Below are 53,766 nucleotides of genomic sequence, written 5' to 3'. Positions count from 1 at the left end.
AAAGATATGCTCCCCACGAAATTAAATCGCGTTGATGATATTAGGTAGGTACCTGTATTATTATGAACCAATCAAAGGGTAACTTCAAGGAACAGAATTGTTTATCTTCTAAGAACTTTCCTATTCGATGAGGATTTTCAGATAAGATGGGAAAAAGAGGCGGTCATCCGCCTCTTTTTTCACTCTTCAACACTGATTGCACCTGTTGGACAACTGTCAGCTGCATCTTTAGCGCAATCTAATTCAGTCTCGGGTTGGAGAACCTTTGCTTTACCATCATCAGCAAGCTTGAAAACCTCAGGGCAGAGACTCTCACAAACTCCACAGCCAATGCATGTTGCTTCATCAACTCTGACTTTCATCTGTACACCTCCTCTGAATGTTGGGACACAACCCAAAAGTATTATACACTGACAAATAAACCGAATACTTCGGGTTAGTATATTTATATGTGAAATTTTTTCATTCAATCCATGAAATTGTAAGGACGTGATAAAATAAAAACACGGGAGGTGCAAAAATGAAAAAAATCATCTTAGTTCTACTCTTAGTTCCACCATTTGTCTTTGCTGCAACGCCAACGGAAAGATTAACAGATGCCTTGTCAATTGTCAAAGAACTTTCTAATATACCAGATGCAGGTGCTTTCGTTGAACTCCTTCGCCAATCTGAAGGTATTGCCATTTATCCTTCTCTGATCAAAGTTGGTCTTGTGATTGGTGGCCAATACGGAGAAGGTGTAGTCTTCAAGAGGGATGTGACATCTGGGAAATGGTTAGGACCATTATTTGTAAAATTGAGCGGTCTTAGCCTTGGGGCTCAGATCGGTGTGCAGAATGTTGGACTGGTACTTGTGTTGATGAACGAAGACGCTGTAAAAAGTTTTACGTCAAGCAATGTAACACTTGGAGGTAATGTCAGCGTTGCGGCAGGCCCATTAGGTAGATCCCTATCGGCTGACACAGACTACAAGCTCCAGGCATCTATTTATTCATATTCGGTCAGCAAGGGTTTCTTTGCCGGACTCTCATTACAAGGCTCTATTGTTCAAGTGGATGACGAAGCAAACAAGCAATTCTATGGTTCATCAGTTGTGGCATCTGATCTTCTAAAAACTGAACCAAAGACGAAAGAGGCCATCGATTTGGTTAATTATCTGAATAGTCTGATATACTTACAGCCAAGTATCTAAATCTTTTGTCTTCGAGCATCTTTTTTTGAAATCCATATTAATCTTGTTGGGGGCACTGGTGTGTTCAAGCTCGTTAGTGAGTATCAACCAACTGGAGACCAACCGCAGGCTATAGAAAGACTTGTCAATGGCACTAAAAAAGGATACAGATTTCAGACACTGGTTGGTGTAACTGGTAGTGGTAAAACTTTCACGATGGCGAATGTTATATCATCCTTGAACAAACCAGCCCTTGTTATTTCCCCCAATAAGACTCTTGCTGCGCAACTCTATGGTGAGTTCAAAGGATTTTTCCCAGAAAACAAAGTCGAGTATTTCATCAGTTACTACGATTATTACCAACCAGAAGCCTATATACCTACCAGAGATCTTTATATAGAAAAGAACGCAGACATAAACGACGTCCTTGTGCGAATGAGAATGTCGACATTAAAATCTGTTCGAACCAGACGTGATGTAGTAGTGGTTGCAAGTGTTTCAAGTATATATGCCTCCGGTGATCCAGTTGATTTCGATAAGATGAACATCCAACTTCATGTCGGTCAGAAAATATCACCACATTTAATTGCTCAACAACTCGCGAGAATAGGATACACGCGCAGTAGCGAGATAACCGTTAAAGGCTGTTTCAGACTCAGTGGAGATGTAATGGAGATCTATCCAACATATCAGGATGAAGGTGTAAGAGTTGAATTTTTTGGCTCAACGATAGAGAAAATAGAATCTTTTGACAAATTAAATAGATCTTGTATAGAGAATTTTTCAAAATCGACTATCTATCCTGCTATAGAATTTATAACAACGGAGGAAAAACTTCAAAGGGCTATTCAGTCAATAAAAATCGAGCTTGAACAGAGGTTGAATGAATTGAAAAATCAAGGAAAGCTTTTAGAAGCCCAAAGACTTGAACAAAGAACGATGCACGATATAGAATTACTGTCAGCTCTTGGTTTTTGCCCGGGTATCGAAAATTATTCGAGACACTTCGATGGAAGAGCACCAGGAGAGCCTCCTTATACGTTGTTGGATTATTTTGATAAAGATCTGATCGTTTTCATTGATGAATCTCATATCGCTGTACCACAATTGAGGGCAATGTGGAGAGGTGATTATTCAAGAAAAAAGAATCTTGTAGATTACGGCTTTAGATTGCCATCTGCCTTTGACAACAGACCTTTAACCTTTGAGGAATTTTTGAAAAAAGTTCCACAGGTGATATTTGTTTCGGCAACACCAGGTCCTTTTGAATACCAAGTGAGTGAACAAATCGTTGAACAAATAATTCGACCTACAGGACTTGTTGACCCCGAAGTGGAAGTAAGGCCAACCAAATACCAGGTCGATGATCTTGTGAACGAAATACGCAGGATCGTTGAACGCAAGGAAAGAGCGCTCGTGACTGTTCTCACCAAGAAAACTGCCGAAAGACTGAGTGAATATCTCACTGAACTTGGCATAAGATCACTTTACATTCATTCGGAGCTCGATGCAATTCAAAGAATCGAGGTGCTCAAGAAACTCCGACGTGGTGATGTGGATGTAGTTGTTGGTATAAATTTGCTCAGAGAAGGTCTTGATCTTCCTGAGGTGTCCATGGTTGCCATACTCGATTCTGATAAAGAAGGATTTCTAAGATCTGAAACCACATTGATTCAAATTATAGGAAGAGTTGCCAGAAATTTGAATGGTAAAGTACTCATGTATGCAGACAGAGTGACCCCGGCAATGCAGAGAGCTATTGAAGAGACAAATCGAAGAAGGAGGATACAGATCGAGTACAATGAAAAACACGGTATAATACCAAGAACAATAGTCAAACCACTTCAAATAGAGATATTCGAAAAATACATGGAGCAACCTCAACAGATTGATTATACTGAGTTTGCCAAAAATCTCACAAAAGAGGAGTATGTGGCTCTTCTTGAGGAAGAGATGTACAGAGCAGCGAGTGAACTTCGATATGAAGATGCGGCAAAGTTGAGGGACGAGATTTTTAAGTTGAGAGAGGAGTTGAAAAAATGAAATTGATCTGTGAAGCAGCAAAAAAGGCAGGTATTTTTGCAAAAGAAAAGTTTGAGAAAGAACATGTCATCAACGTAAAGACCAGGGTGTCGGATGTAGTTACCGAGGTCGATGTAACGTGTCAAAAGATCATCGTTGATACCATTTTGGAACATCTTCCCGAAGCAAGGTTTGTTCTTGAAGAGGGCGATGGTGGTACGAAAATACCAAACGCCGAATGTATTTTTGTGGTTGATCCGATCGATGGTACATTGAATTATGTTCACTCACTTCCGTATTTTGCAGTCAGTATTGCAAGAATAGATTATGGTGAGATAACGGAAGCGGCTGTATATCTACCAATGACAGATGAAATGTTCTATGCCAAGAAGGGTTCTGGTGCCTTTTTGAATGGCACTCAAATCGTTAACAAGAACAGATCATCGTTGGAGAAATCATTTCTTGTAACAGGTTGGCCATACGATGAGTCATTGTTTGATTGGACACTCAAGAGTATCGAAAGGCTTACCAAAATTACTCAGGAAATCAGGATACTTGGTTCATCTGCGGCTGAATTGTGCTATCTTGCTTGTGGTAAACTCGACGGCTACTGGGAAGTTGGTCTCAAACCGTGGGATACAGCGGGGGGTGTTTTGATCGCAAGAGAAGCCGGTGTTATCGTCACAGGCTTAGAAAAAGATTATGATCTCGAATCAGGAGAAATTGTGGCAGCCATTCCTTCGATCCATGAAAAACTGAGAAAGATATTGAGAGAGATCAAGTGATGAGACCAAAGATTATCGTTGAAGGGACGGTTGGTGCAGGTAAAACAACGTTCATAAATTGTTTGACAAAAAGATTGATGTTAGAACCTCTTTATGAGTTGACAGATCAAAAATTGGTACAGATACTGGAAAGATTCTATGCTGACCCAATAAAATGGGGATTTCAATTGCAAATTTATTTCTTGACCAAAAGATTTCAACAAATGAAGCTTGGATGTGAAAAGATAGATGTAATAATGGATCGCTCAATCTTCTGCGATCACATCTTTCCAAGAGTGTTACTCAAAAGAGGTGAAATGACAGAAATAGAATATTTAATATATGAAGAGTTGCACGATCAGTTGGTTAGTTTATCTTCACCACCAGAGTTGATGATCTATCTCAAATGTTCAACAAAAACAGCTATTGACAGGATTAAGAAAAGAGGCAGACTCTGGGAACTTCAAATCGATGAAGGATATTGGGAGACTCTAAATCAAGAATACGAAGATTTTTTCTCGCATTATAATCTTTCAACTTTGTTGATAGTAGACACAGATCTGTTAGATGAAAATTTTGGGCAAATTGATTTGGTGATTCAACAAATTCTAAAAGATCCCAAAAAATATGTCTATCGATACGATGGTAAATCCTTAAAAAGGAGTGTAGCAAGTGCTTGAAATCGTTGTGGAAGGGACTGTTGGCGCAGGTAAAACAACTTTGGTGGAAATCTTGGAAAGAGAGAGAGCAATGAATGGATTTTATGAAATGAGTGATGAGTTAGCAGATAGAATTCTTGAGAGATATTACCAAGATAAGTACAGATGGTGCTTAACTATGGAACTCTATTTCCTGCACAAGCGCTTTTTACAAATCAAGCAAGCAAATCAAACTGAAAATGCCGTGATGGACCGTTCGATGGCAGGAGATTTTGTTTTTGTGAAAATGCAGAAAAAACTTGGTTTCTTACAATCTATCGAGTATTCTGTTTATGAAAACTTTTACAAAACAATGTCTGAAATATCACCTTCCCCAAGATTGCTTGTTTACATAAAATGTTCCGTTCAAACGGCTCTTCGACGAATTGAAAAAAGAGGGAGAAATTACGAGATCGGTGTGGAAAGATCTTATTGGGAACAACTATGTTATTTCTATGATAGAACCTTCTTAGATGGATCAAACGGCAACGTATTGGTTATCGATGGAGATCAAATAGATTTTGTAGAGAAGCAATCACACAAATCTCTCGTACTCGATGCTATTGATAGATGTCTTAATTCCCGTGGTGTACATTTCCTTGATGAAAGCGGTCTGAAGTATGAGGTAAACTGGTATAATAATGTGTAGATTCTTTAACAAGGTGTGATCTTTATGGAAAAATGGGTGAAAATAGGAGAAGCTCTGAGACAAGCAAGAGAGTCCAAACAAATGAGTATAGATGAGCTTGCTCAAAAAATAGGAATTCCCGAGTGGAAGATCAGATTAATCGAAGAGGGACAGTTTGACAGGGTAGATGCACCATTCTATGTGAAGTATTATATAAAAAGCTGTGCAGAATTCTTGGGTTTGGATCCAGTGGAGTTGCTGGGTCAGTTTGAACCTAAACCGATTGAAACTCGAGAAAAAAACAAAAAGATCGTTACAAATGGCAATTTGATATCTCTTCTACTTTTGGTCATCTTTGCTGCATCTGTGATCTTTTTTACATATTCGGCATGGAAGTTTTTTACAGTACTTAGATCTCCAAAGGTTCAACTTGTGAACCAGTCCAATCGTCCGATCTATTTCAACGAGATGCCACTTGCACCAGGAGAAAGGGTTGATCTACAAGTCGGTCAGCGTTACAGAATCAGTGGGAATGTCGGTGTCTGTTCAGTTTTATCGACCGGAAAGGAATGGAAGATTCGTGTTGAGAATTTCGAGGTGGTTGTGTGGGAGAAATAAAAAGAGTGGAACCAGTGAATCTGGTGATCTTTATCTTTTCACAACACCTCGAATACTGGGTATCCGAACTTTTTCCTGAGTTAGAAGCTTCCTTTGGAAAAATAGATTATGTATCAAAAGAACTGCCGTTCAGTTTGTACACGGCTTATTATGATCGTGAGATGGGATCTGACTTGAAGGGTAAACTTGTGAGTTTTGAGAGGTTGATACATCCTTCACTATTGGCTGATGTAAAGATATTTACAAATCGGTTGGAAGAAAAGTATGCAGTGGAAGGAAAAAGAAAATTCAATATGGACCCGGGTTATGTTCATCATTCGAATTTTGTTCTGGCTTCGACCAAATCATGGGGGAATCGTGTTTATTTAAAAAATGGTATCTACGCAGAAGTGACATTGCTCTATCTGTCGGGAGAATTCAGGCATTGGGAATTTACATACCCAAATTACAGAAGCGAGGATTATAAGAAAGAACTTGAGCATGTTCGTGAATTGTATCTGAGCAAAAGGAGAAAATTTTTGAAAGGTGAGAGAATCGATGAAAATAGGATTGAAGATATTGGGTTGTCCGAAGAACGAAGCCGACTGCGACGTACTGGAGGGGATTTTAAAGAGTAGAGGACATCAGATTGTAAAAAACGTTGATGAAGCGCAGGTAATTATCATAGATACATGTGGGTTCATAGAGTCGGCAAAGAGAGAATCTATAGAAGAGATCTTGGATTTTGTCAACTACAAGAAAAAACATAATTTCTTCTTGTGTGTAAAGGGATGTCTTGTCCAAAGATATCCCGATCAGTTGCGTTCAGAAATACCAGAAGTTGATGCCTGGTATGGAGTACTTTCTCCTTCTCAAATTGCCGATGCTATTGAGAAAAAGGTGCCGTTTCTTGTAACTCAACCCCAGACAATTTACGATGACACCACTCGAACGTGTAAGGGTTCATTTGCCTATGTCAAAATCGCCGACGGGTGTAATAGAAGTTGTACCTTCTGTGCCATACCTTCTTTTAAGGGAGATTTCAAAAGTAGAAGTATTGAGATCATCGAAGCTGAAGTGAATAATCTGGTTAAAAACGGTGTGAAGGAAGTGATTTTGGTTGCACAAGATACAACTGCATATGGGATAGATTTGTATGGAAAGCCTTCGCTTGATGTACTTTTGAAAAAATTGAATTCCCTGGATGGCGAGTTTAGAATCAGAGTTTTGTATTTGCATCCAGACCATATTGATGAGAAAGTCATTGAAGCAATTTTATCATATGAAAAGGTATTACCTTATTTTGACATGCCTGTTCAGCATGGTAGCGATAGGATCCTGAAAAAAATGGGAAGATCAAGGACCAGCTCTGAGCTGCTTGAATTGATAGAACAGATAAGGAATATGAACCAAGATGCGGCAATAAGGACAAGTATTATTGTGGGTTTCCCGGGTGAAACGGATGAAGATTTTGAAAAACTCATGAATTTTCTAAAAAAGGCACGTTTTGATAGACTTGGTTCTTTTATTTATTCGGACGAGGAAGGTACAGTGGCAAGTTCTCTCAAAGAGAAAGTACCAGCTCATATTTCGCAAGAAAGGTATGAGGAGCTCTTAGTCTTTCAAAGCCAGATTTCGTATGAAAGACTCGAAAGATTTGTTGGTCGTACTTTGTCGATTCTCATAGAGGAGTGTCAGAAAAATAAATATGTAGGAAGAAGTCACCTTGACACCCCCGAGATCGATGGAAATGTGTTCATCAATAGTACGAGAAAGATTAGAATTCCAGATTATTACATGGTTCAAATAACCAGCGTAACTGAATATGACATGGAGGGAGTATTGGTATGAATCTGCCAAATACTTTGACGTTGATACGACTTGTTTTGACAATTCCAATATTCGTCCTGGTAATTTTGGAAAAATGGCAATGGTCTTTCCTGATATTTTTGATAGGGGCTTTGACAGATTATCTGGATGGTTTTTTTGCCAGAAGATTGAATCAGATTACCAAAAGTGGAAAGGTACTTGATCAGATCGCAGACAAAGTCTTTGTGAGTTCAGTCATGATCGCATTGATACCCCAAATACCTGCGTGGTTAGTAGCGCTCATCGTTTCAAGGGATACTGTAGTAAGTGCTGTGAGAATCTTGGCAGCCAGCAGCGGTACTGTGATTCAGGCAAATGTGTGGGGAAAGGTCAAGACGGTGTTGCAGATGGGTTTGATCATTTTCATCTTCTTTGAAAATGCTCTTGGCAGTAAAATTCAGTTCATGGAGGCACTCTTTATTTATTCTTGTGCTTTCTTCACCTTTATCTCTGCTTTGATCTATGTTTTGCAGAATAAAAAAGTACTGGGGGGATGAAAGTTGAGAACATTCATTGCAATTGATGTGAACGATGCCGTTCGGAGTGTAGCACAACAATCTATTGAGAAATTGATGAAAAGAGGTTTTAAAGCAAATTGGGTGAGTAAGGAGAATGTCCATCTCACTTTGTTCTTTCTTGGTGAGGTTTCTCGACATCAAATCGACGAGGTAGCGGAGCATTTGTGCCACAGAGTTATAGGTTTTCCGTCTTTTTCTTACATAGTTGATAAACTTGGCTATTTCTCCAAAGGGAATCAACCGAGGGTAATATGGCTTGGTGTGAAATCAAATCAAAGTTTGCAGAAGCTTTATGAAGAGATGAAAGCAGAGCTTGTGAAACACAATTTTTCTTTTGAGGAGAGATTCTCGCCTCATATTACAATAGGTAGGGTTAAGGATTTTCCAAATGCATGGCAAGCTTTGATAGAAGATATCACCTTTGAACCAATAGTTGTTGCAGTTGATCGTTTCAGCATCTATTCATCTCAATTGACACCAACCGGACCGATTTATAAACAGATCTATGAATGTAGTTTTGAAGGAGGATTGATCAAGCATGAGTGAAAAAGAGCAAAAAGCAAAAGCTGAGGTACTTGAGAAAGCGATTAAGAAGATTGAAAACAGTTTTGGAAAAGGTTCAATAATGATTCTCGGTGAAGAGGGTCAGGTTACTCCCGTTGAAGTTGTGCCAACAGGTTCATTGTCTTTGGATATAGCAACAGGTGTTGGTGGATATCCCAGGGGTAGAATCGTAGAGATTTATGGACCAGAGGCAAGTGGTAAGACAACCATAGCACTTCATGCAATTGCCGAAGTACAAAGAAGAGGAGGTATAGCTGCTATAGTTGATGCAGAGCATTCACTTGATCCTGTCTATGCAAAGGCGTTGGGTGTTGATCTGAAAACACTCTTGATATCTCAACCTGACTATGGCGAACAGGCTTTGGAGATAGTCGATGAATTAGTTAGGAGTAATGCAGTTGATCTTGTGGTTGTTGATTCTGTCGCTGCATTGGTCCCAAGAGTTGAGATTGAAGGAAGTATGGGAGATATGCAAGTAGGTCTTCAAGCAAGGCTCATGTCGCAGGCATTGAGAAAGATCGCAGGTAACGTCAATAGATCAAAGGCGATTGTGATATTCACAAATCAAATAAGAATGAAGATAGGTGTTATGTTCGGTAACCCTGAGACCACAACCGGTGGGCTCGCGCTCAAATTTTACGCAACGATGAGAATAGAAGTTAGAAGAGGTGAGGTGATCAAAGAAGGGAACGATATCGTTGGGAATACCGTTACTGCAAAAGTTGTCAAAAATAAAGTCGCGCCACCTTTTAAAAAGGCCGATTTTGACATCATCTATGGTAAAGGTGTTGTAAGAGAAAATGAACTCTTTAACATAGGCCTTGCCGAGGGACTCATACAAAGAAAAGGCAGTTGGTTTTTCTATGTGGCAGATGATGGAAAAGAGTATTCACTCGGACAAGGGAAAGGAAATGTTGTGAACTATTTTGTCGAGAATCCTTCAATAGCGAGAGAAATTGAGATGAAGATAAGACAAAAATACAATTTACCGACGGAGGTACCTAATGAAGGAAACAAAGAATGATTTGCAAGATGCTTTGGGTTACGCGAAAAAATTGCTCAGATTTAGGGCAAGATCAAAAAATGAGTTGAAGGAAAGATTATTTCAGCGAGGTTTCTCAGACCAAATAATACAAAGTACTATAGAGAGTCTCGAGAGGGCTGGTTTGATCGATGACGGGAAATTCGCATATCTTTTTGCCTACGACATGTTGACAGTACATGGGTTTGGACCATACAAAATAAAAGCGAAATTGAAGCAACTCGGAGTTTCACAAGAGGTGATAGATAACGCTGTCAATAAAGTTATGAAAGAAGTTGATCTTTTCAATTTGTTAAAAAGGATTGTCCAGTTACACAAAGTTGAAGATGGGAAGATACGAGAATTCCTTTACAGAAGGGGATTCTCAAGTGAGTATCTACAAGTACTTGACATAGAAGGAGGTGCTAATGAATGATAGCTACCATAATCTCTGTTGCTACAGCTCTGATTGGCTTGGGTTTGGGATACTTTTTGAGTAAATCACGAATAGAAAGACAAAATAGAAAGGCTCAGCAGGATGCGGAATCGATTTTAAAGAAAGCCGAACAAGAAGCTCAAGAGATAAAGAGAAAAGCGATAATCGAGGCAAGGGAAGAAGCTCATAGAATTAAAGAGGAAATCGAGAACGAGAGAAAGAGACGAGAATCAGAACTGAGGTCGCTTGAGGAAAGACTTTTGAAACGTGAGGAAATGATTTCAAAACGTGAAGAAATAGTTGACAAAAAAGAAGTGGCGATTGAACAACTCAGAGTACAACTCGAAGCATCGAAGAAAAAGATTGAACAACGTGAGAAAGAGCTTGATGAGAGATTCAACAAATTAGCTGGTATGACCGTTGAAGAAGCAAGAGCGATAGTTTTAGATGAAGCAAGACAAAAATATGAGCACGATTTGGCGGTCCTTTACAAACAAATCAAGGACACATATGAAGAAGAAGCTGAAAAAGAAGCAAAGAGAATCATTGCAATAGCCGTTCAAAGATATGCGCCTGAGTATGTGGGTGAGATCACCGTGTCGACGGTGAGTCTGCCATCCGATGATATGAAAGGCAGAATTATCGGAAGAGAAGGTAGAAACATAAGAACATTCGAGAAGATAACAGGAGTAGACCTGATCATCGATGACACACCTGAAGTTGTTGTATTATCGAGCTTCAATCCCATAAGGCGCGAAATAGCAAGACTCACTCTTGAAAAACTCGTAGTTGATGGGAGAATTCATCCGGCAAGAATTGAAGAGATGTATGAAAAATCAAAACAAGAAATCGAGAAATTAATCAAAGAAATGGGACAAGAGGCAACCTTTGCCACGGGTGTAACGGGACTTCATCCTGAGCTTGTAAAGTTGTTAGGAAAACTGAAATTCAGGACGAGCTATGGTCAAAATGTACTCGATCATTCAATTGAAGTCGCTCAACTTGCTGGATTAATGGCTGAAGAACTTGGGCTCGATGTTGACAGGACAAGACGTGGTGGTTTACTACACGACATAGGTAAAGCACTTGATCATGAAGTAGAGGGATCTCATACCGAGATAGGTGCGGAAATTGCAAAACGCTATGGTGAATCTGACTACATCATAAACATGATAATGAGCCATCATGGTGAACAAGAACCGATTTGTCCAGAATCTGTTTTGGTTGCAGCAGCCGATGCACTTTCCGCAGCAAGACCTGGAGCAAGAAGAGAGAGTTTAGAGACATATATAAGAAGACTCGTTAAAATGGAAAAGATCGCAATGAGCTTCAAAAATGTTGAGAAGGCTTATGCGATACAGGCTGGAAGAGAAGTGAGAGTAATAGTTGAACCGGAAAAAATAGATGATGCAGAGGCAGATAAGATAGCCTACGAAATTGCAAAAAAGATTGAAGAAGAAGTTGAATACCCTGGCGTTCTGAAAGTTGTCGTAATAAGAGAAAAACGCTCAGTTGCGTATGCAAAATGAACGGGGACTCCTGTCCCCGTTTTTTTACTTCAGGTATATGATTTTATTATTTCATCAAAAACGTCAGCAACTCTATACACGTCCTGCCTTGAGATATCTTTGTGAGTTACAAAACGATATACACCATCAAATGGTGGATTTATCTTTATACCTCTTTTGAGCATTTCTTTTACGAAAAATTCAGCAGGGATAAGATCAAACTTGAAAAAAACCATATTTATATCGAGTTGGTCTTCAAAAACTTTAACATGTGGCAGCTCACTCAAAAGATGGGCAAGCATCTTTGCATTTTCATGATCTTCTACAAGTCTATCAATCATCTCCGTGAGTGCCACAATGCCAGCGGCAGCCAATATACCTACCTGCCTCATTCCTCCTCCCATCAATTTTCTTCCCTTCCTGGCTTTTTCAACGAATTCTTTTGACCCTGCCAAGATCGAGCCAACAGGTGCCGCCAAACCTTTTGAAAGACAAAACATAACAGAATCTGCCGTGGACGAGATTTGTTTTACATCGATATTCAAAGCTATCGCTGCATTGAATATCCTTGCACCATCTAAATGAACTGGTATATGATGTTTGATCCCTAATTCATAAGCCTTTTTGAGATAATCAACGGGTATAACCTTCCCGCTTGAATGAGCGTTTTCCATACAAATCAAGCCCGTCCTTGGATAATGAATATCTTCATCTCTTATAGCCTTCTCTATCCTTTCTATCGAAGGCATTCCATATGGGTCATCTAAAATATGTAATTGGACATTTGATATAACTGCAGGCGCACCAACTTCATGAACAAAGATGTGATTTGAGGAAGGAACTATTACCTCGTCGCCCCTGAGGGTATGAGTTAGTATAGCTAGTTGATTTCCAAAGGTTCCCGAAGGTACAAATAGGGCCGCTTGTTTACCAATTATTTCCGCTGCCAATTCCTCAAGTTTATTCACAGTTGGATCATCTTGATAAACATCATCGCCAACTTCAGCTTCATACATGGCCTTTCTCATCTTCTCTGTTGGAGTCGTGACAGTATCGCTTCGAATATCTATGATTTTCATCACAATTGAGCACAAAACTCTACCCAAAGAGAAATGTGCTCTTCCCTCCTTTCGAAGATTAAAGCTTTTTGTTTATAAAAATCTCAATTCGTTATATTTTTTATTATTTATCTCTATCTATATCTATATTGTCTTTTACCACATTCTATAGTTTCCTTATTTTATTAAATTTCTTTCAATCGGAGCAATCATTTCTTCATACTGTTTTATTTTAAGGTTCAACTTATCAAGAGCCTTTTGCATTTCTTCAACTCGCATAAGCAGCTTGTCCCTTTGTAATATAAGAAGCTGCCTCCTTCTTTCTAAGGTTTCATCACCCTTCTGCAAAAGCCTCGTGTATTCAACCAAAGTTTCAATTTCCACTCCTGCCTTTCTCATGCATAATATAAATTCTATCCATCTACAATCGTCTTCTGTGTAATTTCTAATTCCATTTTCATATCTTCGTGTTTTTGGTATCAAACCAATTTTTTTCGTAATATCTAAGCGTATGCGGCGAAATCCCATATTTTTTACTAACCTCAGCTATTTTCATTAATATACCCCTTTTTAAAGATTTTAGATCACATTAGATTTCAGCTATTCTTACCCATTTTAATTTTTCCTCATTTTTTAAGTTGATAAACCAAGTTTTGATAACCAGTTTTGAATGTCTTTGTCAGCTTGGTTAACATTACTCCCTCTAATAGCTAGTCCTGGTAATACATTTGCATTTGGGCACAATTTCTTTATATCGTGTTCACTACTTCCAAGTCCACTCCCTTCGTGTGTGCAAAATGGAGCAATGGTCTTTCCTGTAAAATCGTAAGACTCTAAAAAAGTAAATACTGCCATTGGCATTGTTCCCCACCAATTGGGATATCTAAGGAAAATCATTTCATATGAACTTATATTTTCGAGTTTATTTGCAAGTTCTGGTCTAGCATTTTTCCTTTTTTCTTCTTTTGCCATTTCCGTTGTTTTATAATAATCTTCTGGATATTGCTTTACTGTTTTGATTTCGAATAGATCACTACCTGTTAGTTTTTGTATTTTTTGAGCAACTATTTCTGTATTTCCAATTGACAAATTAGTAATTCTGCCATTGAAATAATTGTTTCCCCTGCGAGAAAAATAAGCGATGAGAATTTTAGAATTAGCCATTTTCTATTCCTCCCAAATATTATTTTTTCATGTGTTTTTCCCAGAATTTAATAGCATCATTGATCCATCCTTCCGCGATAGTTCCTTCACCAAGTCCAAATCCGTGTGAAAGTCCGGGAAAGATTTTTATTTCTGCATCAATTCCATTTTTTCTTATCTTATTGATCCTATCTTCCATTACTTTATAAGGTACAATCCAATCATTTGTTCCAACACATGCAAATGTTGGAGGTTCTTTCCCTGTTACTTCAGACAAACCAGTATATTGCATGATCACGACTGCAGGACGCGGATATTGTTTCTCACCAAAGTTTTCTGTACCATAACTTCCAAGCCATGTTACCAGCCGTGCCCCGGCTGAACCTCCCCATAGAGAATAGTCTTTCATATCTATTCCAAGCTCGTCAGCATTCTCATACAAAAAAGCAATTGCCCTTGCAAGATCTTCACAACCAGTTTGTGCACCAGGACGATAAATTAAAGCAAACGCATTATACCCTTTTTTACTCAGTTCAAGAGCGTGTGGAAAACTATCCTGCATTGCGCCAACATATACAAACCCTCCGCCTGCACAAATAATTGCTGTTTTTGATCCTGTTTTGCCACGAAAGAAAAATAACCCTGTGTCTTTTTTGCTTGGATCTTGTAATTTTTCTTCATTGGAATAGATATCATAGAAAATGGTTTCGCCTGAATCAGCCTTTTCTTTCAAGTAATTTACAATTTCCACTGTTTTATTTGGATTAATGTTGTTATACCACATAAGTGAAAGTTCCCCAAGAGTATTTCCACTATAGTAATTTTTGTTAGTTGGAAAAAGAAATCTACCAAAATCCTTAAAAGCTGGATCTTTTATTACATCTTCGATTTTTGTATTTGCAGTAAAAATTTTTCGAGATTGGTTTTTTCTCAAGTTCAAATTATTCTCCGATTGTCCTTTAATCTCATCTTGAACACCCCAAAATGCTTTCAACCCGTTATAGATATATTCCATCGCGGCTCTCATATCATGGGAATAGCCTTGTTTAATGCGAAATGCAAAATTACCATCTACACTGTCATCAATGTCGATAAAATAAGGAGAAGATCTCATGAGTTCCATTCTTGCTTTATCATAACTGTATGCAAAATCATTGGTCCCTGTCATTATAAAAACAAAATAATCATAAGGGTTATGCCATTTAGCTGCAGAAAAGATATTTTCGTCATCAAGGGTTGTTCCACAACTCATTGGCAAGAAATAACGAAAGTAATCAAGTCCATATTGAAATATTCGCCAAGTTGCGACTGCACCCATTGAAAATCCACCGAATCCCCGGTGATCACGGGAAGCGATAAGATCTTCTTTAGATGTACCTGCAGCATAGGTGCTATACGTTCCTTCCACCGCAGGGATAAGATCATTTAATAATTCTTTATGGTAATTTCTCGTCAGTTGCATCGCCAGAGAAAAGTTGGCAGAATCCAATCCATTTTCATTTGTATTATTATAAGTCGGACATACTATGATCAGTGGGTTGATCTCGCCTGCAGCGATTGCATTGTCAATGACATTTTTAAAGGAGGATGGTTTAGCCGGAGTTCCGAGCATTGTTGTTTCATCTCCCCAACCACCGTGCATCAAATAAAATACGTCATATTTCTGATTTTCGTTATAACCATACGGAAGATATACAATCGCATGTTTTTTAAGTGGTCTTGATTTTTTCTCATAAGAAAAGGATTCATATGTATCGTAGTATAGATCTATCAATGTTCCTGGCTGCTCCGATGCTTTAAAATAATCGTTAGGAATTTCTTCAATCATCTTTGGAATCACGACATTCTGAATTGTTTTCTTATTTTCTCTTATTGTCACATTCTTTTCTGTCACCTCAGTCAAAAATCCCTCCGCATTGCCACTGATAACAAATAGTATTATGATCAATACCAATTCGATAATAATCACTATTCTTCTCATCTACTCACCTTCCTTTGGGATATGCTAATAAATTATCTTCTGAGTGAGCAAATCCATTTGACGATTTCTGGATCTGTATGTGAAAAGAATGCACTTTCATTTTTATCCAGCATTGCAATTTTCTCCATATCCTCTTGACTCAACTCAAAATCGAAAATGTTAATGTTCTCAATCATCCTTTCTCTGTGCACAGTTTTCGGGATTGCAACAATATCTCTTTGAATTAACCAACGCAAGATGACTTGAGCAACTGTTTTATTATACTTTTTGGCCATTGATGTCAAAATCTCATTTTGAAAGATGTTGTTCCTACCTTCTGCAAACGGAGCCCAAGCTTCTGGTTGGATATTGTATTTCTTCATGAATTCGACACTTTTTGTTTGGTGGTAAAATGGATGTATCTCAACCTGGTTCACCGCAGGAACTATATCATGGTGAACTATTAGATCCATCAAACGATCTGGATGAAAATTACTAACACCTATTGCTCTAATCAATCCTTCACGATAGAGCTCCTCCATAGCTTTCCAGGTGCAATGAACATCACCAAATGGTTGATGAATCAAGTAAAGATCGATATAGTCAAGCCGAAGCCTTTTAAGTGATTTTTCAAATGCTTTCTTTGTCGACTCATAACCTGCGTCTTTTATCCATAGCTTTGTAGTAATGAATAGATCTTCTCTCTTTACAATTCCTTCCTGGATTGCCCTCTTAATAGCCTTACCAACCGCTTCTTCGTTCATGTAGGATGCTGCCGTATCGATCAGTCGATAGCCTACCTCGATGGCTTCATAAACACACTGTTCGCATTGTGTTGGGTCGGTAATCTGAAAAACACCATAGCCCAGTATTGGCATTTCAACGCCGTTGTTCAAAACTACTTTTTGCATGCTGATCCCTCCTATATACACAAATGTATTTGGTAATGCCATAATAAACCTGAGAGTAAGCTCTAAGTCAAGAAGTAATTTCTGTAAAAATATGTTATAATGTTTCTCGGCTGAGTAAATTTATTAACAATTATGAGATTTTTTTCACACGTAAAGGGGGTGTTTTTCATGAGATGGGTTATTCCTTTGCTTTTAGTTGCATCAGTGGTTTTTGCTGCTGAACCCATTGTTATAGGTGTATATGAACCCATGACGGGTCCTTACGCTGCGGGTGGTCAGATGACCATGGAAGGCGTCTATCTTGCACATGAACAAGTGAAGGAAGTTTTGGGAAGACCTATTGAACTCGTACTTGTTGATAACAAAAGTGACAAAGTAGAGGCTTCTAATGCAGTTGCCAGGTTGATCGAATATCACAAAGCTGTTGCAATAATAGGTAGTTATGGAAGTGCTGTTGCAATACCTGGAAGTGAAGTTGCGAACAAGCTCGGGGTGCCTATGGTTGGATGCTCTCCAACAAATCCACTGGTGACTCTTGGAAAACCATTTGCTTTCAGAGTATGTTTCATCGATCCATTCCAGGGTACAGTTATGGCACAATTTGCTGTCGAAAAACTTGGCGCTAAAACTGCTGTTGTCATTCAAGATATTGCTTCAGATTATTCTGTGGGTTTGTCACATTATTTCCAAGAAGCTTTCAAAAAGTTGACTAAAAACAACAAATCAGTTTTGGGAGTGATTTCCTATCAAACTGGAGACCAAGATTTCACTGCACAGTTAACCTTCGCAAACAGTAAGAATCCAGATGTTATCTTTATTCCTGCTGCAGCATACGGTGAAGCTGCTCTCATTATAAAACAGGCACGTGAGCTTGGAATGAAACAGATTTTCTTGGGTGGTGATACCTGGGAAGCACCGGAATTTCTCGAAGTTGGAGGCAAAGCCGTGGAAGGAAGTTATTTCAGTACACACTTTGATACAGAAGCCACGACTACACCTAAGGCAGCAGAGTTCATTAAATCGTTCAGAGAAAAGTATGGCAAAGATCCGAGTGCTTTTGCAGCTCTCGGTTATGACGCTTATATGTTGGTTGTAGACGCAATTAAAAGAGCAGGAAAACCCGATCCAAAAGCAATAAGAGATGCGCTTGCGGCTACCAAAAACTTTGAAGGTGCAACTGGTTATATCACATTAGATCAAAATGGAGATGCCATAAAAGATGCAGTTATAAGAGTTGTGAAAGATGGAAAATTTGTCTATGTGACAACAGTAAGACCAACGGAATAGAGAATGTGCAGGCTTTAAGCCTGCACATTTCTTGGGGGTGCCTTGATGAGTTGGACGTTGTTTCTACAACACTTGGCAAATGGAGTTGCACTTGGTTTTGTTTTTGGTCTTGTTGCAATTGGATATACCTTAGTCTATGGTGTTGTGAAACTTGTGAATTTTGCCCATGGAGATATATTTATGATGGCTTGTTTTTTTGTCTATTATGGAATAGCACTCTTTTCATTTCCATGGTGGTTATCTTTTTTATGTGCGATATTTCTCACAGCATTACTTGGAATATCAATCGAAAAGGTTGCTTATAAACCTTTGAGAGATGCCCCGAGAATTTCTTCATTGTGCTCTGCTATAGGTATGTCTTTTCTACTTGAAAACTTCGCCACAGTTGTTTTCGGTGGTAGGCAAAAACCGTTTTATCAGCCGCAGATTTTGAATAAAACCTTGAATATCGGAGGAGTTAGGATACAACTTGTAACTATCGTGACAATCGTTGTTTCAATAGCTGTACTCTTGTTTCTGAATTATCTTGTGTATAAAACTAAAATGGGACTTGCAATGAGGGCACTTTCACATGATTTTGATACAGCAAGACTAATGGGAATAAACGTAGACAAAACCATTACTTTCACATTTGCAATTGGCTCGAGCCTGGCAGCGATAAGTGCTATATTCTGGGCTTTACGTTATCCGCAAATATGGCCGTTCATGGGTGTTTTCCCTGGATGGCGTGCCTTCACAGCGGCGATAATAGGAGGAGTTGGTAGTATCAAAGGAGCTATGACAGGAGGCTTTCTAATTGGGATGATTTCTATAATGCTTGTTGCATTCCTTCCAGATCTGGCAGGGTATCGTGATGCATTTATTTTCATCGTGTTGGTTTTTGTACTTCTATTTAAACCAACTGGTTTATTTGGTGAGGCATAGGAGGTATATGTGTGTACAAGAAACGATCATTTTGGTTCACGATATCTTTGCTTGTTCTGTTTTTCTTGTTTATTCACTATGCACAAACAAATTTTGATGCATACATTGTAAGAATTATGAACGTAGCCGCGATATATGTCATTCTTGGAGTAAGTCTTAACCTCATAAATGGATTCACTGGACAATTTTCTTTGGGTCACGCTGGATTTATGGCCATAGGTGCTTACACATCTGCTTTACTTTATATGACACCAGAATTGAAGGCGATGAATTTTTTCATAAAACCATTGATATGGCCATTGAATCAAATTCAAATACCATTTTTCCCAGCATTACTCATAGGAGGATTACTCGCTGCATGTGCTGGTTTTCTCGTTGGAGCGCCATGTATGAGAGTCAAGGGTGACTATCTTGCAATAGTCACTTATGGTTTTTCTGAAATAATAAGAGTATTGTTCAATAACTTGCAAAGTATAACTAATGGACCCCTGGGTTTGAAGGGGTTACCTACATATACGAACCTTTGGTGGAGCTGGGGTTGGGCGGTATTCACCATATTTTTCATAAAAAGATTGATTGATTCAAGTTACGGAAGGGCATTAAAAGCGATTAGAGATAACGAAGAGGCTGCAGAAGCGATGGGTGTGAATCTCTTTCGTCATAAAACTCTTGCCTTTGTGGTTGGGGCTTTCTTTGCGGGAATAGCTGGGGGATTACTTGGGAGTTTAGTTATGACAATCGATCCAAATGCCTTTAATATAATGCTCACTTTTCAGATAGTCCTTATAGTTTTACTTGGAGGGCTTGGAAGTATAACAGGAACAGTAATTTCAGGAGTTTTGATTGCGTTCTTGATGGAATGGCTGAGGATTGTCGAAACACCAATGAAGATCTTTGGTATTACTATTCCTGGTATCTCTGGTATGAGAATGTTGATTTTCTCTATCATACTCATGATCGCTGTACTCTTTTTTAGGCATGGAATACTCGGCGATAGAGAATTTTCATGGGAAGGTGTTCTTTCCATTTTCAAAAAGGGTCATTCGAAGGAAGGAGAGTGAATCGTGGCTCTCTTAAAACTTGACAAGGTGACCAAAAAATTCGGCGGATTGATAGCTGTGAACAATGTCTCTCTGGAACTCGAGCAGGGTGAACTCTCTGGTCTCATAGGACCCAATGGAGCCGGTAAGACAACTATTTTCAATATAATAACGGGTGTCTATCCCGCAGACTCGGGGAAGATATTATTCATGGATCAAGACATTACTAAGAAAAAACCACATGAGACGGCAACTTTGGGTATAGCAAGAACTTTTCAAAATATAAAGCTCTTCGGAAAAATGAGTGTTCTTGATAATGTACGCGTGGCATGTCATTATAGATTGAGATCGTCTATTTTTTCTGCTATCTTTGATTTACCAAATTACATCAAAGAAGAAAAAGAGATGACCGAAGAATCGTTAAATTTCCTTGAAGCAGTTGGATTGTACAAACTGAGGAATGAAAAAGCGAGCTCACTTCCATATGGATATCAGAGAAAACTTGAAATAGCAAGAGCGCTCGCCACAAAACCAAAGGTACTGTTGCTCGATGAACCCGCCGCAGGCATGAACCCAGAGGAAACTCTTGAGTTGATGAAATTCATAAGAAAAATCAAGGATGAATTTGGTTTAACGATCTTACTGATTGAACACGACATGAAGGTAGTGATGGGGATCTGCGAAAAGATAACTGTTCTTGATCATGGTTGTGTAATTGCTCGTGGCTCTCCTAACGAAATTCAGAAAAATCCAGAAGTAATCAAAGCATATTTGGGAAGTGGTGCATATGCTCGAAGTTAGGGATCTGCAAGTAAATTATGGAGCGATAAGGGCATTGAAAGGGATATCTTTCAAAGTTGAAAAAGGTTCCATTGTGACTCTGATAGGTTCGAATGGAGCTGGAAAAACTACAACGTTGAAAGCGATCTGTGGACTTGTAAAAGTAAAATCTGGCAAGATATTGTTTGATGGTGAAGAAATAACAAACAAATCAACCAATGAGATTGTTTCCAAAAAAATCACTATGGTTCCTGAAGGTCGAAGAATCTTTCCAAATCTGACAGTCCAAGAAAATCTTTTAGTTGGTGCATTTCAAAGGAAAGATAAAGAAGGTATAAAACAAGATATGGAATTGGTATTTGAACTCTTTCCAAGACTCAAAGAGAGAATCAATCAAAAAGGTGGTACACTTTCCGGTGGAGAACAACAAATGCTCGCAATAGCAAGAGCACTCATGAGTAGACCAGATTTACTCATGCTCGATGAACCATCCTTAGGACTTGCTCCGATAATAGTTGAAGAACTTTTCCAAGTCATCGACAAGATTCATCAAGAAGGTAAGACAATTCTCCTAATAGAACAAAATGCCTATGCTGCACTTAACATAGCCGATTATGGATACGTTCTTGAGACAGGACAGATAGTTCTTCAGGGAACTGGTAAAGAATTACTCGGCAACGAAAAGGTGAAACAAGCATACTTGGGTGGATAGGGTGGGGCTTACTCAAGAGTTAACTTTTTCGTAACTTGACATGGTTGTTGACAGGTGGTACTATGATACCTGGTCGCTCATAAGAGAGCAAGCAAAAGATGAAGGGTCTTAGAAAATAAATAAAAAGGATTGGAGTCTGAACAAGGCTCAAGGTATTTTGTCCTCGGGTCATTGAAATATGGATAGCAGTCCCGCAAATTCTAAAGTCAGGAATCAAAACCTTCTTACATGTTTTGTGGAGGGTTTGATCTTGGCTCAGGGTGAACGCTGGCGGCGTGCTTAACACATGCAAGTCGAGCGGGTATCCGCAAGGATACCAGCGGCGCACGGGTGAGTAATACGTAGGTAACCTACCCCTCAGAGGGGAATAACTGGGGGAAACTCCAGCTAATGCCCCATATAATCCAATGGCGACGGCCGTTGGATGAAAGGAGCGTTTGCTTCGCTGAGGGATGGGCCTGCGTCCCATCAGGTAGTTGGTGAGGTAATGGCTCACCAAGCCTACGACGGGTAGCCGACCTGAGAGGGTGGCCGGCCACAAGGGCACTGAGACACGGGCCCTACTCCTACGGGAGGCAGCAGTGGGGAATTTTGGACAATGGGCGAAAGCCTGATCCAGCGACGCCGCGTGGGGGACGAAGCCCTTCGGGGTGTAAACCCCTGTTGTGAGGGACGAATAAGATCTGGAGGAAATGCCAGGTCGATGACGGTACCTCACGAGAAAGCCCCGGCTAACTACGTGCCAGCAGCCGCGGTAATACGTAGGGGGCGAGCGTTACCCGGATTCACTGGGCGTAAAGGGGGCGTAGGCGACTTAGTGTGTCGGGTGTGAAATCCCACGGCTCAACCGTGGAATTGCGCCCGAAACTACTGAGTTTGGGGCCGGTAGAGGGAGATGGAACTGCTGGTGTAGGGGTGAAATCCGTAGATATCAGCAGGAACGCCGGTGGGGAAGCCGGTCTCCTGGGCCGTGCCCGACGCTGAGGCCCGAAAGCTAGGGGAGCAAACCGGATTAGATACCCGGGTAGTCCTAGCCGTAAACGATGCTCACTAGGTGTGGGGGAGTCATTCCTCCGTGCTGCAGTTAACGCGTTAAGTGAGCCGCCTGGGGAGTACGCCCGCAAGGGTGAAACTCAAAGGAATTGGCGGGACCCCGCACAAGCGGTGGAGCGTGTGGTTTAATTGGATGCTAAGCCAAGAACCTTACCAGGGCTTGACATGCAGGTGGTACCAACCCGAAAGGGAAGGGACCCTTTCCTTTTGGAAAGGGAGCTTGCACAGGTGGTGCACGGCCGTCGTCAGCTCGTGCCGTGAGGTGTTGGGTTAAGTCCCGCAACGAGCGCAACCCCTGCCCTTAGTTGCCAGCGGTTCGGCCGGGCACTCTAAGGGGACTGCCGGCGACGAGCCGGAGGAAGGAGGGGACGACGTCAGGTACTCGTGCCCTTTATGCCCTGGGCTACACACGCGCTACAATGGGTGGTACAATGGGTTGCTACTCCGCGAGGAGAAGCTAATCCCTAAAACCATCCCCAGTTCAGATCGCAGGCTGCAACCCGCCTGCGTGAAGCCGGAATCGCTAGTAATCGCGGATCAGCCACGCCGCGGTGAATACGTTCCCGGGGTTTGCACACACCGCCCGTCAAGCCACCCGAGTCGGGGGCACCTGAAGACGCTTATCCTAACCCGAAAGGGAGGGAAGGCGTTGAAGGTGAATCTGGTGAGGGGGGCTAAGTCGTAACAAGGTAGCCGTACTGGAAGGTGCGGCTGGATCACCTCCTTTCTAGGGAGAGAAGTCGGGACTGCTATCCATCTTTGAATGACTTGAGAGGGCTCGTAGCTCAGTTGGTGAGAGCGCACGCCTGATAAGCGTGAGGTCGGAGGTTCGACTCCTCCCGAGCCCACCATGGGCGGGGACGTAGCTCAGCTGGGAGAGCGCCTGCTTTGCAAGCAGGAAGTCAGGGGTTCGAATCCCCTCGTCTCCACCAATGGAAGGGTCATTGAAAACTGCATAGGAAGCGAAAGGTCAAGGTACTAAGGGCATGCGGTGAATGCCTTGGCGATGGAAGGCGATGAAGGGCGCGGCAAGCTGCGATAAGCCCCGGGGAGCCGCAAACAGGTTTTGATCCGGGGATTCCCGAATGGGGAAACCTGATTGGTCGTAAGACCAATCGCCGAAAGGCGCGAACCGGGGGAAGTGAAACATCTCAGTACCCCGAGGAAAGGAAATCAAACGAGATTCCCTGAGTAGAGGCGATCGAAAAGGGAAGAGCCTAAACCAGTGCAATGTTCAAGCCCGTAGGCGTTGTTGCACTGGGGTTGTGGGATACAGCGGGGTGTGGCTACGGACACACCGAGGAGTTACAAATCTTCTCTTTAGTCGAAGTGCTTGGGATAGCACGCCAAAGAGGGTGAAAGCCCCGTAGATGAAAAGGAGAAGACTCCTTAGCTGTGTCCCGAGTACCGCGGGACCCGTGGAATCCTGCGGGAATCTGGGGGGACCACCCTCCAAGGCTAAATACTCTCCATCGTCCGATAGTGCACGAGTACCGTGAGGGAAAGGTGAAAAGAACCCCGGGAGGGGAGTGAAATAGAACCTGAAACCGCATGCCTACACTAAGTCGGAGCCCGCAAGGGTGACGGCGTGCCTTTTGATTAATGAGTCCGCGAGTTGTCGTCAGTGGCAAGGTTAAGCCGATAGAGGCGTAGCCGTAGCGAAAGCGAGTCCGAATAGGGCGTAAGTCACTGGCGGCAGACCCGAAGCCGGGTGAGCTACCCCTGGGCAGGATGAAGGTGGGCTAAACCCCACTGGAGGTCCGAACCGATGGATAGTGAAAAATCCTCGGATGACCTGGGGGTAGGAGTGAAAAGCTAACCGAACTCGGTGATAGCTGGTTCTCCCCGAAACGCATTGAGGTGCGGCCTCGAGTGGTCTGTGTAGGGGGTAGAGCACTGATAGGGCTAGGGGGGTAACCTCCGAACCCTGTCAAACTCCGAATCCCTACACATAAAGCTCGGGAGGAAGTCTGTGGGGGATAAGCTCCATGGACAAAAGGGAAACAGCCCAGACCATCGGCTAAGGGCCCGGAGAGATGGCTAAGTGGGAAAGGATGTGGTACACCTTAGACAACTGGGAGGTTGGCTTAGAAGCAGCCATCCTTTAAAGAGTGCGTAACAGCTCACCAGTCGAGGTGTACTGCGCCAAAGATGTAACGGGGCTCAAGCCATCCCCCGAAGCCATGGGTCTGTACCGTTAGGTACAGGCGGTAGGGGAGCTTTCCGCTGTAGGGCGAAGGTAGACCCGCGAGGGCTACTGGACGAGGCGGAAGTGAGGATGCGGACATGAGTATGCGAGAGGAGAGTGAGAATCTCTCCCCCCGAATGCCCAAGGGTACCTGGGGAAGGGTCGTCCTCCCAGGGTTAGTCGGTACCCTAAGGTGAACCCGAAAGGGATAGCCGAAGGGAAGCTGGTTAATATTCCAGCACCATCTGCAATCGAGGTACGAGGGGTGACGCAGAAGGGTAAGTGCCGAGGGTAAGTGGCATTCCCTTCCAAGCGGTTAGGATGTTGATGGGTGTAGGTAAATCCGCACCCGGAGTCTGAGCCGTGATGGGAAGGGCCCGTAAGGGTCCAACGGCACTGACCCCATGCTGCCAAGAAAAACCTCGCGTACCGTTTGAGATTGTAGATGCCCGTTCCGTAAACCGACACAGGTGGGCAAGCTGAGAAAGCTAAGGGGAGCGGGACAACCCTCGCCAAGGAACTCGGCAAATTAACCCCGTAACTTCGGGAGAAGGGGTGCCGCATTAGGGTGAACTCAGAGGAAAGGGCAACCTGGAAACTGAGGGAGCCTGAAGCGGTCGCAGTGACAAGGCCCTGGCGACTGTTTACCAAAAACACAGGCCTCTGCAAACTCGTAAAGAGGATGTATAGGGGCTGACGCCTGCCCAGTGCCGGAAGGTTAAGGAGAGGGGTGAGGCCGCAAGGCGTAGCTCCAAACCGAAGCCCCGGTAAACGGCGGCCGTAACTATAACGGTCCTAAGGTAGCGAAATACCTTGCCAGGTAAGTTCTGGCCTGCATGAATGGCGTAACGACTGGGGCACTGTCTCGGCGGGGGGCCCGGTGAAATTTCAACGGGGGTGAAGATGCCCTCAACCTGCGGTTAGACGGAAAGACCCCGTGGAGCTTTACTGTAGCCTGGTATTGGATTCTGACACATCGTGTACAGGATAGGTGGGAGGCTGTGAACCCGGCTCGTCAGGGTCGGGGGAGCCGTCGGTGGGATACCACCCTCGGTGTGTCGGAATTCTAACCTGAACCTGTGAAGAGCAGGTTGGGAACAGTGCCAGGTGGGCAGTTTGACTGGGGCGGTCGCCTCCTAAAATGTAACGGAGGCGCGCGAAGGTCGGCTCAGGTGGGTTGGAAATCCACCGATGAGTGCAAGGGCATAAGCCGGCCTGACTGTGAGACCGACGGGTCGAGCAGAGACGAAAGTCGGTCCTAGTGACCCGACGACTTCCGAGTGGAAGGGTCGTCGACAACGGACAAAAGTTACCCCGGGGATAACAGGCTAGTCTCGCCCGAGAGTTCACATCGACGGCGAGGATCGGCACCTCGATGTCGGCTCATCCCATCCTGGGGCTGAAGCAGGTCCCAAGGGTTAGGCTGTCCGCCTATTAAAGGGGTACGTGAGCTGGGTTCAGACCGTCGTAAGACAGGTCGGTCCCTATCGGCCGCAGGCGTAGGAGGTTTGCGGGAGGTCTCCCCTTGTACGAGAGGACCGGGGAGAGTGGGCCTCTGGTGTACCGGCTGTCCTGCCAGGGGCATACGCCGGGTAGCTATGCCCATAAGTGATAACCGCTGAAAGCATCTAAGCGGGAAGCACGTCCCAAGATTAGACCTCCCATCCCGTTAAGGGAGTAAGGCCGGTCCGAGAACAGGACCTTGATAGGCTGGTGGTGTAAGCACCGTAAGGTGTTGAGCCAACCGGTACTAATAGGCCGAGGCCTTGACCTTGTAGCTTCCTATGCAGTTTCCAGTGGCTCTTCGAGGTTTCCTCGGGTGCCGATACCAGAACGGGAAACACCCGGTTCCATTCCGAACCCGGCCGTTAAGCCGTTCTGGGCCGATGGTAGTATGGAGGCGACTCCATGTGAGAGTAGGTAGTGCCCGGGGATTTAAAGAGGCTGCTTTTAAAGCAGCCTCTTTTTTTATCTTCAATTATTTTCAACATCCAGTTGTGAATAGAATATATATCCAACTGATTTGTTTTTAGCTTTATACATGGCTTTATCGGCTTTTTTGATCAAATCTTCTATTGTCTCGCCATCTTGTGGAAAAATTGCCACTCCAGCACTTACACCAATACAAAAGCGATTATCATCAATTATTATTGGACATGAAAGGGTTTTTATTAATCTTTGAACTATTTCTTCGACGTTTCTCTGGTCAATATCTGCTAAAACGATCACGAATTCATCCCCACCAACTCGACCAACTAAATCGTTTTTTCTCACAACCGATCTGAGTCTTTCGCCAATTAATTCAAGCACATGGTCTCCCATGTGATGACCGTGTTTATCGTTGATCGATTTGAATCTGTCTAAGTCTAAATAAACAACCGCAGCTGGTTTGGTTTTTTGCAAACATGCCTTCAGGGTTTTGCGTGATTCGTTTAGGAATGCTCCTCTGTTCATCAATCCCGTCAAATGATCTGAAAAAGCTAATTTCCACAGTTGATCACCAAGCGTTTCTTTGAAAAACCAAAACAATTGGATTGCTACGGCAGTAACACCTATTGCCTCTAAAATGTTTTGTATTTGATGGACATGAGAAATCGCAAAGAATACACTAAGTACAGAGAGGTATTTTGCGTACATGAACAAGAAAACACCTATTTTCAAGCCAGTGAATGAATATCCAAAGACAATGTACACTATCATGAATCTTGCGGTCAGGTCCACAATTGCTGGCAGAAAGAATGATAAATCGATTTGCTCAAGTCTTGGGCAAACAATGTTCAAAATCACAAAAGTCAAAAGCAAGGTAAGTAAAGCAAGCATAACCCCACGGTATTGATATTGGTTTTTCAATGATATCACCCCGTGATCATTTTTGTCAAATTGATTTTATCATTCTGTGTTAAATTGACGTTGATTTTGGTTTCAAAATTGTTGCTCGATCTGAACGAAAATGCCTGTGGTAAAACCTCTTAGGTGGGTTTTTGTTTTTTCTATTGAAGTCTGTGAGGTTGGAAATGAAAAAACTCAATTTTTTGAATTAATCCTATTTTCTTTATTGGGATGAGCCAAAAGTTCCTTTAGTTGTTTGCCTGTGCTCATGAAATAGAGCTTCTCACAAACATTCGTCAGATGGTCTGCTATTCTTTCCAGATGTCTTATTAGAAAAGCTTCCTCTAAGTACAGTCTCATCATCTTTTGGTTCGTCTCTTGGCATGCAAGATTTATCAAATCTTCATGCCCAGTGTTGTGCAATGAATCAACATCATCGTCTTTTTTCCATACTTTAATCGCAAGATCAAGGTCCTTGTGTTCAACTGCCTCGATGGTCTCTTTGAACATAATCAAGATTATTTTGATCATTTCATTCAATGTTTTCCAGCTGTTAAAGCTTTCCATACCCCTTTGAACATGTCTACTGAGTTGGGCAATGTTGACACATTCATCGGCAATTCTTTCAAGATCAATTGACAATCCAATCATTGCAACGACAAATCTCAGATCGTCTGCAAGAGGTTGAAATTTTCCGATGATATCAAAAGCCGTGGTTTGAATCTCAAGATCAAGTGAGTCAAAATAATCGTCCATCAATTCTATGTCTTTTATTAAATTTTCATCACCCGATTGAATTGCAAGAAGTGTTTTTTCAAATAGATGCTCGACTCCACTGAGAAATTCCTTTAGTTTGTCGTTCAGAAAACTCAACTGTTTCTCATAATGAATCGTTCTTTCGGTCATTGATATCTCCCCTTCATCCAATTTTCCCTGTCAGAAATTGTCTGGTCATTTCATGATTTGGAGCTTTGACTATATCAGATGTCATACCGTATTCTATCAAACGCCCTTGGTACAAAAAGATCAATTCATCACTTATTCTCAAGGCTTGTCCCATGCTATGAGTTACTATGATGACTGTGTACTGCTCAGATAACGTTTCTAATAATCTTTCTATCCTGGTTGTGGCAATTGGATCAAGGGCTGATGTTGGTTCGTCGAGTAAAATAACTTCTGGTTCTATAGCCAACGCTCTTGCTATGCATAATCTTTGCTGCTGACCACCAGATAATTGTACAGCAGGTTTTTTCAGTTTATCTTTAACTTCATCCCAAAGTGCAGCTTTTTTCAAAGCGTCTTCAACTTTTTTTCTTAGCAAATCTTTGTCTTTGATTCCCATCAATTTTAATCCATAAGCGACATTGTCAAAGATCGACATTGGAAACGGATTAGGTCTTTGAAATACCATCGTTACTTTACGACGATAAGAGCTTAGATCTCTGATTTTGTAGATATCCTGTCCTCTGTATAAAATCTGTCCTGTTATTGAAAAATCTTCTATTAAATCGTTTAGTCTGTTCAAGGACCTTAAAAGGGTACTCTTCCCACATCCAGATGGACCCATGATAGCAGTTATTTTATTTGGTTTGATCTTCACGTTTATGTGATCAAGTACTCTGTGCATGCCATAATATGCGCATAAATCTTTTATTTCAAAGATGGATTCATCCATTTTTATGCCTCCTCAAGATTTGCACGATCGAATAAATCAAAATCATGATTGATGTCATCAAGCTTGCCATTCCTTTTGCCATCCATTGTGATTTTTCACCAAGATTCATAACAATCGCATATATGCTTGTAGGCAAAGTCATGACTGGATCAGTTAATCTCGTTGGGAGTTTGGTTGCATAGAAAACAGCACCTGTGATCAATATGGGAGCTGTCTCACTAAAAGCCCTACCAAGGGTCAAAATCAATGTTGTTAAAAGTCCATTCTTACTGGATTTGATTACCATCAAAGTTGTCTCGAATCTGTTAGCACCGAGTGCTATCACGCCTTCACGAAGTTCTCTTGGTACAGCCCTGAGAAACTCGACGGCGTTATTTATGAAAAAAGGTATTGCCATTGTAGACAATGTAAGCGAAGCAGATATTAAAGATGTTCCAAATCCTAAACTCACACAGAAAAAGCTTAGACCAAACAATCCGTATACAACTGATGGTATACTGTTCATCGTTCCAGCAAGAGATTGGAGTACAATGGAAAAATTCTTGTTCGCAAATTCAGTAATGAAAATAGTTCCAAGTAAGCCAAGTGGTATCACGATAATGAAAACCAAAGCCATCAAAAGTAATGAACCAACGATGGAAGGAAATATACCACCATCAGTCATAGAAGATTTTGGGAATTGTGTGAAGAAACCTGGCCGAAATAAAAATCTTATACCTGGTAGGATTATGAGAAGGATGACGATTAACATTAGAACCAGGATACAGTATGTTGTGAATCTAAAAACCCATTTCATTCGATCAACCCCTTATCCATCTTTCACGCCATCTCACAACATAATTTGTTAGTATTGTTATGATCAAAGATATAACCAGCAACAAAAAGCCAATGAAAAACAATGCACTGTAATGAAGACTTCTCACTTCAACTTCACCCAGTTCACTTCCAAGTGTTGCAGTTAATGGTCTGATCGGATCGAAGAATGATTTCACCAATAAATTACTTCCACCTGCGACCATGAGGACAATCATTGTCTCACCAAAGATTCTGTTGAAGACACTCATCACGGCATTCACTATTCCAGGCATCGCATATTTCAACTCGACGACCATCACAGAGAATTGTTTTGCGCCTATCGAAAAAGCTGCTTGGGAGATCTCCTTTGGCACTTTTTCCAAGGACTGATAGGATAAACTTATCATGAATGGCAGTGTTAAAACAGACAACATAAAAGAAGCGTTGAAAAAGTTTTGACCAGTCCATGCACCGGCTTTAAGTAGTAATGGTGCCACAATTACTATGCCAAAAAATCCAAGGACAACAGATGGAATGCCACTTACGTATTCAAACACCCCGAGTATCAGTTCTTTCTCTTTTTTATTTGCGTAACTGTGTAAATAAAGAGCAACTACAATGCCAATTACAAAGACTATAAAACTTGTCCACAAGGTCAAGATGATTGAATTTAGTAACATTGTTCTTATGCCAAATTCTGGTGTTTCCCATACTGGGAACCACTCTGATGTAAAAAGGCCCCATTTGACTTCTTTGATAGCCCTTAGGGATTCAGAAAATAAAAAGAAGACTATACCAAAGAGCGCAGCTGCCACCAATATGGCAGCCGTAAAAACAATAGATTTGAAGAGGATTTCGCCTATCTTTTTCATCACTTTTCTGTTCCATAGGCTGGTATATAACCAGCTTTTTCAACAAGCTTTTGTCCTTCGGGAGAGAGTATGAATCTTATGTAGTCGGCTATGGCGTTGTCTTCAGGCCACATGTTGTTGAATCTACTCAGATCGAAGAATACAAATAATGGCCTACTCAATGGGTATTTTCCCTTCAAGACGTTCTCAACTGTAGGTTCTATTCCATTTACTTTCAAGGCTTTTACTTGGTTTGTCACATATCCCATGCCTGTGTATGCAATTGCATACTGGTTTTTTGAAACACTTTCTATCTCTGCTTGTGAAGACTCTAACATTTGAATCCTTGGAGAGAGTTTTTCGCCTTTAAGAACTTTCTCTAGCCAAACTTCAAAGGTTCCAGAAGCTGTGTTTCTTGAATAGGCAGCGATGGGTCTTTTGGGTAATTTGGGATCGACCTGGTTCCATTCAGTTATTTGACCTGTGTATATTTTGTAGAGTGTTTCGATAGATATTGAATCAATACCAAGTGTTGGATTTACTATCACCGCTATACCATCATATGCGATGACCAATGGTACAAAATATTTGTTGTTTTTGTGCATCTGTTCAATTTCACCAGCTTTCAAGAATCTGCTTGAGTTTGCTATGTCACATGTTCCATTCATCAGGGCAGATATCCCAGTACTTGATCCAGCACCTTCGAGTGTTGCTGTAACATTGGGATACATTTTTTGAAATTGCTCAATCCAAAGTTGTGCAATAGGATAGACGGTGTTTGATCCTTTGATCACCAGAGTTTCACCGTAAATCAAAACTGCGAAGATTACCATTGACATGAATAAAAACTTTCTCATATCAGCACCTCCTTCTGATTCATTTATGCTTCTTCAACTTTCAGTTGGTGTGAAAAAATATCAAATTTTTTTAATATCTCTGTGGCATGATTAAAACGGAGGGGTTTGATGGCTTCGATATTGGTTGTAGAGGATGAACAAGATGTGAGTGATGTCATCTGTAGATATTTAAAGACGGATTCTCATCAAGTGAAAACAGCATCTTCAATCGAACAGATGTACAATGAATTAGAAAAAGGGTGCTTTGATCTGATCGTACTAGATCTGATGTTACCTGATGGAGATGCAATGGAAGAGATACCAACTATTCGAGTGTCGTGTCCGAAGATTTTTATAATTGTTTTGACGGCATTGAGAGAAGACAGGAATAAAATACTTGGTCTTGAAATGGGTGCCGATGATTATGTGACAAAGCCATTTCATCCAAGAGAACTGGTTGCACGAGTTCGTGCAATGCTTAGAAGAAAAGATATGTTTGCAGAACGTGAGATAGTACACAAAGATATGAAACTTTTGGTTCATGAAAGACTTTTATTGATAAACGATGAGGAAGTGAAATTGTCTGCCAAAGAATTTGAGATTTTATTGTTGCTTTTTGAAAATCCAAAAAAAGTCTTTACACGCAATGAGATACTCGATGCAGTATGGCAACAGGAAGATAGGACCGAAAGAATTGTCGATGTTTATATGAGTATGCTCAGAAAAAAATTAGGTAAGGAGAGGTTGGTGACTGTTCACGGTGTTGGATACAGATTGGGATGAAGTGATAAAAGAAAATAGACCTATTATTTTGTTGAAACCTGATTGCATAGTTTTTTATCCTGAAGAAGGGGATATCTCTTCAAAAGAACAGGTGTTAAGTGATTCGAAGACCTTCTTTGTAAATGCGGTAGCTCACGAACTTTTCACACCAATCACTGCAATGCTTGGACTATTGGAAATCGCAAAAGAAGGAGAATATGTGCAAGAAAGCCTTTTAAAAATCGAAAAACACCTCAAAAGGATGCAGAGGATTATTGAACAATTAGTGTTATTGTCAAAATTAGAACAAAGTGAATACATACCACATTATCAAAGACTAAGTCTTAAAAGATTGTTGAGTGAGATTCTCTTAGAGTATGAGGAAAAAATAAAACAAAAGGGACTTCGTGTTGAGATCAGAAGTAACAAATTTATCGAAGCTGATCCAGAAGCTTTTAAGATTGTTATCAGAAATTTGATGTCAAATGCCATTAAATACTCAAAAGAAGGTGGTATCATAGAAATATTTTTGCAAAAAGGTTTCTTGGTAATTCAAGATCATGGTGTAGGTATACCTCAGGAGGATCTTAAGAATATCACGGCTCGTTTCTATAGGGCCAGTAACGCGAGAAGTTATTCTGGAGCAGGCCTTGGGCTTGCAATAGTCAAGCATATCCTTCGAAAGCTTTCTATTTCCTGGGCAGTTCACTCAAAATTGCAAATTGGAACAAAAGTCTTTTTGAAAATTTCATCAAATTCATCATCTGTAACTGGTGAGTAGGGATTTTCTCTTTCATACTTCCTGTGGCTCTTTTTCTCTTCTATTTTCACCTACACATCTTTCTTGAATCTCTTTATAGAGAGTGTTATATTATTCGTGTTAGTTACATAAGTAAGTTACTTATGTAACCTGAGAGGAGGGGTCTTTGTGAAGAAGGTAGTTTTATCTATTGTTTTGGTTTCGCTGGTCGTATTGAGTTTTGGAAAAACATTGACGATCTGGATTGGCGGACAGGTTGCGGAACTTGATGAAACATGGAATTCAGTTATCAAGGGATTCGAGCAAAAGTATGGGATCAAAGTCGAGGTACAACTCTTTGGTTTTGATACCTATTATGACAAATTAGTGACAGCCCTTCAAGCAGGTAAAGGACCAGATCTCGCCTTTGCAGACTTGGGTGGATGGGTTCCAACTTTTGCTGAAAAAGGTTGGCTTGAACCCATGGAAGAACAATTAAAGAAATGGGATGGCACTTCACAGATATGGCCAAATCTTTGGCCCACGGTGACTTACAAGGGTGTCAGGTATGGTCTTCCTTGGTATACCGACTGCAGGCTTTTACTCTATAACAAAACGATGTTCGAACAAGCAGGTCTTGATCCAAACAACCCACCAAAGACTTGGGATGAACTTTTGGCAGCAGCTCAAAAGATCACCGACGCAAAGAATAGGGTATATGGTTATGGTGTCAGCGGTACAAAAACAGAGCACACTACTCTTGGTTATATGATGTTCTTGTATGCAGCAGGTGGAAAACTCTTGACAGATGATTATTCAAGAGCTGCTTTTAATACACCAGAAGGGCTTAAGGCTTTGAAGTTCTACACAGATTTGGCAAAGAAATATGGTGTCAGTCCAAATGCAGTTCAATACCATGAAGATGATTACAGAAACATGATGGCCCAAAACAGAGTTGCGATGTCAATTGGAGGACCATGGTCATTCCCACTCATCGAAGCAGCAAATCCAGATATAGTTGGAAAATATTCTGTTGCACTCCATCCATACGATTCACAACCTGCAAGTGTACTTGGTGGATGGGCGCTTGTTATACCCAAATCCAGTCCAAACAAAGAAGATGCCTGGAAACTCGCCGAATACCTGACAAGTTTTGATGTGTGGATGAAGTGGGTTGAAGAAAAGGGTGGACCAATGCCAACAAGAATGGATGTTTGCACAAAATCGAAACTTGCGAATGATCCAAAGTGGCAAATAATCTTCAAGACATTCCCATATGCAGTTGCAAGACCTCCTATTCCTCAGTATCCTCAAGTATCTGAGCAGATCCAGATTATGGTACAAAAGGTTTTGTTAAATGAACTCACACCAGAAGAAGCTATAAAGGTTGCAGCAGATAATGTCAACAAAATACTCGGGGCAAAGTAAACTATAATCAGGGCGGGCACAGCCCGCCCATTGTCAGGAGTGGGTGAGTTGAGAGAAGAAAAGATAGCGTTGAGAATGGTCATGCCGTATGTTCTTATCATAGTAGCTTTTGTTATTTTTTTGCTCATCTCTAATGTTGTCATGAGTTTTTCAAGTAATGATGGTAAATTCACCTTTCAAAATTACATGGCCATTTTCACGGATAATGTATTCTACAAATCTGTTTTGAATACTTGCGTGTGGGTTTTTGGAAGTGTCGTTGGACAAATAGGACTCGGATTGGCTGTGGCTCTCTTGTTGACTCAGATCAAACGTGGTCAGGTCTTTTTTAGAAGTGTAATTTTGATACTACCGTGGGCGACACTCGATATCGTTGCTGGAGTTATGTGGAAGTGGATGTACAATGATATGTATGGTGTGTTGAACGATATTCTTGTGAAAATAGGAGTCGCGAAAGATTATATTCCTTGGCTTGCTACACCAAAGATGGCAATGCTTGCTGTGATCATTGCAAATATATGGAAGGGCTTTTGTCTGTCTGGGATGTTTTTCATAGCTGGTATTCAGACTATACCGCAAGAACTCTATGAAGCTGCTGAAATAGATGGAGCAAATGCATACAGGCGATTTTGGAATGTGACTATACCCCAACTCAGACCTGTATTGGTAACGACTTTGATGTTTACTATAATTTGGACTATAAATTATTTTCCTCTTATCTATGTAATGACTGGTGGTGGTCCAAATTACGGAACCGAGACTATAGTTACTTATATATACAGATTGAGTCTGAGATTTTTGGAATATAACAAAGCCGCCGCACTCTCAAATATATTGTTCTTAGTTGTCTTCACAATAGCATATCTTTTCACTCGAAGAATGGCAAGGGAAGTGGCTGCGTGATGAAAAGAAGCACTAAAAGGAAGACAATGAAATTTGTGTCATATATTCTTTTGACTTTTATATCACTTATTATTGCCTTTCCTTTTGTATGGCTTGTTTTGACTTCTTTCAAAACTTACCAGGAGATATATAGTTATCCGATAATATACCTGCCCAAGAGTTGGACACTTGAGCATTATCAAAAAATATCGAGTCTTGATTTCAAAAACTATTTTCTCAACAGTGTAATAGTCGGTGTGGGGACAATGATTTTTTCCCTGTTGATTGGTATTTTTCCGGCTTATGCCTTTTCTCGTTATTCTTTCAGGTTCAAAAGTGAACTCTTGGTCAGTGTGCTGATTTTTCAAATGTTTCCCATGGTTGTTTTCTTGGTACCAATCTTTAGATTTCTTGATTGGATAAAGTTGCTCGATACGCATCTTGGTCTGATCTTGGCATATATTCCATTCACAACGCCTATAACAATAGTTTTTTTAAGAAGTTTTTTCTTATCTGTACCAAAGTCACTTGAAGAGGCTGCGTTGATAGATGGTTGTACCAGAACAAAAGCATTTCTCAGAGTGATCTTTCCTGTGACTTTGCCTGGTATAGCTGCGGTAGGTGTCTATGCGTTCTTGTTTGCGTGGAGTGAGCTACTCTATTCGATGTCGCTTTTGACAAGTAAGAGTCTTCAGACTATACCGACCTTTCTCTCGGTATTTGTAGGTCAATATCAAACTCGTTGGGGTCCGTTATTTGCAGGATCGGTCTTTGCAACATTACCACCTTTAGTTGTGTTTATAATACTTCAAAGATATTTCATCTCTGGACTGGTGAGTGGGGCGGTGAAAGAATGACCATCAGTGATGATCTGTTGTTTGAGGTCGCATACGATTATTACATCAAAAACGTATTGCAAAGAGATATAGCAAAAAAGCTGGGTGTGTCAAGAGTACAGGTGAGTAAGTATCTCAAGATGGCAATTGAAAGAAAGATTGTGCGCATTGAAGTAATACCGCCAAGAATTCCACAGAAACTGGAAGTAGAATATGATGTGTTGTTTCAACAGAAGTTTGGTTTAAAAAGGCTCTTGCTCACAACGGGGCACACGAACAATCAACTGTTATTACAATCACTCGCGAGAAAGGCTTGGGAATATTTATCTGATCTTCCGAATGATCTGTTGAATGTTGGAATAGGTTGGGGTACGACAATGTTCACACTGGCAACTTACGATTTTAGAGTTGAGAAATCTAAATGGAATGTTTTACCGCTATCTGGTGGGACCTTTAAGCTGTCAGACAAGCATTTTGACTCCAATTTTATAGCCCAGAATTTTGCGGATAGATTGAATGCAAGAGCAATTCCAGTCTATTTCCCCTTTCTGATGGATGATTATGAACAAAAACAACAACTTCAGAGAGCCGAAGAATTCAGATACGTAAATTCAATTTGGGACAAACTCGATATTGTAATCTGTAGTGTGGGGTATTCTATCTCACGTTCACCATTATTCCGTCAAAATGTCTTTGATGGTTCGGTTTTAGACAGGCTCGAAAAACTTGGTATAGTTGGTGATGTTTTGACTCACTATTTTGATATCAATGGCAAGATTCACGATCTTGATTTCATGCAAAAAGTCAATAACATAACTATGGAACAGTACATGAAAGCCAAACTCAAGATAGTCGTTGCTGGAGGTTTTCACAAGATCGAGAGTATAGTTGGACTTTTGAAAGGCAATCTCACAGATGTATTGATAACAGACGAAAATACCGCACGAAATGTCATTGAATACATTTCTGATAAGAACTGGAGGTAGTGTTAGCCTTGAGCATTCAAATACTGAATCTAAATCCATGTTATGATCACTGGGTGATCATTTCAAAACCACCAAAAACCCCCAATGTACTCAGAGGAGATTATGTTGTGAAACTTGTAGATGGTAAGGGATTGAATATTGCAAGAGTTTTCAACACACTTGGTTTTAAGGATTATATATGTATAAACATTCTTGGAGGCGATGTGGGAAAGATTATCCATGCAAAGTGCAAAGAGGATGGTATAAACACCCTGGAATTTTGGATTGAAGACGAAAGCAGGATAAACACCGCAGTTGTCTATGAATATGAAAAGAGAATGTTGATGGTCAACGAGCCTGGTCCAGTCATGCAGAGGAAAGAGGTAGAGAATTTTCTTGAATTTTTCTCGTCTGTTCTAAAGGAAAACGGTACATTAGTGGTTTCTGGAAGTGCGCCGAGAGGATTTGGAATTAAAGATATGGCAAGGATAGCGCGGTTTGCAAAGGAAAAATCTTGTCGGTTGATGATAGATATATCTGGAGAATGGCTCAAAGAATTACTGAACTTTGAACCTGAAATGGTCAAGGTGAACGCCGATGAGTTGAGAATAGCCTTGGATCTTCAACAAATGAACCTGGGTGAGCTTCTCCATATCAAGGACAGTTATAATATAAAAGTCCTCTGTGTGACTTACGGAAAGGATGGTTCAGTAACACTTTTGGACAATAGAGCCATTCGTGTGAAACCAAGGGTTATTCAATCAGATTATTCAGTGGGTTCAGGAGATTCTTTTTTTGCAGGTTATCTTTACTATGAAGCTTTGAACAAATCCATTCAAGAAAGACTCATCTTTGCAACGGCTTGTGGTACGGCAAATACCTTGAAATATGGTGCAGCAATCTTTGATCTGCAGGATCTGGAAAGCCAACTCTCAAATGTAGACATAATGGAGGAAGAACTATGAGGACTTATGTTGGTATAGATCTTGGGACTACGAATACGAAAATCATAGTTGTTGATGAAAATGGTATAGAGAAAATCATAAAGATTAAAACACCAAAGAGAGTTGCGAACGCTGTTGAATATTTTGACCTTGACAAACTCGATCATAGTATTGAAAAGATTATTTCTCAGCTCAATGAGGAATACGACATAGCTGGTTTAAGTTGTACGAGTTTTGGAGAATCGGTAGTTCCTGTTGCAAATGGTAGAAAATTGCACGATCCAATCGTTTGGTATGATACGTGTACAAAAACAACACAACAAAAATACGAAAAAATAGTTGATAAACTTGCTCCTTACGAGATTTCTGGTTCAAGAGATATATACTACTTCTCTTTGTACAAAATACTTTATATGTACGAAAATAGCATCGTCAGACCAAACGAAGTGGAACACTGGTTGCCTGTCTGTTCTTATGTACTGTACAGACTCACAAAGAACGCTGTTTGGGATATGACTCAAGCTTGCCGAAGTCACATGGTTGATGTGCACAACAGACGCTGGAATAAGAATCTGATTGATCACTTTGAAATATCACAGGATCAACTGGGAAAACTCGATTACACCGGCAGTTTTGTTGGATACTATGGAAAAATACCTGTGTTCTTAGCAGGACATGATCATTTGACTGGTACCTTTGGACTGGTCTCGTTGTATGGAAGTGATTTGATATACGATTCAATGGGGACAGCTTCTTTAATCACAGCTATATCTCATGAAAAAGATGGGAATCTACACATGAAGGAACCTTTCATGAAAAATGGTGGACTTGTCGGTATAGGTTTCAAGGATGGCCAGTATTATCTTGCCTCTGGTGTTAGATATCATGGAAAGTTGATTGAATTGGTCTTAAGAACTTTCGGTATGACGGTTTCTTCTAAAAGATTCAGATTAATAAATGAAAAAATAAAATCGATGCCACAAAGAGTGAATTTTTACATCTACAGTAATGGCGATAACGTGGTTGGTGAAAATTGTCAAGGCATCAACTTTCTTGAGATTCCCGCCGATTGTACACCAGAAGAAATCCTCCAAACTGTGTACCAATATCTTTCTTACACGAGTAGGGTAACCATAGAAAACCTCAACAGATATGTTGGTGATCTTCCCATTATCGTTGGTGGGGCATTGATCAATAACGATGTTTTCATGAAATACAAAGCTTCAATGTTATGTAAAGATCTTTATTATTTGAACACCACCGAACTGACTGCCCTTGGGGCGGCAGTGTCAGCAATCAAAGGCTCACATAATGAACAAGCATTTGAAGCTCTGAAAGCAAAAACAGCTTTTCAAAAGATCGTTCCTGATTATGAACTGTGTAAACAAATGAATGAACTCTACATAAAGATGAGCCAAGGGTACAACAGACTTCTTAGATGAGGAGGATTGAAGATGCCATTGGTTACACTAAGAGAGCTTGTTCAAAAGGCTTATAAATCAAATTACGCAATACCGGCTTTCAATATTCATACCTATGAAGATGCCGTAGCAATCGTCAAGGGTGCTGAGGAAATGAAATCGCCGGTTATATTGATGGCTTCACCGAGTGCGATAAAACATTTAGGTATTAAGATCGCAGCTTGTATTATGAACGATTTGGCAGAAAATGCAACTGTACCTGTCGTGTCACATTTAGATCATGCTACAGATTTGGATATAATCTTTAAAGCCATGAAGGCAGGTTTTACCTCTGTTATGTACGATGGATCGAGTCTGAGTTTTGAAGAAAATGTTCACAATACAAAATTAGTTGTAAAGGTTGCAAGAGCTTTTGGTGTGTCGGTTGAAGCGGAGATAGGAAGAGTTGGAAAATCCGAAGAGGGCGAGGAACTCCAGCAAATTTTGACAGAACCAGAATCTGCAAAGGCATTTTTTGAGCAGACACAGGTCGATGCACTTGCAGTTGCAGTTGGTACTGCTCATGCGATGCAAAAACAAGAGGCACAGATAAATTTTGAGCGAGTCGAACAGATACAAGAAGTCGTGGATGTGCCCTTGGTTTTACATGGATCGAGCGGCGTGCCTGATGAAGATCTCACAAAAATCAGTAAAATGAGATTTGGAAAGATAAACATAGGTACAGTTTTGAAAACAGTTTACGTAAAAAAGATAAGAGAGATACTGCAAAACAAACCGGATTTGAAAGACCAAATTATACTGTTAAAAGATGCGTCTTGTGCTGTGACTGAAATGGTCAAACACAAGATAAAACTGCTCAACAGTAATCAGAGAATATGAAATATTGGTCACAATACAATCACCCTGACCAGCTTTGAGTTCTGGTCAGGGTCTTTTCAGTGATTATTTTTGCATAATATAATTATGGAATACTCAAAGATATTTTGATATCTGAGACAGTTTTTCTACACTGTAATTTAAACCACCTTTTCTGTTTAAGATAGACCAGAGAGTTCTGTACTGTTCAGCTATCTGTTCTAGTTTTTGCTTTAGGTAAGTTTTTCTCTCCTCTGGTATCAACGAGATATTTCCATTCTGCTTTATAAGTATCAATGATTCCATCCCCAAGGCCAACATTTCAGCATTATTAATGATCTGCAAAATGGTGACTTTTTCAGATTCAGATTTTGTTCTTGCCATAAATTCAGATAGATTGTGAATAGTCGTGTTTACAATTTCTATTGCATCCTTGGTATTTTTAATGTCTTCATCATTGATTTCATTCAAGTATTTCGATATTCTGTGTGGAAATACGAGTGATATGAAATATGGGCTTGTATTGTGCAATTTGAGTTTTATGTGCTTGTAAATTGCACCAAGATTGTAGACGGATTCTGCTATGGGAAGCCTTGTTTTGAACACATGAGTGTTAATTTCTTCCAGTAATTCATCATTCATCAAATTCTTCGATAGGTTCCAACCCAATGATGCTGCATAACCAAGGCCTATCATAGAAAATGGGAGGTGTTGATGATGGCCATTGTCACCCCAATCTGTTAATAAAAAACCAATAGCGTTGTACTTTTTGCCATTTATCAAAGCGTTTTCGATATTCACAATGGCATTGTCACTTCTACCAGTAAAGGAATTCCAAGTTGAAGTACCTGGACAAACATAAAACGCCACACCTTTGGTTGCAAATAATTTGCATTCTTCATCGTATGGATGATCACCTTCGTAACCCCAGAGCAACGCAATTGTGTCATCTGGTAGTTGTGCCACAAGTTCTGGGTAATTCTTTATGATATCCCCCCAAAACATCACAGTTTTGCCGTGCCTGTCCAATATTTGATGGATTTTTAGGAGAAAACCAAGATACACCGTTCCTTTTCCATATTTCTCACACAATTCTTTTGACTTCCCCAAGCCAAGATCGTACGTTTCATCGGCTCCGATATTTACCTTGGTACTTGTAAAGTTGGGAAGAAGTTCGTCAAACAGTTCACTCAAGAAATTCAATGTTTCTGGTACGGCTGGAGAGAGAGAAAACGGTCCGTATTTTTCTCCCCAAGGGGTTATGAAACCATCCGGACATTCCGCGAGATATTTGTATTGATCGTGCTTAAGCCATTTACCGAGATGTCCGAATGAATTTTGGTTTGGGACAAGTTCGATAAATCTTTCTCTGCAATAATTATTTAGTTCTTGCACTTCTTCTGAGGTAAGTGGTGTATAATCTCTCCAAACTAATTCATGCTTACTGTAAGCAAATGTGTGTTCCGTATAGAGTTGAAACTGGTTGTATTTGAGTTCAGCCAATATGTCTATTATTTTTTTTAATGTGTCCATGTTTGGTATTCTATCTCTGCTTATATCCAACATAAATCCACGATTCTCGAAATCTGGTTCATCTTCTATGATCATCGTAGGTATTCTGCATTCATATTCTCTCATCAGTTGAATTAGAGATTGTAGGCTGTAGAAGATACCTTGAGTCGTTTTTGCCATCAAAACGATTCCATTGGGTGTTATTTTGATTTTATAACCTTGTGAATGTGATACCATATTTGAATTCAAGATGATCTTTATCGTTGTAGATTTATCGTTAAAACCCGTAAGTGAGAATCTTTTCCTGTATTTGATCAGTTCGTCTTTTAAAGACACAGCGAATTTAAAAGATTCTGGCAGGGTGAAAATCTTACCTTCAGATGGGATTTCAAAAGTATCATTCAGCAGGGTGATTTTCTTTGGTCGAGGCAACATATGCCGGTCTCCTTTCTTTTCCGTATGCGAATATTCAAATTTGTATGTGATTTAGTTATTTCTAAGTTGATCTCTCAAATTCTGGACAACCTCATCTTTGACTGGAAACACTAACTTCATTGCCATTATCAATGCCCCTCCGACTGGAGGGAGATACGGTTCTTGGAGTGAGATACCAAAGTTTCTCTTCATAGATTCCTGTACAGAATTGAAAAAATATGGTTCTTCAAAAAGCCCTCCGGTATAAGATAGAAAGTCGCTGTGAATCGATTTCAAAACGGGTCCAGTGGCGTTAATAAGTTCTTCAAGACTCCTTTGCACAATCATTCTGGCTATGTGGTCATTTTCACGAGCACATTTCAAAACAAATGGTGCGAAAGAAGCAAGATGACTTTTGGGATGTTTGTCAACATAGAAATATCTCAATACATCGTCTACGCAATGAAGGTTTAGGATTTCCTCTACATACTGTACAAGGTTGGTAAATTCACCTCTGTTTTCCCAGTATCTCATTACTTCTTTAACAGCCTCAAAGGCTATTCCATAAGCACTCCATATATCGCCTATTATGTGGCCCCATCCTCCTACTCTATAAATGTTACCATTTTCATCTATACCAACGATCATTGAACCAGTACCAGCAACAATTATTGCACCAGACTTTCTAATATATCCCAATGAGCCTATTAAGGCAATTAAGCAATCATTCACAACCATAATCCTTTTTGCGGGTATAACTGGTTTCATCAGTTCACACAATTTATCGCAACTTTTCTTGGAAAAACCCGCTCCAGATAATCCAAGAACACATGCGTCTACTTCGTTTGAGTTTTGTTTCATGTTTTTCAAGCATTCTGAGATAGTTGCCATCAGTTTCTCAATTCCTATGTCAAGATGATTCCCTGGTCCTCCTAAAGCAGATGAGATGACTCTTCCCGTTTCATCACATGTAATTATTCTCGTTTTTGTTCCTCCGGCATCTATTCCAAGAAATCTCATTTTTATACCTCCTGGTATTTTACAAACGCATTAATTCATATGATATTAAGGACAATAATCTCTCCTCAGTATCGTCTGCATAAGGAGATGCTAACCATTCATAGCCACTTTTCACGCTCTTTGGTACCACATACGAGGCTGGTGAATTTGCATAGCATATCACGAAGGCAAGTTTATCTATTGACGAAATAACATTGCAGAATTCGAAGAACAGTTCAAAAGGAACGAAAAACAATTTAAGGTGATCGATCACAAGGAAAGATATTATAAACTCTTCCCTCTCTGGTAATTTACCCCGTTGTTTGATCAACATCATGCCTGGTATATCTCTTTCGTTTAATGATGATTCTTCAACATTCTTTTGGACATACTCTACTTCGAGTTCAATTTCTTTTACGGAAAGTCCCCAAGGTGCAGATTTTTGATACAAAATATATGGGATGCACTGTTTAAGGAAAATCCCCGCCAATCTTTCAATCTCTGTGAATGATCTTTCCTTTCTTGTTCTATGAGTGCTTAAATCACCGCAACAAGAATTAAGAAAAACAAATGGTTGATCGAATTTCATCTCTAATTTTCTTCTTATAGCTCCGATTATGTCACTTGAATACAGTAAATTTTCTGGTCCAAGAACGGTTGGATGACAAGGAAATAGTACTATCGAGAATCTTTGTTTTATAGTTTCAAATTCAATTAAATTGGTAGGTATTGTTGTACTATCTTGCCTGTTTCTAAAATCGCAGACATTAGACACTTCAAATTGTTTGATAGTTAGCTTGTTCAAATTTGATGAATTTTGCTTAGCCTTCATTAAAGCCTCTCTTGCAGAAAACTCTATAATATCGCAAACACAATCTGGTTTGGGGCCAGAATGTATATGAGTGGCAACGGGTATGAGTTTTATGCCGTCTATTTGTCTTGGAAATTTTTTTGGAACTGTAAGCAAGTCGAATACTAATATTGCTGTTTCAATTTGATCTTCATTGAGATAAATACAGAATAATTGCAAAGGATCATGAGAACCAATAGAAGTTTCTTTTCTAAGAATATAACCAGCCATTTCCAGTTTTTCTGGAAAGGACAAATCTACACTTGAAAAGCCAATTTTCATTGAATGATCACACCTTTTTTATTTTCATCCTTTTAGACCTCCACTTAATCCTTCAACATACCACTTTTGGCAAGATAAGAACACTATGAGAATTGGTATCGTAGCAACAATCATCCCCGCACACAACAAGCCCCATCTTGTGATGTTGTGACCTCTGAACATGGCAAGTCCCAGATTAATCGGCATTTTCGAATAATCTTGTATGACCAAAAGTGGCCAGAAAAACTGACCCCATGACCAGAGAACCTTGAAAACCACCATAGTTGCGATAGTTGGCTTCACCATTGGCAACATTATCTTCCAGTATATATAAAAATCATTTGCACCATCGGCTTTAGCGGCTTGCTCAAAATCAGCAGGTATAGATAGGAAACTCTGCCTGAACATGAACACGCCAAACCCACTGGCCGTGAATGGAATTATAAGAGCTGCTAAAGTATCGTACATACCCATGCGGATAGTTATTATATACATGGGTATCGCAACGGCGTAGAATGGTATCATAAGTGTTGATAATGCTAACCAGAACAGAATTTTCTTTCCAACAAAGTTCTTTCTTGCCAAAGCATAACCTGCCATTGAATCGAAGAAAATACTAATGAGTGTTACTGCGCCAGCTACGAATAAACTATTGAATAACATTGTACCAAGTGAAACATTATCGTCAATGACCTTTGGATAATTCCACGCGGCAATGTAATTGTCGAATGTTATAGCTTTGGGTATCAATGAATAAGACTCTATACCCGTATCTGGTTCTATGGATCTAACCACAACCCATATCAATGGTAAAAGGGTAAAAGCACATGCAGGTATGATCAAAAGGTATTTAACAAATAGTATCCATCGATTCTGTAACCGCATTTGATTCACCTCTAAAATATAATGTCTTCTCTGCCAATCTTTCTTTGAATAAAAGTTAAAGCGAGAATGATAACGAGCAGAACAACACTGATAGCAGATGCATAACCCATTTGAAATTCACTGAACCCCTTTGTGTACAGATAATTTACGATCGTTGTTGTAGAATATCCAGGTCCTCCTCCAGTCATTATATAGATAGGTGTGAAGACCTGAAACGAGTTGATCAAGGAGGTAGTGATAACGAAAAAAGTAGTTGGTCTTAAAAGTGGCAAGACTATCTTGAATGTGATCTGCCATCTTGTAGCACCGTCAAGTGCAGCAGCTTCATACAGTTCATCAGGAATGTTTTGAAGTCCCGCCAAAAAAATTAGCATTCTATAACCAAATCCGCTCCAGATCAGGACTATTCCTACGGCAATCAATGCATATCTGTAATCGCTTAACCATTCTATTGGTTTCAAGTGTAACGCAAGTAGTAATCTATTTGCTATACCTGTGGTACTTGAGGAAAAGATCAGCGACCAAATTATGCTCACAACAACCATTGAAACTATGTTCGGAATGAATAAAGCGAGTCTAAAAAAATTTCTACCTTTGAAAGGCTTATTCAACAAGAGTGCGAAGATAAGCCCTAAAATGGTATTCCCAGGGACATACAAGACTGTGAAATATAAAGTATTGAGAATAGATCTGAGAAACACTTGATCTTTCAGTAATTTGGCATAATTTTTCAATCCAACAAATTCTGCGGAATTAAAGGTTATTATGCTGAACTCTTTAAAACTTAATACTATCACCCATATAATCGGAACAAAGAGAAAAACAGCAAAAATGGTGTATGCAGGTGCACAAAAAAGATAAGCAATTAGATTTTCTCTCAATTTTTTTCTCACCCTTATTACCACCTCATGAGCCTTTCGATTTTGGTTGATTAAGCCAAGAGAAGGCCGAAGCCTTCCCTTGGTTTTCACCACGAGTATCCCTTGTCTTTTAAGTGAGTTTCAAGTTCTTTTTGTGCTCTTTCTAAGCCACTTTCGAATGATATCTTGTCGGAGAGTATGTCCTGAATAGCAGCTCTTATTATTCTTGTGAATGCAGAATATTCTGGGTGTTCAACCCATGGTCTTGAATCAGACATCTGTTCATCGAAGGCTTTCATTATTTCATCACCAGCGACATACAACTCTGCCGCATCTGATCGAGCTGGGATAAATCCTGCGACGTTACAATACTCGAGCATATTATCTTTACTGCATAGCCACATTAAAAGCTTTGCCGCTTCTTCCTTATGTTTTGCGGTAGAAGGAATGACAAACACATCTGCGCCATAGTAAGAAGTTTTTTTACCAGTTTCAGGATTTGTTGGCAATACAACAGCACCAACTTTGTCGCCAAGTTCTTTTCTCAATGCTGGTCCAGCATCGCCTGTGTCTATGTACATCGCTACCTGACCAGCTACCAATTGACGACGAACATCAGCCAAGTTAGCGTTTACGGCTCCAGGTTGAACAACTTTGTATGTTTTGAACAAGTCCACAAAAAACCTTGCACCCTTGCGGAATGCATCAGTTGTAATAGCTGGGGCACCGTTTTCGTTTATCATATGTCCACCGGCTTGCCATACCCAAATCATCAATTGATATGCATATTGAGCAGATGCTCCAAAACCGTAGACATCAATTTGTCCATCGTTGTTTCTATCGAATGTCAAGCGTTTTGCATACTCAAGAAAATCATTCCAAGTCCAATTATCTGATGGTTCAGGTAATCCTCTCTCTGCAAGAATATCCTTTCTGTAAAGGACCACACGAGTATGACAAAAATATGGAATGCCAACGATCTTTCCGCTCATTTCCTTTGGTTTGTTCATTTTGTAAGTACTTCCCAAAAGAACTGATTCTGGGAAAGAGTTTAGAAAATCTCGTGGTAAATATTTTTCAAGAGGTTCGATTGACTTTGACCAAGCTAATGCATGTTCTCTTGGTGATCCTACTTTGGCAAGGTCTGGTGCTTTTCCAGACATTATGGCTACATCGAGTTTTGTGTGAGGGTCCTCAGCCCAAGGAATTACTACCAGATTGACTTTGATGCCAGTAGCTTCTTCAAATGCCTTTATGTGTTTCTTCACTACTGGAAGATCAAGTTGTGGATCTCCTCCCGCAAACCAAAATGTCACTTCAGCTGCTGAACAAATTGTTAGAACCATAAACACTACCAACAAGACGAAAAATTTCTTCATAGTGAAACACCTCCCTTTAATTATTGGTAAGTGAACAACTGATATTTCTCCTCAGTTTATGCATTTACTCAAAAAAAGCTTCATTTCTTTGTTCTTAAATATTTCGTGGAATGCAAAAATACATACACCATCTGCACCAGATTTTCTTGCAATCTTGACTGCTTCTACAACCTCGGCTGCTCTTATAGCGTTGTGTGCTTGGATACCGATTACTACTTTCGATTTACCTGTGGCTATTTTGCATGTAGTTCTGGTTATGTCTTCAACCCATGAAACTGATTTGTTGAAATCCTGATGATAAGCCATTGGTAATACCAGATCACACAACTCCACAAAATCTTGATATCTTTGCCCGCAATGTACTAATGCAAAATTTCTTTCACTTGGATTGGGATCACCCCCTTCTGGGATAAGGGCTGCACTAAGTACAGTTGAAGGTCTCACATTTCTGACCAGTTGCGTTATCGCCTGTGTAAGATCTGTGACATCTTTTGCTCTCAAATTTGCCCATTTTGTGACACCAGAATCTCCACATTCAAGAGCATTCAAGATACTTTGGTTATCACCATTTTTACCCCAAGTTTGAATCGCTTTTTTGAGGAGCAATTCAATCTTTACGCCGAGGTTATGTAATCTGCGGATTTGAAATGGTCCCCATCCCCACGCGCCATTAGGATATCTTATGTAATCTAAATGAATTCCATCAGGTTCGTAATCGGTTACAATCTCTTTTATTAGAGAGAAAAGATAATCTTTGTAATTTTCATCAGATGCGAAATCTACCACAGCTGAAGAAATTCTGAAACAAGTATGTTCGCCCAATCTGTATTCGTAAGATTGTTCTTCAAGAGGTATTCCCCACATACCAGCACCTGGGTTTAGCTGGAGATAGGTTTTATCTTGTGATACGATAAACCAAGCATGAAGCCTTAAATTTAATTTTCTACAAACTTCTGAAGCTTTCGGCAAAACTGTATTATCTTTCGAGGTACTTAAAGCTATCCTGGAAGGCCAATACACTTTCCCCATGGTTCCCTTCACAAGGAGAAACAGGTCTGTGAAGCCCATTTCCTTTAAATCTTTAATAGCTTTTTCTGTACCATATTCTGATAATGATGAACTCCAAGCCCAGATACCTCTTACATAATCAAGACGGCCTTGAAGGTCTTTATTCACGCTCAACACACCTTTTTTGAAAACTTTGTTTAAAGTATTGGAATATGTTTACGATATTTCTCCAACAATAGTGCATTTACTTCATCTCCTTGCGGTACATTTGCACTTAGAAATACAGGGGGGGTCATTCCATCTTTTTCGAAAAATCTGACGATCTCAACTACAACGGAATTTATGATGAATGCACCGCATATCGTTGAGAGTGGTCCAACGGTAACATCGTTCATCTTCAAACACGCATCTCCATATGGAACGTGATTGTCAATGGTCAAATCGGCGACTTCATACAGTTTCTTGCCCAACTCATTTCTGGCAGTCACGTTCTTTGAGTGTTCAACAGATGTAACCGCTGCCACATATGCACCTGTCTTTTTTGCATTTTCAGCAAATGTTACAACAACTGAGTTAGATCCAGAATTGGAAAAAACGATAACTATATCACGAGAGGAGATGGGCAATTCGGAAACTATTGCTTCCCCTATACCATCTATCCTTTCAAGTTTTGAACTCAGCACTGCTTTCTCGTGAAGCATTAAAGAACTGACTAATACTGGATACACTGGCGCTATACCACCAGCACGATAGAAAATTTCTTCTACCAGTATGTGTGAATGTCCAGTTCCAAAAGCGTAGATTAATCCGTCAGATCTTATAGCTTCGTACGCTTTTTCTGCGAGAATTCTAATTTTATTTGCTTCCTTTTCTATGATTTGTTGAAAACTGGTGTTGATTTTCTGATAATATTGATCAATTAAGCTCATAGCATCGTATCCTGAAAATTCTCCCATCACCAAAATTTCCCTCCTCGCACTTGTGAGTAGGTGGTGTATTTGTGATGCATGTACTCACATTTCATTTAAATTCTTTGAAAGCATTTTTAATTACCCCTTCCCTCTCGGTATCGAGGATTGTTCCAGCCCTGAAAATACATACGCCATTAGTATTTTTGTCGATGCATTCATCGATAATTTGTGCAAGTTCATCTCCTGTTACCGGGGAATATCCCTGAAGCCCCATCACGACTTTGGTATCATTCGTATGAATCTGCTCTTTTGTTCCAACAAAAATTGTTTCCGTTATCCAGGATGAATTTTTATTGTAATCTTTGTGATAAGCCATAGGTATAATCATTCCGCAGTTTTCTGCAAAAATCGCATAATTTTGACCGTAATGAACTAAACCAAAAGCCCTCTCGGTACTATCAAGACTTCCAGGTTCTGGCATCAGAGCAGCGCTAATTATTATGTCTGGTTTTATCTGCTTAGCACAATTAGATAGATCTTCAAAGAATTTTTGAACGTTTTCTGATCTGATTTCGACCCACTTTGTAACTGTTGCATCTTTGCTGATATAAGCATTTATAAAAGATTGATTGTCACCACCTGTTCCCCATGTTTGAATAGCTAAATTTCTGAGGTATTGGATGTCTGAATCACTAAGGCCATTTTCTAAGGCTCTTTGAATTTCTGTTGGTCCCCATCCCCAAGCACCTGTTGGATACCTTATATAATCAAAGTGCAGTCCATCTGGTTCATAGTTCTTTACAACTTCACAAATAAGTGATTTCATGTATTCTTTATATTCTTCACAACCAACAAAATCCACGCTTTTTCCTGCTCTTTGAGGATCTCCGTCTATTGTCTTAGGAATTCCATACATTTTGCTTTCTGGGTAGATCGTGGTAAATTTTTCGTCTTGGTTACAAACAAACCAGACGTGTAATCTCAAACCGTTTGTTTTGCAAAAATTTGATGCTCTTGGTAAAACAGTTGTATCCGATGAAAATCCCAACGCGATTTGTGAAGGCCAGTTGACTGCGCCAGCAGTTCCTTTGACAAGAAGCAATATATCGGTAAAGCCAATTTCTTTAAGACGTTGTAAAACGCTTTCTACCCCAAGACTGGCAAGTGTACTACCCCAAACCCATACTGCTTTTATCTTAGCTGGCCATGAAAAAGGTAGTAAAGCTTTCGAAAGAACTACCTCGTTTGGGATTTTTCCAGTATCGCTGAATTCTTTCAGGATTTTTGATGTTGTTGCGATGAAAACATCAATTGATATTTTTCTTGATGTTCCATTGATGAAGAGTGGGATAGCGGTTGGTAAGGTTTTACTTTTTTCAACTTCGTTTACAAACCATGATACAGCGGTATGAAAGTCTGATATTGTACACGTTGACTGATAATCTTCAAATTCAAAGTCTCCAGGTTCGAAATTTGATGGCAGAGTGGTTTGAAGGTATGATATGGCTTCAGGTTTTCCATCAGAATCAAGTAATTCATCTATGTATTTAGCTATAACATATGAAGCATCGTTTAGATTCAAGATATCTAAACTTTTTCCTTTCGCTTGCCATACCTTCTCGCATTTTTCTGGTAGCCTTTGGTAAGTGTTTACTTGTTCTGCTATCGACTTTGCCAACATTAATACATCATCGCTTGCAAGTTTTTCTTGTGAAGTGTTATTAGCTATTATGAAACATCCTGCCAAGGTGAATATTAAGAGCCCAACAATTACTGCTACAAAAGTTTTTTTCATACTCTATCCCTCCTTTAAAAGATGTTTAGTTAAGATCGCAATTTAAGATGACTGTTCTGGACAAATTTTTTGGTTGATCTGGGTTCAGACCTTTATATTTAGCAATGAATAAACCTAAGAGCTGAGCAAAAATAACTTGCAAAAATGCATCACGACCATCTTCAACAAGAGATGGTCGCAAGACAGTCAAAGCACCAAGCTCTTTCATTTCATTTAATAGATTTATTTCTTCATGCTGTTTAGATGCGTACAGGATAATAACTGTGTTTTTGGTTACAAGTGCTTTTGGACCATGTCTGTATTCGAGGGAAGAAAAAGCTTGTGTCATACTAAGAGACATTTCTTGAAGTTTTAATGCAGATTCTCTTGCTATACCCTCGTATATTCCAGAACCAAGAAAAACATAGTGGTTGGCTTTAATCAGGCTTTGATCTTGCTCTATTTGACACAATTTACTAACGAATTCACTCGAACTGTTGATAAGTTGGGTATACTCAGGTTTTTTACCAGAGAGTTTATCACTTATAAAGAATAAACTCAGCAACATGCAACTAAAGGATTTAGTCATAACTATAGATCTTTCTTCTAATGGTAAAGATAGGCACAAGTCACATATCTTTTGAAGATCACTTTTTTCATTGAGTGTGATCCCAAAGGTCTTTATACCCATTTTTCTTAGTTTCTTTGCAACAAGTACGGTTTCTGTTGTATCCCCTGAACGCGAGATCATTACAGCCGAGGACTTGAGTTTGGTGCTAAATGGTCTTGTGTCAGATAACACTAATTCGCCGCTTGGGATCGCCTTTGTTTCAATGCCAGTAACGTGGGAAAAATATTTAGAGGCTGAGATAGCCAAGTAATATGACGAACCACAGCCAATGAAATAAACTACATCACTATCTAAAAGAAAACGTGGAAAGGAATTCGGTGGTAGTTGACTAAGATATGAAGAGATTCTCAAGAACTCATCGGGTTGACTCAGTATTTCTCTTTCTGTGAACATCTCATTTTCACCTCTTTGATCGGATAATTAAGTGATTATTACCTTTATCCCAATGGACTTGAATCTTTCGACTTGGCTCTGGTCGATACTGTCATCAGTAACGAGTATGTTTATTCTTTCTGGACCACATATTCTATAAGGCGCTGTCTGACCTATTTTTGTGCTATCAACAGCTAAAATCACAGTCTTTGACCTTTGAATTATCAGTTCAGCAAGGTTCCTTTCTTCAAAGTCAGCAACGGTAATGCCTGATTCAAGACCTACTCCGCTTGCACCGAGTACATAGCAATCAAAATACATGTTTTCAAATAGTTTGCATGCATACTCACCAACGCATTCAAATGATCCATGGCGTACGATCCCGCCTGAATGTATTAGATTAAAGGCCTTTGTCAGATTTATGACAGCCCAAGATGTTGTTATCGAATTCGTCGCTATATTTAAAGAATGGATTGAGCTATTCTCCAAGGCTTTGATAACATAGTAAACTGTTGTACCACCGCCAACTGCAATTGTCTGTCCATCCCTGAATAGTTCTACAACCTTCTTGGCTATGCGTTGTTTCTCGTTTTTTCTAATATCCAGATTCTTGAAAAATGGGGAATCACCAGCTATGGTTTTGAGAATGGCGCCACCTCGTGTTCGTTCGATTAGACCTTGGGATTCCAAGATATCAAGATCACGTCGGGCAGTTATGACAGATATATCAAAAGACTTGCAGATATCATTTATGCCTATTTGTCCGTATTGCCTTAATGTGGTAAGAATCGCTTTCAGTCGTTCTTGTCGACCCATTAGATCACCTCCTTTCGATCATAATCAATCAATTATATATCATCTTTTATAACTATATATGATCTATAATGATAACACCAACAACCACTTTGGTTGATTTTTACAACTTGAGATAGAAAAAAGGTGGTTATTTGCTTTTTTCGTCTCAATTCTCACAATTGCTTTAACTTTCGTGAGTTATCTAAGATTTTGAATTGAAAAATAGATGTGAAGAAGATTTAAGAGGCTACAAATAACGGGAAAATTTGAGTACCTTAGATTGTCAAAAACTCAATAGTTTTCTTCAGTATTTCTTGCGTTTTATGATCTTTCAGCACAAATTCAAATCCATGATCACCTTTTGGGTGCAACAGTAATTTTGCTGTACATCTGTTTTCCCTAAGTTTTTTGAACATTTTTATAGAACTTACATATGGTACAACAG

At 40.1% G+C, this 53,766-nt stretch carries 52 protein-coding genes, 2 tRNA genes and 3 rRNA genes (1 of these 57 only partly in view); 32 read left to right on the top strand and 25 right to left on the bottom strand.

Annotated features, from left to right (window positions below):
* Positions 1 to 179: 179 nt before the first annotated feature.
* Entirely contained in the window at positions 180 to 362 is a 183-nt protein-coding gene (locus TSP02S_RS10660; RefSeq protein WP_041083937.1) for a ferredoxin, read from the bottom strand.
* Positions 363 to 520: 158 nt separating this feature from the next.
* Between TSP02S_RS10660 and TSP02S_RS10655 the strand changes: the two genes are divergently transcribed.
* From TSP02S_RS10655 to rny, 13 genes are read left to right on the top strand one after another with little or no spacing between them, the layout of a single operon-like run.
* Positions 521 to 1,192 (top strand): lipid-binding SYLF domain-containing protein, encoded by a 672-nt coding sequence (locus TSP02S_RS10655; protein WP_041083935.1) that lies wholly within the window; start codon positions 521 to 523, stop codon positions 1,190 to 1,192.
* A 60-nt stretch (positions 1,193 to 1,252) separates the two neighbouring features.
* Positions 1,253 to 3,214 (top strand): excinuclease ABC subunit UvrB, encoded by a 1,962-nt coding sequence (gene uvrB / locus TSP02S_RS10650; protein ID WP_041083933.1) that lies wholly within the window; start codon positions 1,253 to 1,255, stop codon positions 3,212 to 3,214.
* Positions 3,211 to 3,978, top strand: coding sequence for an inositol monophosphatase family protein (locus TSP02S_RS10645; protein WP_041083931.1), 768 nt, complete (start codon positions 3,211 to 3,213; stop codon positions 3,976 to 3,978). The genes uvrB and TSP02S_RS10645 overlap by 4 nt, the downstream gene beginning before the upstream one ends.
* Positions 3,978 to 4,637, top strand: a complete 660-nt coding sequence (locus tag TSP02S_RS10640; protein ID WP_041083929.1) for a deoxynucleoside kinase — start codon at positions 3,978 to 3,980, stop codon at positions 4,635 to 4,637. Before TSP02S_RS10645 ends, TSP02S_RS10640 begins: the two co-directional genes overlap by 1 nt.
* A complete protein-coding gene (locus tag TSP02S_RS10635) occupies positions 4,630 to 5,304 on the top strand; it encodes a deoxynucleoside kinase (RefSeq protein ID WP_041083927.1) in 675 nt (224 codons plus the stop codon). Before TSP02S_RS10640 ends, TSP02S_RS10635 begins: the two co-directional genes overlap by 8 nt.
* A gap of 24 nt (positions 5,305 to 5,328) precedes the next feature.
* Entirely contained in the window at positions 5,329 to 5,901 is a 573-nt protein-coding gene (locus tag TSP02S_RS10630; protein ID WP_041083925.1) for a helix-turn-helix domain-containing protein, read from the top strand.
* Positions 5,889 to 6,518, top strand: coding sequence for a DUF4416 family protein (locus TSP02S_RS10625; protein WP_041083923.1), 630 nt, complete (start codon positions 5,889 to 5,891; stop codon positions 6,516 to 6,518). Before TSP02S_RS10630 ends, TSP02S_RS10625 begins: the two co-directional genes overlap by 13 nt.
* The gene (rimO, locus tag TSP02S_RS10620; RefSeq protein ID WP_041083921.1) at positions 6,439 to 7,731 is read left to right on the top strand and encodes a 30S ribosomal protein S12 methylthiotransferase RimO; all 1,293 of its coding nucleotides are present in this window, start codon (positions 6,439 to 6,441) and stop codon (positions 7,729 to 7,731) included. The genes TSP02S_RS10625 and rimO overlap by 80 nt, the downstream gene beginning before the upstream one ends.
* A complete protein-coding gene (pgsA, locus tag TSP02S_RS10615) occupies positions 7,728 to 8,246 on the top strand; it encodes a CDP-diacylglycerol--glycerol-3-phosphate 3-phosphatidyltransferase (protein ID WP_041083919.1) in 519 nt (172 codons plus the stop codon). Before rimO ends, pgsA begins: the two co-directional genes overlap by 4 nt.
* A 3-nt stretch (positions 8,247 to 8,249) precedes the next feature.
* Positions 8,250 to 8,813 carry an RNA 2',3'-cyclic phosphodiesterase gene (gene thpR, locus TSP02S_RS10610; protein WP_041083916.1) on the top strand — a complete coding sequence of 188 codons (564 nt, stop codon included), beginning with the start codon at positions 8,250 to 8,252 and terminating at the stop codon, positions 8,811 to 8,813.
* On the top strand, positions 8,806 to 9,855 hold the full coding sequence (gene recA / locus TSP02S_RS10605; RefSeq protein WP_041083914.1) for a recombinase RecA: 1,050 nt from the start codon (positions 8,806 to 8,808) through the stop codon (positions 9,853 to 9,855). Before thpR ends, recA begins: the two co-directional genes overlap by 8 nt.
* Positions 9,836 to 10,288, top strand: a complete 453-nt coding sequence (locus TSP02S_RS10600) for a regulatory protein RecX (RefSeq protein ID WP_041083912.1) — start codon at positions 9,836 to 9,838, stop codon at positions 10,286 to 10,288. Before recA ends, TSP02S_RS10600 begins: the two co-directional genes overlap by 20 nt.
* Positions 10,285 to 11,817, top strand: coding sequence for a ribonuclease Y (gene rny, locus TSP02S_RS10595; RefSeq protein WP_041083910.1), 1,533 nt, complete (start codon positions 10,285 to 10,287; stop codon positions 11,815 to 11,817). Before TSP02S_RS10600 ends, rny begins: the two co-directional genes overlap by 4 nt.
* Before the next feature lie 29 nt (positions 11,818 to 11,846).
* Here the strand turns inward: rny and ltaE are convergent, their stop codons facing one another.
* The 6 genes from ltaE to TSP02S_RS10570 all read right to left on the bottom strand — a co-directional run bounded on the left by ltaE (position 11,847) and on the right by TSP02S_RS10570 (position 16,868).
* Complete coding sequence (ltaE, locus tag TSP02S_RS10590; protein ID WP_041084458.1) at positions 11,847 to 12,875, bottom strand: low-specificity L-threonine aldolase; 1,029 nt, start codon at positions 12,873 to 12,875, stop codon at positions 11,847 to 11,849.
* 156 nt (positions 12,876 to 13,031) lie between these two features.
* Positions 13,032 to 13,337, bottom strand: a complete 306-nt coding sequence (locus TSP02S_RS11255; RefSeq protein ID WP_198407755.1) for a MerR family transcriptional regulator — start codon at positions 13,335 to 13,337, stop codon at positions 13,032 to 13,034.
* On the bottom strand, positions 13,312 to 13,410 hold the full coding sequence (locus TSP02S_RS11245) for a MerR family DNA-binding transcriptional regulator (RefSeq protein WP_198407754.1): 99 nt from the start codon (positions 13,408 to 13,410) through the stop codon (positions 13,312 to 13,314). Before TSP02S_RS11245 ends, TSP02S_RS11255 begins: the two co-directional genes overlap by 26 nt.
* A 77-nt stretch (positions 13,411 to 13,487) precedes the next feature.
* Positions 13,488 to 14,018, bottom strand: coding sequence for a flavodoxin (locus TSP02S_RS10580; protein ID WP_041083909.1), 531 nt, complete (start codon positions 14,016 to 14,018; stop codon positions 13,488 to 13,490).
* 19 nt (positions 14,019 to 14,037) lie between these two features.
* A complete protein-coding gene (locus tag TSP02S_RS10950; RefSeq protein WP_232503716.1) occupies positions 14,038 to 15,876 on the bottom strand; it encodes an alpha/beta hydrolase-fold protein in 1,839 nt (612 codons plus the stop codon).
* A 134-nt stretch (positions 15,877 to 16,010) separates the two neighbouring features.
* The gene (locus TSP02S_RS10570; protein ID WP_171816346.1) at positions 16,011 to 16,868 is read right to left on the bottom strand and encodes an aldo/keto reductase; all 858 of its coding nucleotides are present in this window, start codon (positions 16,866 to 16,868) and stop codon (positions 16,011 to 16,013) included.
* 168 nt (positions 16,869 to 17,036) lie between these two features.
* Here TSP02S_RS10570 and TSP02S_RS10565 point away from each other — a divergent pair, with 168 nt between their 5' ends.
* The 10 genes from TSP02S_RS10565 (at position 17,037) to rrf (ending at position 26,784) form a co-directional block, all read left to right on the top strand.
* Positions 17,037 to 18,155 carry an ABC transporter substrate-binding protein gene (locus tag TSP02S_RS10565; RefSeq protein ID WP_041083907.1) on the top strand — a complete coding sequence of 373 codons (1,119 nt, stop codon included), beginning with the start codon at positions 17,037 to 17,039 and terminating at the stop codon, positions 18,153 to 18,155.
* A gap of 45 nt (positions 18,156 to 18,200) precedes the next feature.
* The gene (locus TSP02S_RS10560) at positions 18,201 to 19,079 is read left to right on the top strand and encodes a branched-chain amino acid ABC transporter permease (protein ID WP_041083906.1); all 879 of its coding nucleotides are present in this window, start codon (positions 18,201 to 18,203) and stop codon (positions 19,077 to 19,079) included.
* Positions 19,080 to 19,090: 11 nt separating this feature from the next.
* Positions 19,091 to 20,140 (top strand): branched-chain amino acid ABC transporter permease, encoded by a 1,050-nt coding sequence (locus TSP02S_RS10555; RefSeq protein ID WP_041083904.1) that lies wholly within the window; start codon positions 19,091 to 19,093, stop codon positions 20,138 to 20,140.
* A 3-nt stretch (positions 20,141 to 20,143) separates the two neighbouring features.
* Entirely contained in the window at positions 20,144 to 20,920 is a 777-nt protein-coding gene (locus TSP02S_RS10550) for an ABC transporter ATP-binding protein (RefSeq protein ID WP_041083902.1), read from the top strand.
* Positions 20,907 to 21,611: an ABC transporter ATP-binding protein gene (locus TSP02S_RS10545; RefSeq protein WP_082026048.1), complete on the top strand. Its 705-nt coding sequence runs from the start codon at positions 20,907 to 20,909 to the stop codon at positions 21,609 to 21,611. The genes TSP02S_RS10550 and TSP02S_RS10545 overlap by 14 nt, the downstream gene beginning before the upstream one ends.
* A gap of 232 nt (positions 21,612 to 21,843) precedes the next feature.
* Positions 21,844 to 23,391 (top strand): 16S ribosomal RNA (locus tag TSP02S_RS10540).
* Between the two features lie 47 nt (positions 23,392 to 23,438).
* Positions 23,439 to 23,515 (top strand) — tRNA-Ile (locus TSP02S_RS10535).
* A 5-nt stretch (positions 23,516 to 23,520) separates the two neighbouring features.
* Positions 23,521 to 23,596, top strand: a tRNA-Ala gene (locus TSP02S_RS10530).
* Between the two features lie 36 nt (positions 23,597 to 23,632).
* Positions 23,633 to 26,626 (top strand): 23S ribosomal RNA (locus tag TSP02S_RS10525).
* A gap of 41 nt (positions 26,627 to 26,667) precedes the next feature.
* A 5S ribosomal RNA gene (gene rrf / locus TSP02S_RS10520) occupies positions 26,668 to 26,784 on the top strand.
* The 16S, 23S and 5S rRNA genes sit together here with 2 tRNA genes alongside, the layout of an rRNA operon.
* Positions 26,785 to 26,826: 42 nt before the next feature.
* On the opposite strand, the gene TSP02S_RS10820 is transcribed toward rrf, so the two are convergent.
* The 6 genes from TSP02S_RS10820 to TSP02S_RS10490 form a co-directional block, all read right to left on the bottom strand.
* Positions 26,827 to 27,702 (bottom strand): GGDEF domain-containing protein, encoded by an 876-nt coding sequence (locus tag TSP02S_RS10820; RefSeq protein WP_052465451.1) that lies wholly within the window; start codon positions 27,700 to 27,702, stop codon positions 26,827 to 26,829.
* A gap of 174 nt (positions 27,703 to 27,876) precedes the next feature.
* Positions 27,877 to 28,587 (bottom strand): phosphate signaling complex protein PhoU, encoded by a 711-nt coding sequence (phoU, locus tag TSP02S_RS10510; protein ID WP_052465450.1) that lies wholly within the window; start codon positions 28,585 to 28,587, stop codon positions 27,877 to 27,879.
* 13 nt (positions 28,588 to 28,600) lie between these two features.
* Positions 28,601 to 29,356, bottom strand: coding sequence for a phosphate ABC transporter ATP-binding protein PstB (gene pstB / locus TSP02S_RS10505; RefSeq protein WP_041083898.1), 756 nt, complete (start codon positions 29,354 to 29,356; stop codon positions 28,601 to 28,603).
* Positions 29,349 to 30,152 carry a PstA family ABC transporter permease gene (locus TSP02S_RS10500; RefSeq protein ID WP_041083896.1) on the bottom strand — a complete coding sequence of 268 codons (804 nt, stop codon included), beginning with the start codon at positions 30,150 to 30,152 and terminating at the stop codon, positions 29,349 to 29,351. Before TSP02S_RS10500 ends, pstB begins: the two co-directional genes overlap by 8 nt.
* A 4-nt stretch (positions 30,153 to 30,156) precedes the next feature.
* The gene (locus tag TSP02S_RS10495) at positions 30,157 to 31,023 is read right to left on the bottom strand and encodes a PstC family ABC transporter permease (RefSeq protein WP_052465449.1); all 867 of its coding nucleotides are present in this window, start codon (positions 31,021 to 31,023) and stop codon (positions 30,157 to 30,159) included.
* Positions 31,023 to 31,859 (bottom strand): phosphate ABC transporter substrate-binding protein PstS family protein, encoded by an 837-nt coding sequence (locus TSP02S_RS10490; protein ID WP_041083894.1) that lies wholly within the window; start codon positions 31,857 to 31,859, stop codon positions 31,023 to 31,025. The genes TSP02S_RS10495 and TSP02S_RS10490 overlap by 1 nt, the downstream gene beginning before the upstream one ends.
* Before the next feature lie 108 nt (positions 31,860 to 31,967).
* Here TSP02S_RS10490 and TSP02S_RS10485 point away from each other — a divergent pair, with 108 nt between their 5' ends.
* From TSP02S_RS10485 to TSP02S_RS10445, 9 genes are all read left to right on the top strand, one after another.
* Positions 31,968 to 32,621, top strand: a complete 654-nt coding sequence (locus TSP02S_RS10485) for a response regulator transcription factor (protein WP_041083892.1) — start codon at positions 31,968 to 31,970, stop codon at positions 32,619 to 32,621.
* Positions 32,599 to 33,381, top strand: coding sequence for a sensor histidine kinase (locus tag TSP02S_RS10480; RefSeq protein ID WP_232503715.1), 783 nt, complete (start codon positions 32,599 to 32,601; stop codon positions 33,379 to 33,381). The genes TSP02S_RS10485 and TSP02S_RS10480 overlap by 23 nt, the downstream gene beginning before the upstream one ends.
* 147 nt (positions 33,382 to 33,528) lie before the next feature.
* Positions 33,529 to 34,767 carry an ABC transporter substrate-binding protein gene (locus TSP02S_RS10475; RefSeq protein WP_041083890.1) on the top strand — a complete coding sequence of 413 codons (1,239 nt, stop codon included), beginning with the start codon at positions 33,529 to 33,531 and terminating at the stop codon, positions 34,765 to 34,767.
* A gap of 48 nt (positions 34,768 to 34,815) precedes the next feature.
* Positions 34,816 to 35,670 (top strand): carbohydrate ABC transporter permease, encoded by an 855-nt coding sequence (locus tag TSP02S_RS10470; protein WP_041083889.1) that lies wholly within the window; start codon positions 34,816 to 34,818, stop codon positions 35,668 to 35,670.
* Positions 35,670 to 36,506, top strand: coding sequence for a carbohydrate ABC transporter permease (locus TSP02S_RS10465; RefSeq protein WP_041084444.1), 837 nt, complete (start codon positions 35,670 to 35,672; stop codon positions 36,504 to 36,506). The genes TSP02S_RS10470 and TSP02S_RS10465 overlap by 1 nt, the downstream gene beginning before the upstream one ends.
* Complete coding sequence (locus TSP02S_RS10460) at positions 36,503 to 37,471, top strand: sugar-binding transcriptional regulator (protein WP_041083887.1); 969 nt, start codon at positions 36,503 to 36,505, stop codon at positions 37,469 to 37,471. Before TSP02S_RS10465 ends, TSP02S_RS10460 begins: the two co-directional genes overlap by 4 nt.
* A gap of 8 nt (positions 37,472 to 37,479) precedes the next feature.
* Entirely contained in the window at positions 37,480 to 38,415 is a 936-nt protein-coding gene (locus TSP02S_RS10455) for a 1-phosphofructokinase family hexose kinase (RefSeq protein WP_082026046.1), read from the top strand.
* The gene (locus tag TSP02S_RS10450) at positions 38,412 to 39,836 is read left to right on the top strand and encodes an FGGY-family carbohydrate kinase (protein ID WP_041083883.1); all 1,425 of its coding nucleotides are present in this window, start codon (positions 38,412 to 38,414) and stop codon (positions 39,834 to 39,836) included. Before TSP02S_RS10455 ends, TSP02S_RS10450 begins: the two co-directional genes overlap by 4 nt.
* A 12-nt stretch (positions 39,837 to 39,848) precedes the next feature.
* A complete protein-coding gene (locus TSP02S_RS10445; protein ID WP_041083881.1) occupies positions 39,849 to 40,694 on the top strand; it encodes a class II fructose-bisphosphate aldolase in 846 nt (281 codons plus the stop codon).
* A gap of 93 nt (positions 40,695 to 40,787) precedes the next feature.
* Here the strand turns inward: TSP02S_RS10445 and TSP02S_RS10440 are convergent, their stop codons facing one another.
* The 12 genes from TSP02S_RS10440 to TSP02S_RS10385 form a co-directional block, all read right to left on the bottom strand.
* Complete coding sequence (locus TSP02S_RS10440; protein ID WP_041083879.1) at positions 40,788 to 42,617, bottom strand: beta-N-acetylhexosaminidase; 1,830 nt, start codon at positions 42,615 to 42,617, stop codon at positions 40,788 to 40,790.
* Between the two features lie 51 nt (positions 42,618 to 42,668).
* Positions 42,669 to 43,616, bottom strand: a complete 948-nt coding sequence (locus TSP02S_RS10435; RefSeq protein WP_041083878.1) for an N-acetylglucosamine kinase — start codon at positions 43,614 to 43,616, stop codon at positions 42,669 to 42,671.
* A 19-nt stretch (positions 43,617 to 43,635) separates the two neighbouring features.
* Positions 43,636 to 44,727, bottom strand: a complete 1,092-nt coding sequence (locus TSP02S_RS10430) for a hypothetical protein (protein ID WP_041083876.1) — start codon at positions 44,725 to 44,727, stop codon at positions 43,636 to 43,638.
* Between the two features lie 24 nt (positions 44,728 to 44,751).
* Positions 44,752 to 45,591, bottom strand: a complete 840-nt coding sequence (locus tag TSP02S_RS10425) for a carbohydrate ABC transporter permease (protein ID WP_041083874.1) — start codon at positions 45,589 to 45,591, stop codon at positions 44,752 to 44,754.
* A gap of 11 nt (positions 45,592 to 45,602) precedes the next feature.
* Complete coding sequence (locus TSP02S_RS10420) at positions 45,603 to 46,484, bottom strand: carbohydrate ABC transporter permease (protein ID WP_052465447.1); 882 nt, start codon at positions 46,482 to 46,484, stop codon at positions 45,603 to 45,605.
* Between the two features lie 74 nt (positions 46,485 to 46,558).
* Positions 46,559 to 47,830 (bottom strand): ABC transporter substrate-binding protein, encoded by a 1,272-nt coding sequence (locus TSP02S_RS10415; protein ID WP_041083872.1) that lies wholly within the window; start codon positions 47,828 to 47,830, stop codon positions 46,559 to 46,561.
* A 51-nt stretch (positions 47,831 to 47,881) separates the two neighbouring features.
* The gene (locus tag TSP02S_RS10410) at positions 47,882 to 49,006 is read right to left on the bottom strand and encodes a glycoside hydrolase family 10 protein (RefSeq protein ID WP_041083870.1); all 1,125 of its coding nucleotides are present in this window, start codon (positions 49,004 to 49,006) and stop codon (positions 47,882 to 47,884) included.
* A 29-nt stretch (positions 49,007 to 49,035) separates the two neighbouring features.
* Positions 49,036 to 49,794: an SIS domain-containing protein gene (locus TSP02S_RS10405; protein WP_232503810.1), complete on the bottom strand. Its 759-nt coding sequence runs from the start codon at positions 49,792 to 49,794 to the stop codon at positions 49,036 to 49,038.
* A 64-nt stretch (positions 49,795 to 49,858) separates the two neighbouring features.
* Positions 49,859 to 51,544, bottom strand: a complete 1,686-nt coding sequence (locus TSP02S_RS10400; RefSeq protein ID WP_041083869.1) for a family 10 glycosylhydrolase — start codon at positions 51,542 to 51,544, stop codon at positions 49,859 to 49,861.
* Between the two features lie 25 nt (positions 51,545 to 51,569).
* Positions 51,570 to 52,547: an SIS domain-containing protein gene (locus TSP02S_RS10395; RefSeq protein WP_041083867.1), complete on the bottom strand. Its 978-nt coding sequence runs from the start codon at positions 52,545 to 52,547 to the stop codon at positions 51,570 to 51,572.
* A gap of 27 nt (positions 52,548 to 52,574) precedes the next feature.
* The gene (locus TSP02S_RS10390) at positions 52,575 to 53,342 is read right to left on the bottom strand and encodes a DeoR/GlpR family DNA-binding transcription regulator (protein WP_052465446.1); all 768 of its coding nucleotides are present in this window, start codon (positions 53,340 to 53,342) and stop codon (positions 52,575 to 52,577) included.
* Positions 53,343 to 53,596: 254 nt separating this feature from the next.
* A protein-coding gene (locus TSP02S_RS10385) for an alpha/beta hydrolase family protein (RefSeq protein WP_041084431.1) crosses the window boundary here: on the bottom strand, positions 53,597 to 53,766 show its 3' end. Its footprint extends 733 nt past the window's final position; the window shows 170 of its 903 coding nt (coding positions 734–903); its start codon lies off the right edge, out of view; the stop codon is at positions 53,597 to 53,599.

The sequence above is a fragment of the Thermotoga profunda AZM34c06 genome, from assembly GCF_000828675.1.
GTDB classification, from domain to species: domain Bacteria; phylum Thermotogota; class Thermotogae; order Thermotogales; family DSM-5069; genus Pseudothermotoga_B; species Pseudothermotoga_B profunda.
The sequence above is the reverse complement of the archived record's forward strand: the minus strand, read 5'-3'. Positions and strand labels throughout refer to the sequence as shown.

Coding starts and splice junctions, on each gene's coding strand:
- recA (WP_041083914.1), top strand. CDS start 8,806: ATGAGTGAAAAAGAGCAAAAAGCAAAAGCTGAGGTACTTGAGAAAGCG.
- TSP02S_RS10450 (WP_041083883.1), top strand. CDS start 38,412: ATGAGGACTTATGTTGGTATAGATCTTGGGACTACGAATACGAAAATC.
- TSP02S_RS11245 (WP_198407754.1), bottom strand. CDS start 13,410: ATGAAAATAGCTGAGGTTAGTAAAAAATATGGGATTTCGCCGCATACG.
- TSP02S_RS10645 (WP_041083931.1), top strand. CDS start 3,211: ATGAAATTGATCTGTGAAGCAGCAAAAAAGGCAGGTATTTTTGCAAAA.
- rimO (WP_041083921.1), top strand. CDS start 6,439: ATGAAAATAGGATTGAAGATATTGGGTTGTCCGAAGAACGAAGCCGAC.
- TSP02S_RS10490 (WP_041083894.1), bottom strand. CDS start 31,859: ATGAGAAAGTTTTTATTCATGTCAATGGTAATCTTCGCAGTTTTGATT.
- TSP02S_RS10465 (WP_041084444.1), top strand. CDS start 35,670: ATGAAAAGAAGCACTAAAAGGAAGACAATGAAATTTGTGTCATATATT.
- phoU (WP_052465450.1), bottom strand. CDS start 28,587: ATGACCGAAAGAACGATTCATTATGAGAAACAGTTGAGTTTTCTGAAC.
- TSP02S_RS10445 (WP_041083881.1), top strand. CDS start 39,849: ATGCCATTGGTTACACTAAGAGAGCTTGTTCAAAAGGCTTATAAATCA.
- TSP02S_RS10580 (WP_041083909.1), bottom strand. CDS start 14,018: ATGGCTAATTCTAAAATTCTCATCGCTTATTTTTCTCGCAGGGGAAAC.
- TSP02S_RS10405 (WP_232503810.1), bottom strand. CDS start 49,794: ATGGGAGAATTTTCAGGATACGATGCTATGAGCTTAATTGATCAATAT.
- TSP02S_RS10500 (WP_041083896.1), bottom strand. CDS start 30,152: ATGAAATGGGTTTTTAGATTCACAACATACTGTATCCTGGTTCTAATG.
- TSP02S_RS10565 (WP_041083907.1), top strand. CDS start 17,037: ATGAGATGGGTTATTCCTTTGCTTTTAGTTGCATCAGTGGTTTTTGCT.
- TSP02S_RS10545 (WP_082026048.1), top strand. CDS start 20,907: ATGCTCGAAGTTAGGGATCTGCAAGTAAATTATGGAGCGATAAGGGCA.
- pgsA (WP_041083919.1), top strand. CDS start 7,728: ATGAATCTGCCAAATACTTTGACGTTGATACGACTTGTTTTGACAATT.
- TSP02S_RS10415 (WP_041083872.1), bottom strand. CDS start 47,830: ATGAAGAAATTTTTCGTCTTGTTGGTAGTGTTTATGGTTCTAACAATT.
- TSP02S_RS10440 (WP_041083879.1), bottom strand. CDS start 42,617: ATGTTGCCTCGACCAAAGAAAATCACCCTGCTGAATGATACTTTTGAA.
- TSP02S_RS10395 (WP_041083867.1), bottom strand. CDS start 52,547: ATGTTCACAGAAAGAGAAATACTGAGTCAACCCGATGAGTTCTTGAGA.
- pstB (WP_041083898.1), bottom strand. CDS start 29,356: ATGGATGAATCCATCTTTGAAATAAAAGATTTATGCGCATATTATGGC.
- TSP02S_RS10600 (WP_041083912.1), top strand. CDS start 9,836: ATGAAGGAAACAAAGAATGATTTGCAAGATGCTTTGGGTTACGCGAAA.
- TSP02S_RS10560 (WP_041083906.1), top strand. CDS start 18,201: ATGAGTTGGACGTTGTTTCTACAACACTTGGCAAATGGAGTTGCACTT.
- TSP02S_RS10390 (WP_052465446.1), bottom strand. CDS start 53,342: ATGGGTCGACAAGAACGACTGAAAGCGATTCTTACCACATTAAGGCAA.
- rny (WP_041083910.1), top strand. CDS start 10,285: ATGATAGCTACCATAATCTCTGTTGCTACAGCTCTGATTGGCTTGGGT.
- TSP02S_RS10430 (WP_041083876.1), bottom strand. CDS start 44,727: ATGAAAATTGGCTTTTCAAGTGTAGATTTGTCCTTTCCAGAAAAACTG.
- TSP02S_RS10495 (WP_052465449.1), bottom strand. CDS start 31,023: ATGAAAAAGATAGGCGAAATCCTCTTCAAATCTATTGTTTTTACGGCT.
- TSP02S_RS10460 (WP_041083887.1), top strand. CDS start 36,503: ATGACCATCAGTGATGATCTGTTGTTTGAGGTCGCATACGATTATTAC.
- TSP02S_RS10660 (WP_041083937.1), bottom strand. CDS start 362: ATGAAAGTCAGAGTTGATGAAGCAACATGCATTGGCTGTGGAGTTTGT.
- TSP02S_RS10425 (WP_041083874.1), bottom strand. CDS start 45,591: ATGCGGTTACAGAATCGATGGATACTATTTGTTAAATACCTTTTGATC.
- TSP02S_RS10570 (WP_171816346.1), bottom strand. CDS start 16,868: ATGCAAAAAGTAGTTTTGAACAACGGCGTTGAAATGCCAATACTGGGC.
- TSP02S_RS10640 (WP_041083929.1), top strand. CDS start 3,978: ATGAGACCAAAGATTATCGTTGAAGGGACGGTTGGTGCAGGTAAAACA.
- TSP02S_RS10400 (WP_041083869.1), bottom strand. CDS start 51,544: ATGAAAAAAACTTTTGTAGCAGTAATTGTTGGGCTCTTAATATTCACC.
- TSP02S_RS10435 (WP_041083878.1), bottom strand. CDS start 43,616: ATGAGATTTCTTGGAATAGATGCCGGAGGAACAAAAACGAGAATAATT.
- TSP02S_RS10485 (WP_041083892.1), top strand. CDS start 31,968: ATGGCTTCGATATTGGTTGTAGAGGATGAACAAGATGTGAGTGATGTC.
- TSP02S_RS10655 (WP_041083935.1), top strand. CDS start 521: ATGAAAAAAATCATCTTAGTTCTACTCTTAGTTCCACCATTTGTCTTT.
- ltaE (WP_041084458.1), bottom strand. CDS start 12,875: ATGAAAATCATAGATATTCGAAGCGATACTGTCACGACTCCAACAGAG.
- TSP02S_RS10630 (WP_041083925.1), top strand. CDS start 5,329: ATGGAAAAATGGGTGAAAATAGGAGAAGCTCTGAGACAAGCAAGAGAG.